Annotated in this window: 51 protein-coding genes and 3 pseudogenes (1 of these 54 running past the window's edge); 29 read left to right on the forward strand and 25 right to left on the reverse strand. The window is 70.6% G+C overall.

Going from position 1 to position 57,671, the window contains the following annotated elements; all coding sequences use genetic code 11:
* The 4 genes from M4I32_RS10480 to M4I32_RS10495 form a co-directional block, all read right to left on the reverse strand.
* Positions 1-740, reverse strand: a 740-nt coding sequence (locus M4I32_RS10480; RefSeq protein WP_319034445.1) for an ISL3 family transposase, incomplete at its 3' end; no start/stop codon positions are given.
* 166 nt (positions 741-906) lie between these two features.
* Positions 907-1,839, reverse strand: a complete 933-nt coding sequence (locus M4I32_RS10485) for a Ppx/GppA phosphatase family protein (RefSeq protein WP_319034446.1) — start codon at positions 1,837-1,839, stop codon at positions 907-909.
* A 69-nt stretch (positions 1,840-1,908) separates the two neighbouring features.
* A complete protein-coding gene (locus M4I32_RS10490) occupies positions 1,909-2,766 on the reverse strand; it encodes an ABC transporter permease (protein WP_319034447.1) in 858 nt (285 codons plus the stop codon).
* On the reverse strand, positions 2,763-3,752 hold the full coding sequence (locus M4I32_RS10495) for an ATP-binding cassette domain-containing protein (RefSeq protein WP_319034448.1): 990 nt from the start codon (positions 3,750-3,752) through the stop codon (positions 2,763-2,765). The genes M4I32_RS10490 and M4I32_RS10495 overlap by 4 nt, the downstream gene beginning before the upstream one ends.
* 84 nt (positions 3,753-3,836) lie before the next feature.
* Between M4I32_RS10495 and M4I32_RS10500 the strand changes: the two genes are divergently transcribed.
* The 3 genes from M4I32_RS10500 to glmS are packed head-to-tail and all read left to right on the forward strand — an operon-like array spanning position 3,837 to position 7,411.
* On the forward strand, positions 3,837-4,562 hold the full coding sequence (locus tag M4I32_RS10500; RefSeq protein WP_319034449.1) for a TetR/AcrR family transcriptional regulator: 726 nt from the start codon (positions 3,837-3,839) through the stop codon (positions 4,560-4,562).
* Positions 4,563-4,571: 9 nt separating this feature from the next.
* Entirely contained in the window at positions 4,572-5,510 is a 939-nt protein-coding gene (gene coaA / locus M4I32_RS10505; RefSeq protein ID WP_319034450.1) for a type I pantothenate kinase, read from the forward strand.
* 47 nt (positions 5,511-5,557) lie between these two features.
* Positions 5,558-7,411, forward strand: a complete 1,854-nt coding sequence (glmS, locus tag M4I32_RS10510) for a glutamine--fructose-6-phosphate transaminase (isomerizing) (RefSeq protein WP_319034451.1) — start codon at positions 5,558-5,560, stop codon at positions 7,409-7,411.
* A gap of 98 nt (positions 7,412-7,509) precedes the next feature.
* Here the strand turns inward: glmS and M4I32_RS10515 are convergent, their stop codons facing one another.
* The gene (locus M4I32_RS10515; protein ID WP_319034452.1) at positions 7,510-8,097 is read right to left on the reverse strand and encodes an NADPH-dependent FMN reductase; all 588 of its coding nucleotides are present in this window, start codon (positions 8,095-8,097) and stop codon (positions 7,510-7,512) included.
* A 282-nt stretch (positions 8,098-8,379) separates the two neighbouring features.
* On the opposite strand from M4I32_RS10515, the pseudogene M4I32_RS10520 reads away from it, so the two are divergent.
* The 7 genes and pseudogenes from M4I32_RS10520 to M4I32_RS10550 all read left to right on the forward strand — a co-directional run.
* Positions 8,380-8,727, forward strand: a pseudogene (locus M4I32_RS10520) (holo-ACP synthase); the annotation flags it as partial.
* A 206-nt stretch (positions 8,728-8,933) separates the two neighbouring features.
* The gene (alr, locus tag M4I32_RS10525; protein ID WP_319034453.1) at positions 8,934-10,073 is read left to right on the forward strand and encodes an alanine racemase; all 1,140 of its coding nucleotides are present in this window, start codon (positions 8,934-8,936) and stop codon (positions 10,071-10,073) included.
* Between the two features lie 50 nt (positions 10,074-10,123).
* Positions 10,124-10,576 (forward strand): tRNA (adenosine(37)-N6)-threonylcarbamoyltransferase complex ATPase subunit type 1 TsaE, encoded by a 453-nt coding sequence (tsaE, locus tag M4I32_RS10530; RefSeq protein WP_413466814.1) that lies wholly within the window; start codon positions 10,124-10,126, stop codon positions 10,574-10,576.
* Between the two features lie 23 nt (positions 10,577-10,599).
* The gene (gene tsaB / locus M4I32_RS10535) at positions 10,600-11,232 is read left to right on the forward strand and encodes a tRNA (adenosine(37)-N6)-threonylcarbamoyltransferase complex dimerization subunit type 1 TsaB (RefSeq protein WP_319034455.1); all 633 of its coding nucleotides are present in this window, start codon (positions 10,600-10,602) and stop codon (positions 11,230-11,232) included.
* Positions 11,229-11,822, forward strand: coding sequence for a ribosomal protein S18-alanine N-acetyltransferase (gene rimI, locus M4I32_RS10540; RefSeq protein ID WP_319034456.1), 594 nt, complete (start codon positions 11,229-11,231; stop codon positions 11,820-11,822). The genes tsaB and rimI overlap by 4 nt, the downstream gene beginning before the upstream one ends.
* The gene (gene tsaD, locus M4I32_RS10545) at positions 11,819-12,895 is read left to right on the forward strand and encodes a tRNA (adenosine(37)-N6)-threonylcarbamoyltransferase complex transferase subunit TsaD (protein WP_319034457.1); all 1,077 of its coding nucleotides are present in this window, start codon (positions 11,819-11,821) and stop codon (positions 12,893-12,895) included. Before rimI ends, tsaD begins: the two co-directional genes overlap by 4 nt.
* The gene (locus M4I32_RS10550; protein ID WP_319034458.1) at positions 12,892-13,308 is read left to right on the forward strand and encodes a hypothetical protein; all 417 of its coding nucleotides are present in this window, start codon (positions 12,892-12,894) and stop codon (positions 13,306-13,308) included. The genes tsaD and M4I32_RS10550 overlap by 4 nt, the downstream gene beginning before the upstream one ends.
* Positions 13,309-13,326: 18 nt before the next feature.
* Here M4I32_RS10550 and M4I32_RS10555 read toward each other — a convergent pair whose 3' ends face one another.
* A complete protein-coding gene (locus tag M4I32_RS10555; RefSeq protein WP_319034459.1) occupies positions 13,327-14,517 on the reverse strand; it encodes a class I SAM-dependent methyltransferase in 1,191 nt (396 codons plus the stop codon).
* A gap of 145 nt (positions 14,518-14,662) precedes the next feature.
* Between M4I32_RS10555 and groES the strand changes: the two genes are divergently transcribed.
* The 10 genes from groES (at position 14,663) to guaA (ending at position 24,663) form a co-directional block, all read left to right on the forward strand.
* Positions 14,663-14,959: a co-chaperone GroES gene (gene groES, locus M4I32_RS10560; protein ID WP_319034460.1), complete on the forward strand. Its 297-nt coding sequence runs from the start codon at positions 14,663-14,665 to the stop codon at positions 14,957-14,959.
* A 92-nt stretch (positions 14,960-15,051) separates the two neighbouring features.
* The gene (gene rarD / locus M4I32_RS10565; RefSeq protein WP_319034461.1) at positions 15,052-16,038 is read left to right on the forward strand and encodes an EamA family transporter RarD; all 987 of its coding nucleotides are present in this window, start codon (positions 15,052-15,054) and stop codon (positions 16,036-16,038) included.
* A gap of 107 nt (positions 16,039-16,145) precedes the next feature.
* A complete protein-coding gene (guaB, locus tag M4I32_RS10570) occupies positions 16,146-17,648 on the forward strand; it encodes an IMP dehydrogenase (protein ID WP_319034462.1) in 1,503 nt (500 codons plus the stop codon).
* A 55-nt stretch (positions 17,649-17,703) separates the two neighbouring features.
* Positions 17,704-18,375, forward strand: coding sequence for a TMEM175 family protein (locus M4I32_RS10575; protein ID WP_319034463.1), 672 nt, complete (start codon positions 17,704-17,706; stop codon positions 18,373-18,375).
* A gap of 15 nt (positions 18,376-18,390) precedes the next feature.
* Entirely contained in the window at positions 18,391-19,509 is a 1,119-nt protein-coding gene (locus tag M4I32_RS10580; RefSeq protein WP_319034524.1) for a GuaB3 family IMP dehydrogenase-related protein, read from the forward strand.
* A gap of 100 nt (positions 19,510-19,609) precedes the next feature.
* Positions 19,610-20,440, forward strand: coding sequence for an SURF1 family cytochrome oxidase biogenesis protein (locus M4I32_RS10585; RefSeq protein ID WP_319034525.1), 831 nt, complete (start codon positions 19,610-19,612; stop codon positions 20,438-20,440).
* 343 nt (positions 20,441-20,783) lie between these two features.
* Entirely contained in the window at positions 20,784-21,137 is a 354-nt protein-coding gene (locus M4I32_RS10590; RefSeq protein ID WP_319034464.1) for a metalloregulator ArsR/SmtB family transcription factor, read from the forward strand.
* Positions 21,138-21,142: 5 nt separating this feature from the next.
* Positions 21,143-22,369 (forward strand): MFS transporter, encoded by a 1,227-nt coding sequence (locus M4I32_RS10595; protein ID WP_413466815.1) that lies wholly within the window; start codon positions 21,143-21,145, stop codon positions 22,367-22,369.
* A gap of 186 nt (positions 22,370-22,555) precedes the next feature.
* Entirely contained in the window at positions 22,556-23,083 is a 528-nt protein-coding gene (locus tag M4I32_RS10600; RefSeq protein ID WP_319034466.1) for a DUF3817 domain-containing protein, read from the forward strand.
* Positions 23,080-24,663: a glutamine-hydrolyzing GMP synthase gene (gene guaA / locus M4I32_RS10605; RefSeq protein WP_319034467.1), complete on the forward strand. Its 1,584-nt coding sequence runs from the start codon at positions 23,080-23,082 to the stop codon at positions 24,661-24,663. Before M4I32_RS10600 ends, guaA begins: the two co-directional genes overlap by 4 nt.
* 826 nt (positions 24,664-25,489) lie before the next feature.
* Here guaA and M4I32_RS10610 read toward each other — a convergent pair.
* Positions 25,490-26,401, reverse strand: coding sequence for a Bax inhibitor-1/YccA family protein (locus M4I32_RS10610; protein WP_319034468.1), 912 nt, complete (start codon positions 26,399-26,401; stop codon positions 25,490-25,492).
* 160 nt (positions 26,402-26,561) lie between these two features.
* On the opposite strand from M4I32_RS10610, the gene M4I32_RS10615 reads away from it, so the two are divergent.
* The 5 genes from M4I32_RS10615 (at position 26,562) to M4I32_RS10635 (ending at position 31,765) form a co-directional block, all read left to right on the forward strand.
* The gene (locus M4I32_RS10615; protein ID WP_319034469.1) at positions 26,562-27,554 is read left to right on the forward strand and encodes a glycerophosphodiester phosphodiesterase family protein; all 993 of its coding nucleotides are present in this window, start codon (positions 26,562-26,564) and stop codon (positions 27,552-27,554) included.
* A gap of 156 nt (positions 27,555-27,710) precedes the next feature.
* Entirely contained in the window at positions 27,711-28,769 is a 1,059-nt protein-coding gene (locus M4I32_RS10620) for an ABC transporter ATP-binding protein (protein WP_319034470.1), read from the forward strand.
* Positions 28,766-29,818 (forward strand): ABC transporter permease subunit, encoded by a 1,053-nt coding sequence (locus tag M4I32_RS10625; RefSeq protein WP_319034471.1) that lies wholly within the window; start codon positions 28,766-28,768, stop codon positions 29,816-29,818. Before M4I32_RS10620 ends, M4I32_RS10625 begins: the two co-directional genes overlap by 4 nt.
* Positions 29,819-30,125: 307 nt before the next feature.
* Positions 30,126-30,869 carry a formylglycine-generating enzyme family protein gene (locus M4I32_RS10630; RefSeq protein WP_319034472.1) on the forward strand — a complete coding sequence of 248 codons (744 nt, stop codon included), beginning with the start codon at positions 30,126-30,128 and terminating at the stop codon, positions 30,867-30,869.
* Positions 30,870-30,928: 59 nt separating this feature from the next.
* Entirely contained in the window at positions 30,929-31,765 is an 837-nt protein-coding gene (locus M4I32_RS10635) for a PhzF family phenazine biosynthesis protein (protein ID WP_319034473.1), read from the forward strand.
* A gap of 126 nt (positions 31,766-31,891) precedes the next feature.
* Here M4I32_RS10635 and M4I32_RS10640 read toward each other — a convergent pair whose 3' ends face one another.
* The 13 genes and pseudogenes from M4I32_RS10640 to M4I32_RS10695 all read right to left on the reverse strand — a co-directional run bounded on the left by M4I32_RS10640 (position 31,892) and on the right by M4I32_RS10695 (position 44,089).
* Positions 31,892-32,395, reverse strand: a complete 504-nt coding sequence (locus M4I32_RS10640) for a tetratricopeptide repeat protein (protein WP_319034474.1) — start codon at positions 32,393-32,395, stop codon at positions 31,892-31,894.
* Positions 32,396-32,465: 70 nt separating this feature from the next.
* Positions 32,466-32,864, reverse strand: a pseudogene (locus M4I32_RS15225) (cytochrome c-type biogenesis protein CcmH); the annotation flags it as partial.
* A complete protein-coding gene (locus M4I32_RS10645; RefSeq protein WP_319034475.1) occupies positions 32,819-33,355 on the reverse strand; it encodes a TlpA disulfide reductase family protein in 537 nt (178 codons plus the stop codon). The gene M4I32_RS10645 and the pseudogene M4I32_RS15225, both read right to left, overlap by 46 nt.
* A complete protein-coding gene (locus M4I32_RS10650; protein WP_319034476.1) occupies positions 33,352-35,370 on the reverse strand; it encodes a cytochrome c-type biogenesis CcmF C-terminal domain-containing protein in 2,019 nt (672 codons plus the stop codon). Before M4I32_RS10650 ends, M4I32_RS10645 begins: the two co-directional genes overlap by 4 nt.
* A 16-nt stretch (positions 35,371-35,386) precedes the next feature.
* Complete coding sequence (locus M4I32_RS10655; RefSeq protein WP_319034477.1) at positions 35,387-35,803, reverse strand: cytochrome c maturation protein CcmE; 417 nt, start codon at positions 35,801-35,803, stop codon at positions 35,387-35,389.
* Positions 35,800-36,546 (reverse strand): cytochrome c biogenesis protein CcsA, encoded by a 747-nt coding sequence (gene ccsA / locus M4I32_RS10660; protein ID WP_319034478.1) that lies wholly within the window; start codon positions 36,544-36,546, stop codon positions 35,800-35,802. Before ccsA ends, M4I32_RS10655 begins: the two co-directional genes overlap by 4 nt.
* Complete coding sequence (locus M4I32_RS10665; RefSeq protein ID WP_319034479.1) at positions 36,543-36,935, reverse strand: c-type cytochrome; 393 nt, start codon at positions 36,933-36,935, stop codon at positions 36,543-36,545. Before M4I32_RS10665 ends, ccsA begins: the two co-directional genes overlap by 4 nt.
* Positions 36,932-37,342 (reverse strand): hypothetical protein, encoded by a 411-nt coding sequence (locus M4I32_RS10670; protein ID WP_319034480.1) that lies wholly within the window; start codon positions 37,340-37,342, stop codon positions 36,932-36,934. The genes M4I32_RS10665 and M4I32_RS10670 overlap by 4 nt, the downstream gene beginning before the upstream one ends.
* 2 nt (positions 37,343-37,344) lie before the next feature.
* Positions 37,345-39,849 (reverse strand): cbb3-type cytochrome c oxidase subunit I, encoded by a 2,505-nt coding sequence (locus M4I32_RS10675; RefSeq protein ID WP_319034481.1) that lies wholly within the window; start codon positions 39,847-39,849, stop codon positions 37,345-37,347.
* Between the two features lie 4 nt (positions 39,850-39,853).
* Positions 39,854-40,945: a cytochrome c oxidase subunit II gene (gene coxB, locus M4I32_RS10680; RefSeq protein WP_319034482.1), complete on the reverse strand. Its 1,092-nt coding sequence runs from the start codon at positions 40,943-40,945 to the stop codon at positions 39,854-39,856.
* Positions 40,942-41,343: a hypothetical protein gene (locus M4I32_RS10685; protein WP_319034483.1), complete on the reverse strand. Its 402-nt coding sequence runs from the start codon at positions 41,341-41,343 to the stop codon at positions 40,942-40,944. Before M4I32_RS10685 ends, coxB begins: the two co-directional genes overlap by 4 nt.
* Positions 41,340-43,112 (reverse strand): GMC family oxidoreductase, encoded by a 1,773-nt coding sequence (locus M4I32_RS10690; RefSeq protein WP_319034484.1) that lies wholly within the window; start codon positions 43,110-43,112, stop codon positions 41,340-41,342. The genes M4I32_RS10685 and M4I32_RS10690 overlap by 4 nt, the downstream gene beginning before the upstream one ends.
* Positions 43,113-43,114: 2 nt before the next feature.
* Positions 43,115-44,089 (reverse strand): gluconate 2-dehydrogenase subunit 3 family protein, encoded by a 975-nt coding sequence (locus M4I32_RS10695; protein WP_319034485.1) that lies wholly within the window; start codon positions 44,087-44,089, stop codon positions 43,115-43,117.
* Between the two features lie 109 nt (positions 44,090-44,198).
* Here M4I32_RS10695 and M4I32_RS10700 point away from each other — a divergent pair, with 109 nt between their 5' ends.
* Together M4I32_RS10700 and M4I32_RS10705 are read left to right on the forward strand one after the other, a co-directional pair.
* Entirely contained in the window at positions 44,199-45,044 is an 846-nt protein-coding gene (locus tag M4I32_RS10700) for a cytochrome c oxidase assembly protein (protein WP_319034486.1), read from the forward strand.
* Positions 45,045-45,098: 54 nt separating this feature from the next.
* On the forward strand, positions 45,099-45,755 hold the full coding sequence (locus M4I32_RS10705; protein WP_319034487.1) for a histidine phosphatase family protein: 657 nt from the start codon (positions 45,099-45,101) through the stop codon (positions 45,753-45,755).
* Positions 45,756-45,840: 85 nt separating this feature from the next.
* On the opposite strand, the gene M4I32_RS10710 is transcribed toward M4I32_RS10705, so the two are convergent.
* Positions 45,841-46,839, reverse strand: a complete 999-nt coding sequence (locus tag M4I32_RS10710) for a nuclease-related domain-containing protein (protein WP_319034488.1) — start codon at positions 46,837-46,839, stop codon at positions 45,841-45,843.
* A gap of 171 nt (positions 46,840-47,010) precedes the next feature.
* On the opposite strand from M4I32_RS10710, the gene M4I32_RS10715 reads away from it, so the two are divergent.
* Complete coding sequence (locus tag M4I32_RS10715; RefSeq protein ID WP_319034489.1) at positions 47,011-47,622, forward strand: hypothetical protein; 612 nt, start codon at positions 47,011-47,013, stop codon at positions 47,620-47,622.
* Positions 47,623-47,695: 73 nt separating this feature from the next.
* The gene (locus M4I32_RS10720; protein ID WP_319034490.1) at positions 47,696-48,484 is read left to right on the forward strand and encodes a type I restriction-modification system subunit M N-terminal domain-containing protein; all 789 of its coding nucleotides are present in this window, start codon (positions 47,696-47,698) and stop codon (positions 48,482-48,484) included.
* A 538-nt stretch (positions 48,485-49,022) separates the two neighbouring features.
* Here M4I32_RS10720 and M4I32_RS15230 read toward each other — a convergent pair.
* The 4 genes and pseudogenes from M4I32_RS15230 to M4I32_RS10735 all read right to left on the reverse strand — a co-directional run.
* A pseudogene (locus M4I32_RS15230) lies at positions 49,023-50,204 on the reverse strand (hypothetical protein); the annotation flags it as partial.
* A gap of 20 nt (positions 50,205-50,224) precedes the next feature.
* Entirely contained in the window at positions 50,225-53,614 is a 3,390-nt protein-coding gene (locus M4I32_RS10725; RefSeq protein WP_195692263.1) for a DUF499 domain-containing protein, read from the reverse strand.
* Positions 53,615-53,619: 5 nt separating this feature from the next.
* Complete coding sequence (locus tag M4I32_RS10730) at positions 53,620-56,406, reverse strand: DUF1156 domain-containing protein (protein ID WP_228177893.1); 2,787 nt, start codon at positions 56,404-56,406, stop codon at positions 53,620-53,622.
* 44 nt (positions 56,407-56,450) lie between these two features.
* A protein-coding gene (locus M4I32_RS10735) for a helicase-related protein (protein WP_195694482.1) crosses the window boundary here: on the reverse strand, positions 56,451-57,671 show its 3' portion. It continues 780 nt past the right edge of the window; 1,221 of the gene's 2,001 nt are visible here — the last part of the coding sequence; the start codon falls outside the window, past its right edge — the gene reads right to left on this strand; the stop codon is at positions 56,451-56,453.

Consider the following 57,671-nt stretch of genomic DNA (forward strand, 5'->3'; position numbering starts at 1 on the left):
TCGGGGAGCTCTTCGGCAGCGGCGGTCTTGAACCCGGAGAACCCGTCCATCGCGACGACCTCGACCCCGTCGCGCCAGGCCTGCGGGCGGGCAGCGAGCCACTGCTTGAAGGCCTGCTTCGACCGGCCCGGGACCATGTCCAACAGCCGCGCCGGGCCCGTCTTCTCCCGCGCGGGGGTGAGGTCGATGATCACCGTGACGTACTTGTCGCCGAACCGGGTGTGTCGCCAGACATGCTCATCGACACCGACCGTGGTAACCCCCTCGAACCGGGCCGGATCCTCGATCAGCGCCCGGCGCCCCTCGGTGAGGATCGCGCTGTTGGCGGTGTGCCACGACACCCCGAGACCGGCGGCGACACGCGTCACCGTCAGGTGATCGATGACGATTCCTCCCAGCGCCCACCCGAGGCCGCCGCGGGAGATCTTCGCCCGCGCCGGCGCTGCCTTGCTGGTGTCTTGCCGCCACGTCCGCCCGCAGTGCGCGCAGCGGTACCGGCGGACCCGCACCAGCAGCGTCGTCGGCCGATGCCCGAACGGCTCATGCGCGAGAGCCCGCGTGACGGTGTCCCGCAGCACCCCCTCAGCCCCGCACTCCCGGCACCACGGATCCGGGTCCACGACGCGGCACTCGACCACCGCACGATCAGGTTCAAGACGCTGCCCGACAGCTTCGAGGCCGAGCTCATCGAGCCGGCAGAACGTGGTCAGGCAGGGGGCGGCGAAGGTAGCTTGGAGCACGTCGAGGTCTTCCGGGTGGGCAGCGTAGGAACTCCCATCCTGGAAGACCTCGACGCCCCTCCGCCAACTGGCCCGCGCCCCCGACTACACCCTCAACTGCGAAGAGCCCGTTTCGTCTCGTCGCTGCGCTGCGGTCGTTGAGCGAGCGCAGCGAGTCGAAACGCCCTCAGCCCCGGTCGAGCGACTCGATGTAGCGCAGCAGCACGCCCTCGCGCAGGGCCCAGGGCGAGACCTCGAGCTCGTCGACATCCATCGCCTTCATGGCCTGGTGCAGCACCACGGCGCCCGCGACGATCTGCAGCGTGCGGTCGGCGGTGATGCCCGGCAGCTCCTGACGCGCCTCGGCGGGGATGCGCGCGAGCCGGGGGATCCACGCCTTCAGCTCGCGGCGCGGCAGCACCATGCGCTCGATGCCCGACCAGCCGGGCATCGGGTAGCCGGCCAGCTTCGCGAGCGAGCGGATCGCCTTCGACGACCCCACCACGTGGTCCGGACGCGGCTGCGCGGCGAACTGCTCGGCCACGGGCTTCAGCAGTGCCGCGGCGTGCTCGCGCAGCGCGTCGACGGCGGCATCGCCCGGCGGGTCGTCGGGCAGGAACTCCACCGTCATCCGCCCGGCACCCAGGGGCAGGGATGCCGCGGCATCCGGCAGTTCGTCCGCCCCGGCTGCGAGCTCGAGCGAGCCCCCGCCGATGTCGAACAGCAGGATCTGCCCCGCCGACCAGCCGAACCAGCGACGCACGGCCAGAAAGGTGAAGCGGGCCTCGGTCTCGCCGCCGAGCACCTGCAGCGGCTGCCCGAGCGCGGCCTCGATGCGCGCGATCACCTCGGCGCCGTTCGTGGCCTCGCGTACGGCCGAGGTGGCCGTGGCCAGCAGCTCGCCGACGTTCTCGGCGTCCGCGACCTCGCGCGCCTGGGTGACGGCGGCCTCGAGGGCGACGATTCCCTCTTCCGAGATCGAGCCGTCGGGCATCAGGTAGCGCATCAGCCGCAGCACCGTGCGGTCGCTCGTCCCCGCGAGGGGACGGCCACCCGGCCGCACGTCGGCCACCAGCAGATGCACGGTGTTCGAGCCGATGTCGAGGACTCCGAGGCGCACGCTGAAGACCCTACCGCGTGGGCGTTTCGACTCGCCTGCGGCTCGCTCAACGGCCGGGGCGGCCCCCCGTCAGCGGGCGTCGCGGTAGCGCATCATCGTCAGCGACCCGAACACGACCACCAGACCCACCGACCACACCAGCGTGATGGCGACCTCGGGTCCCACGGCGGTGCCGCCCATCAGGTCGCGCACCGCCGAGACGAGGTGCGACACGGGGTTCACGTTCACGAACGCCTGCAGCCACCCGGGCATCGTCGACGGGTCGACGAAGATGTTGCTCGCGAACGTCAGCGGCATGATCACCATCATGCTCACGCCCATCACGGCGTTGGACGAGCGCAGCACGAGGCTGAGGAACGTCCACACCCAGCCGATGCTGAACGCGAACACGAGGATCAGCAGCACGCCGAGCACGACTCCGGGCAGACCGCCCTCGGGACGCCACCCGATGATCAGCCCGAGTGCCGAGATCACCACCGAGGCCAGGGCGAAGCGCACCGCGTCGCCCAGCAGCATCCCGACCAGGGGGGACGGGCGCCAGATCGGCAGCGACCGGAACCGGTCGAACACGCCCTTCTCGAGGTCGGTGCGCAGCGTCGTTCCGGTGTACATCGTGATCATCACGACGCTCTGCACCATGATGCCCGGCAGCAGGAACTGGATGTAGCCCTCGACGCTGCCCGCGAGCGCCCCGCCGAACAGATAGGTGAACATCAGCGTGAACATGATCGGGAACACGGTCACGTCGAACAGCTGCTCGGGCACGTGCTTGATCTTCAGCAGCGCGCGCCAGCCGAACGTCAGCGATGTCGAGAGGGGGCCCGGCCGGGCCGGCCGCTCGTTCTGCGACAGGGCGGCCAGGATCGCGGCACGCTGGTCCTGCGGGTTCGGCGGCTCCTGCTTCTGCTGCGTCGTCGACGTGCTCATGCGGCGGTCTCCTCTGCGTCCGCGTCGTCCGATTCGTCCTCGGCCCGGTGCCCGGTGATCGCGAGGAACACCTCGTCGAGCGTCGGCTGGCCGAGCGAGAACTGCGCCAGGCGGATGCCGGCATCCTCCAGCGCCGTGAGCGCCGCGGTCACCGCGCCCGAGTCGTCGACGGTGGCCGACAGGGCGCTCGGGTCGCGCTCCTCGCGGATCTCGGCCAGCTCGGTGCCGAGCACCCGCGCCAGGATGCGGCGCGCCTGCTCGCGGTCGTCGTGCTCGACGACCCGCACGATGACCGAGCCCGATCCCACCGACGCCTTCAGCTGCGCGCTGGTGCCCTCGGCGACCACGGTGCCCCGGTCGATCACGCTGATGCGGTCGGCGAGCTGGTCGGCCTCGTCGAGGTACTGGGTCGTCAGCAGCACGGTCGTGCCGCTGGAGACCATCGTGCGGATGATGTCCCACACCTCGTTGCGGCTGCGGGGGTCCAGCCCCGTCGTCGGCTCGTCCAGGAACAGCAGCTCGGGCGTCACGACGATGGATGCCGCGATGTCGAGGCGCCGCCGCATCCCGCCCGAGTACTTCTTGACCTGCAGGTCGCCCGCTTCGTCGAGGGCGAAGGCGTTCAGCAGCTCGTCGGCGCGCCGGCGGGCGCCGCCGCCGGTGTAGCCGAACAGGCGCCCGATCAGGCGCAGGTTCTCGCGGCCGGTGAGGTCTTCGTCGACCGAGGCGAACTGCCCGGTCAGGCTCACGCGCCGACGCACCTCGGTGGCGTCGGCGACGACGTCGCGACCGAGCACCCGCGCGGTGCCGCCGTCGGGCTTGAGCAGCGTCGCGAGCATGCGGATCGTCGTCGTCTTTCCCGCCCCGTTGGGGCCGAGAAAGCCGTGCACGCCGCCCCGCTCGATGGCCAGGTCGATGCCGTCGACGGCGCGGTTCTTGCCGAAGACCTTGACCAGGTCGTGCGTCTCGATCGCCAGTTCGGGCACGGGGCCTCCTCGGCCGACATAGGATGGGGGAGAAGTAGACGCTGTCCACATCGTGATGTTCACACCGTACACACCGGGAGTCGCGTGACGCAAGAGGTCGGGAGCCATGCGGGCGCGGCCGAGACGGCCGACCGTGCGTACCACCACGGTGACCTGCGGCAGGCCCTCATCGACGCCGGTCTCAGCGTGACCCGCGTCGGGGGAGTCGACGCCCTTTCGCTCCGCGAGCTGACCCGCGCCGTCGGCGTCTCGCCCAACGCGGCGTACCGCCACTTCGCCGATCGCGACGCGCTCGTGCACGCCGTCGCGAACGGCGCGCAGCAGCAGCTCGCCGGCGCCATCGCCGCGCGTATCGCCGCGGCTCCGGCATCCGACGACGCCGCGGTTGCGGCCACAGAGCGCCTGCGCCGCATCGGACTGGCCTACATCGACTTCGCCCGGGCCGAGCCGGGCTGGTTCTCGCTCGCGTTTCAGACGCAGGACGAGACGGCGAGCGAGGGCATCGTCACGATCGACGACGAGGTGGTCGCGCCGTTCCAGCTGCTGCTCGACGCCCTCGATCAGATGGTGGACGCCGGCGCGCTCGAGCCCGCGCGGCGCCCCTACGCCGAGTGGGCGTGCTGGGCGAGCGTGCACGGCTTCGCCGACATCGCCGCCCACGGGCCGCTGCAGTGGCAGCCCGCGCAGGTGGTCGACGCGCTCGCCGCCTCGGTCGTGGAATCCGCGATCACCGGGGTGCGCGGCACGCCGGCGCCGCCCGGCGCGTCACTCGGCGAAACGACGACGGAGCCCGTGCAGCGCCCGGAGTAGCATGGGCGCGTGCCCGCCGACGAGATAGCGCCGAGCCCGTACCGCCAGATCGATCGAGGCGAGTGGGCGCACCTCGCGGCTGACATGAGCCAGCCGCTGACCGAGAACGAGATCGTGCAGCTGCGGGGGCTCGGCGACCGGCTCGACATGGCCGAGGTGCGGCAGGTGTATCTGCCGCTCAGCCGCCTGCTCAGCCTCTACGCCAACGCGAACAAGCGGCTGGGCGCCGACACCAGCGCTTTTCTGCAGGAGCCCGACACCACGACCCCGTTCGTCGTGGGAGTCGCCGGGTCGGTCGCGGTCGGCAAGTCCACGATCGCGCGCCTGCTGCGCGAGCTGATGAGCCGGTGGCCGGGCACGCCTCGCGTGGAGCTCGTCACGACCGACGGATTCCTGTTCTCCAACGCCGAGCTCGAGCGGCGCGGCCTGATGGCACGCAAGGGGTTCCCCGAGTCCTACGACCGCCGCGCGCTCGTCGAGTTCCTCACCGAGGTCAAATCCGGTGCCGCCGAGGCCCGGGCGCCGTTCTACTCGCACCTGCGCTACGACATCGTTCCCGACGCCAGCGTCGTGGTGCGCCGCCCCGACGTCGTCATCGTGGAGGGGCTCAACGTGCTCGCGCCGCCGCCGGCGCCGAACGACATCGCCGTGTCGGACCTGTTCGACTTCTCGATCTTCGTGGATGCCGACACCGCCCACATCGAGCGGTGGTTCGTCGACCGCTTCCTCACGCTCCGGGCCGGGGCGTTCGCCAACCCGACGTCGTTCTTCAACACCTTCGCGCATCTGACCGACGAAGAGGCGGTCACGACCGCCCTCGGGTACTGGAACGACATCAACATGCCCAACCTCGTCGAGAACGTGCTGCCCACCCGGCACCGCGCCAACCTGGTGCTGCAGAAGGGGCAGGATCACAACGTCGAGAGCGTGCTGCTGCGCAAGCTCTGACGGGCCACGGACGGGTCGTCCAGCATCCGGCGCTTAGGATTGTGCCCATGTGTGGAATCGTCGGATACGTCGGCCCGCGGCCGAGCCAAGCCATCCTGCTCGCCGGTCTGGCACGGCTCGAGTACCGCGGCTACGACTCCGCCGGCATCGCGGTGATCGACGGTGACGGCGACCTCGGCATGCGCAAGCGCGCCGGCAAGCTCGGCGTGCTGCGCGACGACCTCGAGGCCACGGCGCTCGCCGACGGCACCACCGGCATCGGCCACACCCGCTGGGCCACGCACGGGGGCCCGACCGACGACAACGCCCACCCGCACCTGGCCGACGACGACAGGCTCGCCGTCATCCACAACGGCATCATCGAGAACTTCTCGGAGCTCAAGTCCGAGCTGGTCGCCGCCGGCTGCACGTTCCACAGCGAGACCGACACCGAGGTGGCGGCCGTGCTGCTGGGTCGTGCCTACCGCGATGCCGAGGGCGACCTGACCGAGGCGTTTCGACGCGTGGTCGGCCGGCTCGAGGGTGCCTTCACGCTGCTGGCGATGCACGAGGACCACCCGGGGCTCGTGGTGGGTGCGCGCCGCAACTCGCCGCTGGTGATCGGGCTCGGCAAGGACGAGAACTTCCTCGGCTCCGACGTGGCCGCCTTCGTCGAGCACACACGCAGCGCGCTTGCGATCGGGCAGGACCAGATCGTGGCGATCACGCCCCAGGCCGTCACCGTCACCGACTTCGCCGGGCAGGCCGTGGACGTCGAACCATTCGAGGTGACGTGGGATGCCTCGGCCGCCGACAAGGGCGGCTGGTCGTCCTTCATGGCCAAGGAGATCGCCGAAGAGCCCGAGGCGGTGCGCAACACGCTGCTCGGCCGCATCCACGACGCCGGCGTCGTCATCGGCGAGCTCGAGCCGCTCGATGACGCGTTCACCAGGATCTCGCGCGTGATCGTCGTCGCGTGCGGCACCGCCGCCTACGCCGGTGCGGTGGGCAAGTACGCGATCGAGCAGTGGGCGCGCGTGCCCGTCGACGTCGAGCTGGCGCACGAGTTCCGCTACCGCGACCCCGTCATCGGGCCCGACACCCTCGTGGTGTCGATCAGCCAGTCGGGCGAGACGATGGACACGCTCATGGCCGTCAAGTACGCCCGCGAGCGCGGGGCGCGCACGGTGTCGATCTGCAACACGCAGGGCGCGACGATCCCGCGGGAATCCGACGCGATCGTCTACACGCACGCCGGCCCCGAGGTCGCGGTCGCCTCGACCAAGGCGTTCGTCGCCCAGATCACGGCGCTGTATCTGTTCGCGATGCACGTGGGGCGTGTGCGCGGGGAGTTGGATGCCGCGGCCTCGGCCGGGCTGGTCGCCGAACTCGAGGCGGTGCCCGAGAAGATCAGCACCATCATCGAGCGCGAGCAGACCCGCATCGAGCAGCTGGCCCACTGGATGACCGACACGCGCTCGGTGCTCTTCCTCGGCCGCCACGTCGGCTACCCCATCGCGATGGAGGGCGCGCTCAAGCTCAAGGAGCTCGCGTACATCCACGCCGAGGGGTTCGCCGCCGGCGAGCTCAAGCACGGTCCCATCGCGCTGATCGAGCCCGGGCAGCCGGTGATCGTGATCGTGCCCTCGCCGCGCGAGTCGGCACTGCTGCACGCCAAGGTCGTGTCGAACATCGAAGAGATCCGCGCCCGCGGCGCCCGCGTCATCGCCATCGCCGAAGAGGGCGACGCCGCGGTGCTGCCGAAGGCCGACGAGGTGCTGCGCATCCCGCTCGCCGGGCCGCTGTTCGAGCCGCTGCTCGCGGTGGTGCCGCTGCACATCTTCGCGATGGCGCTCTCGACATCCAAGGGGCTCGACGTCGATCAGCCCCGCAACCTGGCCAAGTCGGTCACGGTCGAATAGGCGCCGTCGAGGGCGTTTCGTCTCGCTGCGCTCGCTCAACGCCCGTCTCGCGCGGTCGTTGAGCGAGGAGCGCAGCGACGAGACGAAACGCTCGGTGCTCAGCCCTCGTCGAGCGCGTCGATGAGCGCGCGGTGCGCACGCAGGAACGTGAGCAGGAACCCCTCGGTGTCGGCGTCGGTCACGTTCCCCTCGTCGTCGACCAGGCCCTCGCTGTAGCGGATGTACGCCTCGGGCGAGCCGACCAGGTTCGCGCCCTGCGAGGCGAGGATCGACTTGAGGTGGGCCTGCGCCACGGCGGTGGAGATGACGCCCTTGCTCGTGCCGATGACGGCGGTCGGCTTGCCGGGGAACGAGCTCTCGCCCACCGGCCGCGACAGCCAGTCCACGGCGTTCTTGAGCACGCCGGGGATGGACCGGTTGTACTCGGGGGTCACGACGAGCAGCCCGTCGGCGCCGTCGACGGCATCCTTGAGTTCGCGTCCCACGTCGGGATAGTCCTCGGCCTTCTGCAGGTGGGCGCCGAAGAACGGCAGCCCGTCGATCGGCACCGTGGTGATCGTCAGGCCCGCGCGGGGAGCCAGTCGCGCGAGGGCGTCGCCGAAGCGGGCGTTCAGCGACGGTTCGGAGACGCTGCCGACGATCATGGCGACGGAGCGGTGGTCGGTGTGGGCACGGGGATCGGTCATGTCTTCCTCCTCGTTTGCGGTGCGGCGAGTCTCGCGTGTGCGGCGCAGGGGCGAAAGGGACTTGACGCGCGAGCCTCGTCGCTGCGTCTCCCTCCCGCCCCGTTCCACCGCTCCGCTGTCGCGAATCGACGGTGGGGGCGCGTCGGCGGGTCGATGTGCGACAGCGGAGCGCCGCGTGGAGCGGGAGCGGGAGCGGGAGCGGGGGCGTGCGGGCGCGGGGCGCCGCCGCCGGCCCGGCGAAGCGCCGGGATAGGGTGGCGAGGTGATGTCGGGAGTGCGCAAGTGATCGTCGGGATCGGGGTCGACCTGGTCGATATCCCGCGGTTCGAGCGCACCCTCGAGCGCACCCCGCGGCTGCTGGAGCGGCTGTTCTCCGTCGCCGAGCGCAGCCTGCGGCCCCGGTCGCTCGCCGCGCGCTACGCCGCCAAAGAGGCGCTGATCAAGGCACTCGGCGGGTCGGACGGCGTGCACTGGACCGAGATCGAGGTCACGCCCGAGGAGTCGGGCCGGCCGTGGTTCACGCTCGCCGGATCGACGGCGCAGGTCGTCGCCGATCGCGGGATCACCGGCATCCACCTGTCGATGAGCCACGACGCGGGCTTCGCGATCGCCTACGTCGTCGCCGAGACCGTCACCCCCGACGAGTCGCCGGATTCTGTCGTCTCCGGCGGGTCGACCCGACATTCCCTGGCGACCGGCGGGCCGGTGGGGGATGCTGCGGGGGACGCCGCGGGGAAGCCCGCCGCGGCGAGCGACGGCCTGCCGGCGGATGCCGCGGTCGCGGCCGATCCGCGGTTCCACATGCGGTTCGCGGGCGCGGCATGGGAGGAGCGCTGATGGAGCGCACGTCGAACACGATGCCGCCCGGCACCATGCGTGAGGCCGTCATCGACACGAGCGCCATCGCGGCGAACACGCGCCACCTGCGACGGCTCGCCGGAGTGGACGAGCTGATCGCGGTCGTCAAGGCCGACGGCTACGGGCACGGCGCCGTGCGCGCCGCCCGCGCGGCGCTCGAGGGCGGGGCCACCCGGCTGGGCGTGGCCGACATCGGCGAAGCGCTGGCGCTCCGGCGCGCGGGCATCGTCGCCCCCGTCGTCGCGTGGCTGCATGCGCCGGGGGTGTCGTTCGCCGAGGCCGCCGTGTGCGACATCGAGATCGGGGTCTCGAGCTTCGACCAGCTGCTGCAGGCCGCCGACGCAGCATCCATCGACCGGCCCGTGTCGGTGCACCTCAAGATCGAGACGGGGCTCTCGCGCAACGGCATCGCACCCGAAGACCAGCCGGTGGTCTTCGCCGAGGCCGCGCGTCTCGAGCGGCTCGGCAAGGTGCGGGTGGTCAGCATCTTCAGCCACCTCTCCAACGCCGGCGTCGACGACGATCTGGCCGCGACCCGGGCGTTCGAGCGGGGCGTGATCGCCGCGGCATCCGCCGGTCTGAACCCGCCGCTGCGCCACCTTGCGGCGACCGAGGCCGCGATCGACCGGCCCGAGGCGCGCATGAACTGCATCCGGGTGGGCATCGGCATCTACGGGCTGTCGCCCTTCGCCGACAGGTCGTCGGGCGAGCTCGGCCTGCGCCCGGCCATGACCCTGCGCGCCGCCGTCGCCGCGGTGCGTCGCGTGCCCGCCGGCCAGGGCGTGTCGTACGGCTACGACTACCGCACGCCGCGGGCCACGACGCTCGCGCTCGTTCCGCTGGGCTACGCCGACGGCGTGCCGCGGCAGGCATCGGGCGCGGGACCGGTCACGATCGGAGGGCGCCGCTTCACGGTGGCCGGCCGCGTCGCGATGGACCAGTTCGTCGTCGACGTCGGCGACGCCCCGGTGGCCGTCGGCGACGAGGTCGTGCTCTTCGGCGACCCCACGCTCGGCGTGCCCGCGGCGACCGAATGGGCGGATGCCGCCGGCACCATCAACTACGACATCGTCACGCGGATCGGGGCACGGGTGCCGCGACGGCAGGCGTCGTCGTGAGCGTGCCCGAGGCGGTGCTCGGCCGGCACGACATCGCCGACGCGGCCGCGATGCACGCCCTCGGCCGCCGCATCGGGGAGGGGCTCGCCGCGGGCGATCTCGTGGTGCTGACCGGTCCGCTCGGTGCCGGCAAGACGACGCTCACCCGGGGCATCGCCGAGGGCCTCGGCGTGCGCGGACCCGTGCAGAGCCCCACGTTCGTGATCGCCCGCACGCATCCCTCGCTCGTCGGCGGCCCGCCCCTGGTGCACGCCGACGCGTATCGGCTGGGATCGGCCCTCGAGCTCGACGACCTCGACATCGACGCGCAGCGCTCCGTCGTCGTGGTGGAGTGGGGCCGCGGCATGGCCGATGCGCTCGGCGAGCTGTGGTGGGAGATCGAGATCGAGCGCCCCGTCGGCGGTGGGGCGGATGCCGCGGCCGGGGCGGATGCCGGGGACCTCGACGCCGACGAGCTCGATGCCGACGCCCCGCGCATCGTCACGGTCTCGCTGCGGCCGTAGGCGCCGCGGCTACGCTGGAGGGCGTGATCCTCGCCATCGACACCTCGCTCGGTTCGGGCGTCGCCGTCGTCGGTCTCGACGGCCGGGTGGCGGGCGAGGCCACGACCGACGATCCGCTCGGCCATGCCGAGATCATCGGCGATCTGCTCGAGCGGGCGCTGGCGCAGGCCGGCATCGCCCCGGCCGACCTCACGCATGTCGCCGCGGGCATGGGCCCCGGTCCGTTCACCGGCCTGCGCATCGGCGTCGCCGCCGCGCGCGCGTTCGCGCTGGCCCGCGGCATCCCGGTCGTCCCGGTCGTCAGCCACGACGCCGCGGCGCTCGCCCACGACGACACCGCACGGGCGTACCCGCTGGCGATCGTCACCGACGCGCGGCGCCGCGAGCTGGCGTACACGCTCTACTCCGGCATCGGCGCCGACGGCATCCCGGTGCGGCTCACCGAACCCGCCCTCAGCCCCCGCGACGACCTCGACGCCGCGCTCGCGCCGCGCGGCGCGGCGCGCGTCGACGTCGCCACCATCGCGCCCGCGGCCGTCGGCCGGGTCGCTGCGGCGCTGATCGCCACGGATGCCGTGCCCGCGGCATCCGAGCCCCTCTATCTGCGCGCGCCCGACGTGACCCTGGGGCACATCCCGAAGCGGGTGAGCGCGTGAGGCTGCGCACCGCCGAGCAGGCCGACCTGCCCGCGATCATGGCGCTCGAGAACGCCTCGTTCCCGACCGACGCCTGGTCGGAGCAGATGATGCGCGACGAGCTGGACTCCCCGCACGGCCGCTACCTCGTCGCCGACGCGGATGACGGCTCGCTCGTGGGCTACGGGGGCGTGCGTGCGCCGCAGGGAGCCCGGGATGCCGACATCCAGACCATCGCGCTCGCCGAGAGCGCCCGGGGCCGGGGGCAGGGTCGGATGCTGCTGCGCGCGCTGCTGCACGAGGCGGCCGGGCGGCTCGCGCGGGAGGTGTTCCTCGAGGTGCGCGCCGACAACCCGGTCGCGCAGGCGCTCTACGCCTCGGAAGGCTTCACCGAGATCGGCCGCCGCCCGCGGTATTACCAGCCCGACGGCGTCGACGCCGTCGTGATGAAGCTCAACCTTCGGGCGTGGCTCGCGGCCGGCACGGTGCATCCGGGGTCGGACATGAGCCCAGCGTCGGAGAACAGCGCGCCGAAGCATCCGACCCCCGGCGCATCTCCGACGCCCGATACACCCGGGCCCGCCGAGCCCGCGGAGGGGAGCACCGGATGAACCGCACCGACCCCCTCGTGCTCGGGATCGAGACGAGCTGCGACGAGACCGGCATCGGCATCGTGCGTGGGCGCACCCTGCTCAGCAACACGATCGCGAGCAGCATGGACGAGCACGCCCGCTTCGGCGGTGTCGTGCCCGAGGTCGCCGCCCGCGCGCACCTCGAGGCGCTGCAGCCGGCGATCGAGTCCGCCCTCGCTGAGGCGCGGGTGAGTCTCGCCGATGTGGATGCTGTCGCCGTCACGTCCGGCCCCGGCCTGGCCGGAGCCCTCATGGTCGGTGTCGGCGCGGCCAAGGCCCTCGCGGTCGCGCTCGAGCGGCCGCTCTACGCCGTGAACCACCTCGTCGGGCACATCGCCGCCGACATCCTGGATGCCGAGGCGGAGCCGCTGGAGTACCCGACCGTCGCGCTGCTGGTCAGCGGCGGGCACACCTCGCTGCTGCTCGTGCGCGATCTCACCGGCGACGTCGAGATGCTCGGCGAAACCGTCGACGACGCCGCGGGCGAGGCGTTCGACAAGGTCGCGCGCATCCTGGGCCTGCCCTACCCCGGGGGGCCCGAGATCGACCGTGCCGCGGCATCCGGCGACCCGCAGGCCATCCGGTTTCCGCGCGGGCTCTCGCGCGCGAGCGACATGGCGGCGCACCGCTACGACTTCTCGTTCTCGGGCCTCAAGACCGCCGTGGCCCGCTGGATCGAGCAGCGTCAGGCCGCGGGCGAACCGGTGCCGGTCGCGGATGTCGCCGCGTCGTTCCGCGAGGCCGTCGTCGACGTGCTGGTCACGAAGGCCCTCGACGCGTGCGCGCGCCACGACGTGCCCCGCCTTCTGCTGGGCGGCGGGGTGATCGCCAACCGCCGGCTGCGCGAGGTGGCGCTGGCGCGGGCGGATGCCGCGGGTGTGACAGTGCGCATTCCGCCGCTGTCGCTGTGCACCGACAACGGTGCGATGATCGCGGCGCTCGCCGCCGAGCTGATCATGTCGGGACGCGAGCCCTCGACCCTCGCGTTCGGCGCCGACTCGACGCTGCCGGTCACCGAGATCCAGGTGGCGGCGCGGGGGACGACGCCGTGACCGACTCCCGGCCGGAGCCCGCCGCGCACCCCGAGCCCGATGCGCGCCGGGAGCGCGCCGCGCCCGACTACCCGCCCCGGCCCCGGCCCCGGGAGTACGTCGAAACGGGGCCCGTGCCCTTCCCCGAAGACCGCGATGTGGTGCTGCACTGGGGGCCGCCCCCGCCGCGCCCGCGCCGGTCGGCGGCGGCGTGGGCGCTCGCCGCGGCCATCGCCGGCCTGTTCGCCTCGTTCTTCGTCGGCTGGGGCTTTCCGATCGGGATGGTCGCTGTGGTCACGGCGGTCGTCGCGCTGCGCCGGCCCGAGGAGAGCCGCCGGGTGGCGTGGTGGGCGCTGACGCTCGGAGCGCTCTCCCTCGTCTACAGCGCGATCTGGATCGGCTGGGCCGCGACGCAGGGCGCCCTGTTCGGCTGAGCAACCCCGGGGCCGCGCTCAGACGCGGTCGGCGAGGATCGCCACGCGCGCCGAGCCGATGCGGGTCAGCAGCAGGGTCGCCGCCTCGTCGCCGCGCAGCCCCAGCTTCGGGCGCAGCATCGCGGGGTCGACGTCGATGCCCCGCTTCTTGATCTCGAGCGTGCCGATGCCGCGCTCGCGCAGCGCCCGCCCGAGCTTCTTCACATCGGCGGGCAGTGTCTCGCGCACCCGGAAGGTCGACACGAACGGGCTCGTCACCCCGGCATCCCCGGTCAGGTAGGCGATGCCCGGCGCCACCGGTCCCGCCTCGAGCGCGCGGGCGACGTCGCCGACGAGGCGTGCGCGGATGACCGACCCCGCGGGCTCGTGCACGAAGGCGCCCAGCTCGCGCACCGGCTCGTCGTCGGTGTCGGCGGGCGCGGTCAGCTCGTGCGCGCCATCGGCGGTCACCACCAGCGCCGCGCGGCGCACGTCGGGTCGGGCAAGGGATCCGGAGAAGAGCACGACCTCGAGCGTCGTTCCGTCGACCGTGATCCACTGCGCCTCGACGTCGTCGGGGATGAGGCCGCGGTCCAGCCCCGGGCCCAGCTTGATGCCGGCCGGGCGTTCGCGGGCGATGCGCAGCGCAACCTCGAGCGAGGGGGAGTAGTCGTCGGCGTCGGCGAGGCGCCGGGTCTCGGTGTGCCCCGCGGTGCGGCGCGCCGGGTCGAGCCAGACGGCATCCACGTCACCGAGATCGGTCTGCTCCGCGCGGCCGTGCACGACGCGGGCGGCGTCGCCGAAGGCGGCGAGGTTGTAGGCGGCGATCGCGGCGGTGACCTCGTCGGCCTCGACCGCGAGCACCCGCAGGCCGAGGCCGGCGAAACCGGTCGCGTCGCCGCCGATGCCGCAGCCGAGGTCGGCGACGGACTCGAAGCCGGCGTCGCGGAAGCGTCGCGCGTGCAGGGTCGCGACCCCGAGGCGCGTGGCCTGCTCGAGCCCCGCCCGCGTGAACAGCATCCGCTCGGCGATCTCGCCGAACTTGGCGCGGCCCCGCTCGCGCAGCCGTGCCTGGCCCACCACCGCCGAGACGAGGTCGGGGGAGTGGCCCGCCGCGCGCAGCCGGGTCACCTGCCGGGCGACATCGGCGGACGAGCGCACAGGCTCGGCCGCATCGAGCAGCCGCAGTCCCTCGGGCGTCAGCAGGGCCGTGAGTTCGGACATGTCCACCCGTTCACCCTACGGTGGCAAGGCCCACCAGCATCCGCCGAAGTTGGCACTCGCGTTGCGGGAGTGCCAGGCGTTGCCTACACTGTCAGTTAGCACTCTCACGGCGAGTTTGCTAACGAGTCTTGGATCAAGAAAGAGGTAGACCGTGACGGTTTCCATCAAGCCGCTCGAGGACCGCATCGTCATCAGCCAGGTCGAGGCCGAGCAGACGACGGCCAGTGGTCTGGTCATCCCCGACACCGCGAAGGAGAAGCCCCAGGAGGGCGAGGTCGTCGCGGTGGGCCCCGGCCGTATCGACGACAACGGCAACCGCGTTCCGCTCGACGTCTCGGTCGGCGACCGGGTGCTCTACAGCAAGTACGGCGGCACCGAGGTCAAGTTCGGCTCCGACGAGTACCTCGTGCTCTCGGCGCGCGACGTCCTCGCCGTCGTCGTTCGCTGATCGACTGACGCAAGAAGGGCCCGGATGCTTCGGCACCGGGCCCTTCGTCGTGCCCCGGCGCCGCACCCGCGAGCGCGGGCTAGCCTGAGTCGGTGACGCACGCCCCCGTTCCGCCCGCATCCGGCTCCGCGTCAGGCGGCTCGGCATCCCCCGCGCCGGATGCGGCTCGCGAGAAGGCCCTCGGCGGGGTCTACGCGTTCACGGCGTACCTGCTGTGGGGCTTTCTGCCGCTGTACTTCCTCACGCTGGCCCCGACCGGGCCGTGGGAGATCGTCGCGTGGCGCATCGTGCTCTCGCTGGTCTTCTGCGTCGTGCTGCTCAGCGTGACCCGCACGTGGCGCTCCTTCGGGCGCATCGTGCGGCAGCCGCGCCTGCTGGGGTGGACGGCCCTGGCCGGCGTCGTGATCTACGTCAACTGGCAGGTCTTCCTCGTCGCCACGCTCACCGGCCACGTGATCGAGACGAGCCTGGGCTACTTCATCAACCCGATCATCACGGTGCTGCTCGGCGTGCTCGTGCTGCGCGAGAGCCTGCGCCCGACGCAGTGGATCTCGATCGCGATCACCGCTCTCGCCGTCGGCGTCATCGTGGTCGGGTACGGCGCGTTCCCCTGGATCGCACTGACGCTGGCGTGCGCGTTCGGCGTCTACGGCCTGATCAAGAAGCAGATCGGCCCGCAGGTGGATGCCGTCAGCGGCCTCACCCTCGAATCGTTCTGGCTCATGCCGGTCGCTGTGGGGCAGCTCGTCGCGGTGTCGCTGACTACGGGGCTCACGCTCGGCTCGGCCGGACTGTCGCACGCCGTGCTGCTCTCGCTCGCGGGGGTGGCGACGGCGACCCCGCTGCTGTTCTTCGCCGCGGGGGCCCGCCGGGTGCCGCTGACGGTCATCGGGCTGCTGCAGTTCGTCGCGCCGATCCTGCAGTTCGTCACCGGCGCGTTCCTGCTCGGCGAGCCCATGCCGCTCGAGCGGTGGATCGGCTTCGCCCTCGTCTGGGTCGCCCTGACCGTGCTGAGCGTGGACTCGGTGCTCTACTCCCGGCGCCGCCGCGGCCCCTCCGACGTCGGCGCGATCACCTGAGCGCGGGCGGGAATTCCGACCGCCTGTCGGACGTAGAATCAGGGGACGGATCGGTCTTTCTCCCCGGTTACGTCGCGTCGCCCGCCCCACCCGCAGGAGGAGCCCCCATGCACGAGCACGACCCGTTCGGTTTCGTCGGTCTGACCTACGACGATGTGATGCTGCTTCCCGGCCACACCGACGTCATCCCGAGTGAGGCCGACACCTCGTCGCGCGTCACCCGCCGCATCACGGTCGCGACCCCGCTGCTGACCAGCGCGATGGACACCGTCACCGAGGCGCGCATGGCGATCGCGATCGCGCGGGAGGGCGGCATCGGCATCCTGCACCGCAATCTGTCGGTCGAGGACCAGGCGGCACAGGTCGACCGCGTCAAGCGCAGCGAGTCGGGCATGATCTCGGACCCGATCACCACGACCCCCGACACGACGGTCGACGAGGTCGACGCGCTCTGCGCGCAGTACCGCATCTCGGGCCTGCCTGTCATCGACGGCGAGGGCTATCTCGTCGGCATCGTCACCAACCGCGACATGCGCTTCGTGTCGGGCTTCGAGCGCCAGACCACGCTCGTGCGCGACGTGATGACGAGCACCGGCCTGATCACCGGCCCCGTCGGCATCAGCGCCAACGACGTGATCGCCACGTTTGCCAAGCACCGGGTCGAGAAGCTGCCCCTCGTCGACGACGCCGGCAAGCTCGCCGGGCTCATCACGATCAAGGACTTCGACAAGAGCGAGAAGTATCCGCTCGCCACCAAGGACGAGCACGGCCGCCTGCGCGTGGGGGCGGCCATCGGCTTCTTCGGCGACGCCTGGCAGCGGGCCGAGGCGCTGCGCGACGCCGGGGTCGACATGCTGGTGGTCGACACCGCCAACGGCCAGTCGGCGGGCGTCATCGACATCGTGCGCCGCATCAAGGCCGACGCCTCGTTCGAGCACATCGACATCGTCGGCGGCAACGTCGCCACCCGCGAGGGCGCGCAGGCGCTCATCGACGCCGGGGTGGATGCCGTCAAGGTCGGCGTCGGACCGGGGTCGATCTGCACCACCCGGGTGGTCGCCGGCGTGGGCGTGCCCCAGGTCACGGCCGTCTACGAGGCGTCGCTGGCCGCGCGCGAGGCGGGCGTGCCCGTCATCGCCGACGGGGGCCTGCAGTACTCCGGCGACATCGCCAAGGCGATCGTCGCGGGCGCCGACTCGGTGATGATCGGCTCGCTGTTCGCCGGCACCGACGAGTCGCCCGGCGAGGTCGTGTTCGTCAGCGGCAAGCAGTACAAGCAGTACCGGGGCATGGGGTCGCTGGGTGCCCTGCAGACCCGCGGCAAGAAGACCTCCTACTCCAAGGACCGGTACTTCCAGGCCGACGTGCCCACCGACGACAAGCTCATCCCCGAGGGCATCGAGGGTCAGGTCGCGTACCGTGGCCCGGTCTCGGCCGTCGCCTACCAGCTGGTCGGGGGCCTGCGGCAGTCGATGTTCTACGTCGGCGCCCGCACGATCGACGAGCTCAAGAGCAAGGGCCGCTTCGTGCGCATCACCGCGGCCGGACTGAAGGAGTCGCACCCCCACGACGTGCAGCTCGTGGTCGAGGCGCCGAACTACCGCCGGTAGGCGCGCGGCACACGGCGGGTAGGCGCGCAGCGGCGAGCCCCGATAGCCTGGCGCCATGCCGAGGTCCCCCAAGCCCGACGCCACCATGGCGACGACCCGCACCGAGGCCTACACCGACGCGGTCTTCGCGATCGCCGCGACCCTGCTGGTGCTCGATCTGACGGCCGACTCCATCGGCAAGATCGACAGCGACGGGCAGCTGTGGCAGGCGCTCGGCGACATGAGCCAGAACATCGTCGGCTTCGTCATCAGCTTCTGGCTGCTGAGCATGCTGTGGGTCATCCACCTGCGCCAGTTCCGCGACATCGTGCGGGTCGACACGGTGCTGCTGTGGCTGAACAACGCGCGGCTGCTGTTCATCGTGCTGATCCCGTTCACCACCAGCCTCGCGGCCGACTACTTCGACTGGTACGCGGGGCGGATGCTGCTGCCCATCAACTTCTTCTTCGCGGCGCTGTTCGGGCACCTCTCGTGGCGGTGGGCGGCATCCCGTGGCGGTCACCTGCTGCGCGACCAGCCCGAGAGCGAGACGCGTCTGGTGGGACTCGGCGGGCTCGCGGCGGTCATCTGCGGGGGCATCGCCGCCGGTGTCTCGCCGTGGATCGGCTCGTGGGGCTTTCTCGCGTACTGGTTCAGCGGGCCGATCACGACGCTGCTCGCGCGCATCACGCGCACGCCCGAGGGGCAGGACGCCGCGCCTGGGGGTGCCCCGCCGCACGCCGGGTAGGCTGGGGCGGTGACCATGGAGATCGAGGTCGGCCGCGCCAAGCGCGCTCGTCGCGCCTACACGTTCGATGACATCGCGGTGGTGCCCTCGCGCCGCACCCGCAACCCCGAGGATGTCTCGACCGCATGGTCGATCGACGCCTTCCAATTCGGCATCCCGGTGCTCGGCGCGCCGATGGACTCGGTCGTCAGCCCCCGCACGGCCATCATGCTCGGTCAGCTCGGCGGGCTCGGCGTGCTCGACCTCGAGGGTCTGTGGACGCGCTACGAGGACCCCGAGCCGCTGCTGGCCGAGATCGCCTCGCTCGATGACGGCGACGTCACGCGCCGCATGCAGGAGGCCTACGCCGAGCCGATCAAGCCGCACCTGGTCACCCAGCGCCTGGCCGAGATCCGCGAGGCCGGCGTCACCGTCGCGGGCTCGCTGACCCCGCAGCGCACACAGGACCTCTACGAGACGGTCGTGGCCGCCGGCGTCGACCTGTTCGTCATCCGGGGCACGACGGTGTCGGCCGAGCACGTCTCGTCGCAGGCCGCGCCGCTGAACCTCAAGAAGTTCATCTACGACCTCGACGTGCCCGTCATCGTCGGGGGAGCGGCGACCTACACCGCCGCCCTGCACCTCATGCGCACCGGTGCGGCGGGCGTGCTGGTCGGGTTCGGCGGCGGGGCCGCATCGACCACCCGCGTGACCCTCGGCATCCACGCCCCCATGGCGACGGCGGTCGCCGACGTCGCGGGAGCGCGCCGGGACTACCTCGACGAGTCGGGCGGACGCTACGTGCACGTCATCGCCGACGGTGGCGTCGGCACGGCGGGCGACGTGGTGAAGGCGCTCGCGATGGGGGCGGATGCCGTGATGCTCGGCGTCGCGCTGGCGCGCGCGACGGATGCACCGGGCCAGGGCTGCCACTGGGGCCCCGAGGCGCACCACCCCAAGCTGCCGCGCGGACACCGCGTGCGCGTGGATGCCGTGGGGCCGCTCGAAGAGATCCTGTACGGGCCGGCGCCGGTGGCCGACGGCACCGCCAACCTGATCGGCGCGCTGCGCAAGTCGATGGCGACGACGGGGTATTCCGACCTCAAGGAGTTCCAGCGCGTCGAGATCGTCGTGGCGCCGTACGGGCACAGATGACGTCGAGGCCAGGCCGATCGTGACCGGTCCCGAGCCCGGGGCGGATGCCGGCACGGAGCCGCGCGGCGAGCAGATCTTTCCGCCCACGCTGCGCGAGGTCATGCTGCGTCCGCGCTGGCTGGCGCTGCTGGCGCTGTCGCTGCTCGTGGCCGCCGCGTTCGCGTGGCTGGGGCAGTGGCAGCTCGACCGGGCGATCGACACCGACCCGCCGCCGCCGGGCGCGACCGAGGAGGTGCAGCCGCTCGCCGAGGTGATCGAGCCGGGCGCATACCTGCCCGAGCCCCTCGTGGGCCAGCAGGTCGAGGCGGGCGGATTCTGGGTGCCCGGCGACTTCGTCGTGATCGACTCGCGGTACAACGACGGCGTCGAGGGCTACTGGGTCACCGGCCAGCTGCGCATCGGGGAGCCCGATCCCGGGTTCACACCCGAGGACGGGTCGATCGAGCCGACGTCGCTGGCCGTGGCGATCGGGTGGGCGCCGACGCGCGCGGATGCTGAGGCCGCGGCATCCGCTCTCGACGAGCACGCCGCGGGTGCCTATGCGTCGGTCACGGGCCGGCTGATCTCGGACGAAGGACCGGGGCTGCCCCCGGCGGGCGCCGACCCGCACGTGATGACGCGGATGTCGCCGGCCGCGCTGCTCGGGGTGTGGCACGACATCGAGGGGCTCGACGTGTATCGGCCGTACCTCGCGGCGCTCGCACCCGACGCCGGCGTCGCCCCCCAGGCCGGCGTCGATCTCGACCCGATCGCGTCGTGGGCGCCCGAGGCGGCGTCGCCGGTCAACTGGCTCAATGTGTTCTACGCGATCGAGTGGGTCGTCTTCGCGGGCTTCGCCTTCTACCTCTGGTATCGCCTGGCGCGGGACGCGTGGGAGAAGGAGCTCGAAGAGCTCGAGGATGCCGAGGACGCCGAGCCGGCGGCATCCTGAGGCATCGCGCGCCCCGGCCGCGCTGCGCGCCTGCCGCGCCCTGCTGCGCCGTGCCGCGCCCTGCTGCGCCCTGCCCGGCCACGCCGCGCCCTGCTGCGCCGTGCCCTGCCCAGCCGCGTGCGGCCCCAGCCCGCCCACGCTGGCCCCACCAGCCTCGCGCGAGGACTTGCGCGCGGCGCGAGGACGATTCGGGCGCCGGAGCCCTCGTGTCGCGCGATAGTCCTCGTGTCGCGCGGCGTCGTGGATGCCGTGACCGCAGCCAGCCAGCCAGCCAGCCGGCCAGCCGGCCAGCCGCGGCCACGGTGGTTCTCCCACGTGCGTTCGTTCGTACTACTATCTACGCATGCACGCAGATACGCATCCGGATAACCTCGCGCCCGATAGTACGTACGTCGACGTGGCGGTCGAGGTGTTCCGGCTGCTCTCGGATGCGACGCGGGTGCGCATCCTGCTCGCGCTGCACGGCGGGGAGCTGTCGGTGAACAACCTGGCCGACATCGTCGATCGCCCGCCCGCCGCGGTCTCGCAGCACCTGGCCAAGCTGCGCTGGGCGCGCATGGTCGCCGTGCGGCAGGACGGCAACCGCGCGTTCTACTCGCTCGTCGACGAGCACGCCGTGCGGGTCGTGCGCGAGGCCCTGCTGCAGGCCGAGCACGCCGTCGACGATGTGCCGGCGCACCACCGCGGCGGGCAATGACCGGCCTGCTCTCGGTCCTGAGCGTCGCGCCCTACCGGCGGCTGTTCGCGGCCCAGGTGATCGCGCTGCTGGGCACCGGGCTGCTGACGGTGGCGCTGGGTCTGCTGGCCTTCGACCTGGCCGGGGCCGACGCGGGCGCCGTGCTCGGCACCGCCCTCACGATCAAGATGGTCGCCTACGTCGCCGTCGCGCCGATCGTCGCCGCCGCGGTCGACCGGCTGCCGCGCAAGGCGGTGCTGGTGGGAGCCGACGTCGTGCGCGCCGCCACCGCCCTCGGGCTGCCCTTCGTCACCGAGGTGTGGCAGGTGTACGTGCTGATCTTCGTGCTGCAGTCGGCCTCGGCCACCTTCACCCCGGCGTTCCAGTCGACGATCCCGCAGATCCTCCCCGACGAGCGCGAGTACACCAAGGCGCTTTCGCTCTCGCGGCTCGCGTACGACCTCGAGGCGATCGTCAGCCCGATGATCGCCGCCGCCCTGCTCGCGATCGTCAGCTACAGCAACCTCTTCGCGGGCACGGTGCTGGGCTTCGCGGTCTCGGCTCTGCTGGTGCTGTCGACGCGCGTGCCCGCACCAACCGCTCCACCGCCGGACTCGACGTTCTGGCGGCGCACGACCGAGGGCGTGCGGGTGTTCGCGCGCGCCCGCAGGCTGCGCTTTCTGCTGGGGATGAACTTCGTCGTCGCCGCGGGCACGGCGCTCGTGCTGGTGAACAGCGTCGTGTACGTCAAGAGCGTGCTGCAGCTCGACGACAGCGCGCTCGCGCTCACCTACGCCGCGTACGGGGGCGGGTCGCTGCTGATGGCGCTGAACGTGCCCCGCATCGTCGAGCGCTGGGGGATCATCGGCCCCATGACCACGGGAGGGCTGACGGTCGTGGCGGGGCTCGCCGCGACGCTGGTGCTCACCCTGGTGCCGGATGCCGCCGGCGCCGGCTGGCCGCTCCTGCTCGGGGCGTGGGCCGTGCTGGGGGCGGGGACCTCGCTGATCGGCACGCCCTCCGCGCGGCTGCTGCTCGCGGCATCCACGGAGCACAATCGCAGCCTCGTCTACACGGCGCAGTTCTCTCTGTCGCACGCGTGCTTCCTGATCGGGTATCCGCTCGCGGGATGGCTGGGCGCGCTCTCGCTCGCGGCGGCCGCGGCGGGTCTGCTGGGGCTGGCGGTGATCGCGGGGCTCATCGCGGTGGCCATGCTGCGCGTGGGCCGGGCGCGGGTGGGGGTGCCCTCCTGATCCGGCTGCGGATCCTCACCCGGCCGCATCGGGCCGCGCCCGCGCCCGGCAAACCAGCGTTCGCGCGAAACCGCACGCGTTGCGGTGTGTCTGGCGCGAACGGTGGTTTCTCGGCGCGCGCGGCATCCCGGCCCGAGTGCACCGACCGGGCACGGCATGCGGCCGCCCGGCGGTAGAATGGACACCATGCCCGCCCCCCGCCTCGCCTCGTTTCCGGCGATCCGCGGAGCGCTGAAGTTCTACCAGGTCGCGTCGATCATCACCGGCGTCGGGCTGCTGCTGCTCGTGGCCGAGATGATCCTCAAGTACACCCCGCTGCACCTCGAGCTCTTCGCCGGCGGGTCGGGCGGGTTCCTGTGGTTCGCGACCGTCATCGCCGGCCCCGAATGCCAGTGGTATTCGCTGTTCATCCCCGGCAGCACGACGTGCGAGATGATCTCGACCGGCGACGGCTTCAACATCTCGCTGTTCATCCTCGTGGCTCACGGCTGGTTCTACGTCGTGTACCTGTTCGCGTGCTTCCGGGTCTGGAGCCTCATGCGCTGGCCCTTCCGCCGGTTCCTGCTCCTCGCGCTCGGCGGCATCGTGCCCCTGCTGTCGTTCTTCCTCGAAGTGCGGGTCGCCCGCGAGGTGCGACGCTACCTCGCCGAACGCGAAGCCGCCGCGGCGGCCGAGGCCCCCGCATCCGCCCCCGCCCCTGAGAGCACCCGGTGACCGAAGCCACAGAGACCTCCCAACGTCCCGTCCTCGTCGTCGACTTCGGCGCCCAGTACGCGCAGCTGATCGCCCGCCGCGTGCGCGAGGCCGGCGTCTACAGCGAGATCGTGCCGCACACCGCGACGGCGGCCGAGATCGCCGCCCGCAACCCCGTGGGCCTGATCCTCTCGGGCGGACCCTCGTCGGTGTACGCCCCGGGCGCCCCGTCGCTGGATGCCGGCGTGTTCGACCTCGATGTGCCCACGCTGGGCATCTGCTACGGCTTCCAGGTGATGGCCCAGGCCCTCGGCGGCGAGGTCGCCAACACCGGCCTGCGGGAGTACGGGGCGACGGATGCCGAGGTCACCGGTGACGGCGGCGTGCTGCTCGCCGGCCAGCCGGCCGCCCAGAACGTGTGGATGAGCCACGGCGACCAGGTGTCGAAGGCGCCCGCCGGCTTCGACGTGCTCGCCTCGACCGCGGCCACGCCCGTCGCGGCGTTCGCGAGCGATGCGCGCCGCATGTACGGGCTGCAGTGGCACCCCGAGGTCAAGCACTCCGACCACGGGCAGCGCGTGATCGAGAACTTTTTGCACCGCGCCGCGGGGCTGCCGGCCGACTGGAACAGCGGCAACGTGATCGCCGAGCAGGTCGCCCGCATCCGTGACCAGGTCGGGTCGGCGCGGGTCATCTGCGGGCTCTCGGGCGGCGTCGACTCCGCCGTCGCGGCTGCCCTCGTGCACGAGGCCGTGGGCGACCAGCTCGTCTGCATCTTCGTCGACCACGGACTGCTGCGAAAGGACGAACGCGAGCAGGTCGAGAACGACTTCGTCGCCTCGACCGGCGTGCGGCTTGTGACCGTCGACGCGCGCGAGCAGTTCCTCACCGCTCTGGCGGGCGTCTCGGACCCCGAGCAGAAGCGCAAGATCATCGGCCGCGAGTTCATCCGCTCGTTCGAGGCCGCCGAGCGCGACCTCGTCGCCGAGGCCGCCGCCGACGGCGCGCCCATCCGCTTCCTCGTGCAGGGCACGCTGTATCCGGATGTCGTGGAATCCGGCGGCGGCACCGGTGCCGCCAACATCAAGTCTCATCACAACGTCGGCGGCCTGCCCGAGGACCTGCAGTTCGAGCTCGTCGAGCCGCTGCGCACCCTGTTCAAGGACGAGGTGCGCGCGATCGGCCGCGAGCTGGGCCTGCCCGAGGTGATCGTCGGGCGGCAGCCGTTTCCGGGGCCCGGCCTCGGCATCCGGATCGTCGGTGAGGTCACCGCTGACCGCCTCGAGATCCTGCGTGACGCCGACGCCATCGCCCGCGAGGAGCTGACCCGCGCGGGCCTGGATGCCGAGATCTGGCAGTGCCCCGTCGTGCTGCTCGCCGACGTGCGTTCGGTGGGCGTGCAGGGCGACGGACGCACGTATGGGCACCCCATCGTGCTGCGGCCGGTGTCGTCGGAGGACGCCATGACCGCGGACTGGACGCGCCTGCCCTACGACGTGCTGTCGCGGATCTCGAACCGCATCACGAACGAGGTGCGCGAGGTCAACCGGGTCGTGCTCGACGTCACGTCGAAGCCGCCGGGGACGATCGAGTGGGAGTGAGGCTCGGGGGTTGCGGGCTTCGCGATTCGCCCTCCCGAGTCAAGAACGGGGACCCCTACCCCGATTGGCTCGGGCGGGACATCCCTCCGCCCTCGCCCGCGGGCGGTGTAGCGGTGCGCGTCGGCGAGTTGTCACTCCGCCCTCGCCGCGGCGTTCCGCTGTCGCACATCGACGGTGATCGGCGTCGTGCCCCGCGGTTTGTGACAGCCGAACGGCGGATGGGCGGCTACATGGCAGGGGTACCGGCAGGCCCGCCCATCCCCGACATGACGAAGGGGCTGCCCCGACGCCCGGGGCATCCGCGGCCGGCGAGCACAATTCAGGCTGGACGCTGAGCCGGCGGGGTCGGACCCCGTGTTTGCGGGGCGGCGGCTAGCCCTCGCGTGCGGATGTCCTGAGTTGTGGTCGCCTGTGCCGGCGCACCGCGGCCTGATCGGGAGCGCCGACGTGTATCCGGGCGGGAGCCTGGCCTCTCCTGGCCGCGTGCACCGTTCATCCGACGCACATTGCGGGTGCCCAGCATCCTGACCCGCATTCTGCGACGGATGAGCGGCGGACACGTCGACGTGCTGGTGCATGTGGGCGCGACCCGCGCCCGCACGCACGGTTCCGCTGTCGCAAACGGCGCGTGATCGGCGGCATGAGCCGCGATTCGCGACAGCGGAGCGGAGGAGGGGGCGCCACGAGGGCGCGCGAGGGCCGGCGACGGCCCGCGACGGCGCGCAACGGCCGGCGACGGCGCGCAACGGCCCGCGCACAGCCCGCCCCGAACACGACGAAGGGGCCGCCCCGCAGGACGACCCCTTCGATAGAGCGGATGCCGCGGCTACTCGCCGCCGCGCGCGATCGCGATGATGCGCAGGATCTCGACGTACAGCCACACGACCGTGACCATGATGCCGAAGGCCCCGAGCCAGCCGTACTTGCGGGGGGCGCCGTTGCGCACGCCGCGCTGGATCGAGTCGAAGTCGAGCACCAGCGAGTAGGCCGCCATGATGACGACGAAGACGCCGATGAGCACGCCCCACGGGATGCCGAACAGCGGGCTCGGCTCGCTGCGCAGGCCGAAGGCGCTGTCGGAGACGCCGGTCCACATCAGCACCACGTTCAGCAGCGAGAAGACCAGGTAGCCGATCATCGCGATCATGAAGATCTTGGTGGCCTTCTTCGACGCGCGGATCTTTCCGCTCGCGAACAGGGCCAGCGTCACGCCGACGACGGCGAGGGTGCCGAGCGTGGCCTGGATCACGATGCCCGGCCAGATGAACTCGAAGAACGCCGAGATTCCACCGACGAAGAGGCCCTCGAAGGCCGCGTACGCGGCGATGAGCGGAGCGCTCGGCTGCTTCTTGAAGATGTTGACCAGCGCGAGCACGAACCCGCCGAGCGCGCCGATGATCAGCGGCAGCATGTTCGGGTTCGGGTTGTCGACGGTGACGCTCGACATGGTCCAGACCCAGCCGCCGACGGCGACGGCGAGCAGGATCGCGAAGAGCCCGAGGGTCTTCAGTACGGTGTCTTCGACCGACATGCGGTCGGTCTCGCGCGACCCGGCGGCGGGCGCGGTGTACATGCCCTCCATCTGCGCCTGGGATGCGACATCCACCCCCGCACGCGACGCGGCGCCGGCCTGCGCGGACCCGCCGATGCCGGCGGCCTTCGAGCCGCCCGGATAGGTCTGCACGGCGCGCGGGTCCTGGAACGCCGAGCTGTTGAACGCGGGGTTGTTGAAGGCCATGGCCTCGTCACACTCCAAGTCGTCGGGTGCACCGCTGAACAACGGTGTACAACCAAGGGTATCCGACGGCCGGCGCCGGCGACACGGTGTCCGCTGTGAGGAGACTATGAGCGGATGCTCGTCGACCCGCCGTTCACGCGCCCCGGCTACGGTTGCGGGCATGACACCGCCTCGCCCCCTCGTGATCGGCCATCGCGGGGCGCCCGGCTACCGCCCCGAGCACAGCCGCGCCGCGTACGAGCTCGCCGTGCGCATGGGGGTGGATGCCGTGGAGCCCGACCTGGTCGTCAGCCGCGACGGCGTGCTCGTCGTGCGCCACGAGAACGAGATCTCGGGCACGACGGATGTGGCGGATCGCCCCGAGTTCGCCGACCGGCGCACCACCAAGACGGTCGACGGCGAACGCCTGACCGGGTGGTTCACCGAGGACTTCACGTGGGCGGAGCTGTCGACCCTGCGCTGCCGGGAGCGGCTGCCGAGAATCCGCCCGCACAGCGCCGCGTTCGATGACCGGCAGCCCGTGCTGCGCCTGGCCGACGTGATCGACCTCGTCGCCGCCGCGGCGGGGGAGCGACCGGTCGGGCTGGTGCTCGAGGTCAAGCACCCGACATACTTCGCCGCGCTGGGCCACGACATGGCGGCGCTGATCGAGGCGGAGCTGGCCCGCGCGCGCTGGCACGGCTCGCTCGTGATCGAGTCCTTCGAGCAGACGGTGCTCGCGCAGCTGCGGGGCCGCGGCATCCGCGCCTCGTTCGTGTATCTGATCGATGCGGCGGGCGCCCCCGCCGACCTCGTCGCACGCGAGGGGGATGCCGCCGCCACCTACCGCGACACCGTCTCGCCCGCGGGGCTCGATGCGCTGGCCGGCGAGGTGGACGGCATCAGCGTGCACCGGCGGCTGATCCTCGATCCGCGCCGGGCGGGGCGCGAGCCGGGCGAATCCGTGGTGGACGACGCGCACGCGCGCGGCCTGCAGGTGTACACGTGGACCTGCCGCCCCGAGAACGTCTTTCTGCGACGGGAGTATCGCGGAAAGGGCGGCGCATCGGCGTTCGGCGACTACGAGGGGGAGTGGGGCGTCATCCGCGACGCGGGGGTCGACGGCGTCTTCGTCGACCACGCCGACCTGGGCGTGGCGTTCTTCCGGGGCTGAGGCGCGGCGTGTCTGGGGTCGGCGCCGCGCGGTCTCGGGCCTCGGCGATGCGCCCGGCGTCGGACGCATCCGCGGGACTCGTCCGACGCTCGCGACATCTCCGACGCCCGGCACGCGCGCACGGTCGCCGTCGGCGGGGGTGTCTAGGCTGGCGGCATGACTCCCGGCATCGAGGCCACGGGCCTGCGCCGCTCCTTCGCCGACGTGCGCGCGGTGCGCGACGTGTCTCTGCAGGCGCTGCCCGGCCGGGTGACGGCGCTGGTGGGCCCCAACGGATCGGGCAAGACGACCCTGCTGCTCATGCTCGCGTCGCTGCTGCGGCCGGATGCCGGGCAGATCCGCCTCGGCGGCGTCGACCCGGTCGCCGATCCGCGCGGGGCCCGCGCCCTGCTCGGCTGGATGCCGGACGCCCTCGGCGCCTGGCCCTCCCTCACGGTGCGTGAGACGCTGCACACGACGGGCCGGCTGTATCGGCTCTCCCGCGCGGATGCCGCGGGCCGGGCCGAGCAGCTGATCGCCGAACTGGCCTTGGAGGACCTGGCCGACGCGCCCGCTCGCGTGCTCTCGCGCGGTCAGAAGCAGCGGCTGGGCCTGGCCCGCGCCCTCGTGCACGACCCTTCGGTGCTGCTGCTCGACGAGCCGGCGTCGGGACTGGACCCGCGCGCCCGCATCGAGCTGCGGCACCTGCTGCGACGCCTTGCCGCCGAGGGGCGCACCGTGCTGGTGTCGAGCCACGTGCTCGCCGAGCTCGACGAGGTGGCCGACGACGCGGTGTTCCTGCAGAACGGCGAGACCGTCGGGGCGGAGCGGCTGGCCCGTGCGGCCCGCCGGATGCGGGACTGGCGCGTGCGGCTGGTGACGGCATCCGACGCTGATCCGGACGCGGATCCGCGGCTGCCCATCCTCACGGTGCTCGACGACCACGACCCCGCGGGCGTGCGCCGGGACCGGCGCGACGTGCTGGTGCCGTTCGCGTCCGAGACCGAGGCGGCGCAGTCCCTCGCGCGCCTGGTGGCGGCGGGGCTGCCGATCGCGGAGTTCGCGCCGGCCACGGGCGAGCTCGAGCACACCTTCCTCGACCTCGGTGAACCGGACGACGCCCCTGGTCGGCCGGGCGGCGATCCCGGCCGAACCGACACCGGGCCGGGTGCTGCACGCGACCCGGGCGACACCGCCGGGCCGGGCGCTGCGACCCCGGGGGAGGCGACGCGATGACCGACTTCTTCTCCGGCATGGCGACGGTCGCAGGCCTCGAACTGCGCCAGCGGGTGCGCAGCGTCGCCTGGTACGTGCTGCTCGCCATCTTCGCCGTGCTGCTGCTGGCCGTCACGCTGCTCGCGGGGATGGTCTTCTCGTCCTCGCCGAACCAGTTCCGCGGCGCCTACTCGGTCGTCGTCTACATCGTGCTGCTGCTGGTCACCCTCGTCAGCCCGGCGCTCAGCGGCAACGCGATCAACGGCGACCGCGACCAGGCCACGCTCGCCCCGGTGCAGGTCACGCTCGTGAGCACGCCGCAGATCATCGCGGGCAAGTTCGTCGCGGCGTGGGCCACCGGGCTGGCGTTCGCGGTGGTCGCGGTGCCCTTCATCGGGTTCACGTCGCTGGCGGGCGGCGTGCCGTTCGGGGCGGTCGCGGCATCCATCGCGGTGCTCGTGGTCGAGATCGGCGTGATCGCCGCCTTCGGCGTGGCGCTCTCCGGCATCCTGAACCGCCCGCTGTTCTCGGTCGTCACCACCTATCTGGTGGTCGCCGCGCTCACGGTCGGCACCCTCATCGCGTTCGGACTGGGCGGCGCCGCGGTGCGCACCGAGGTCGTCGATCAGCACCGGTCGTACGTGTATGACTCCTCGGGCATGCCGACCACGGACCCGCCCACCTGCGGCCCGTGGCAGCAGACGGTGCGCGAGACGCCGCGGTTCGACCGCGTGTGGTGGATGCTTGCGGCCAACCCCTTCGTGATCCTCGCCGACGCGACGCCCATCGCCTTCGGCCCCGAGGGGTACCCGGTCGACACGTTCGGGCAGATCAGCGTGGCCGTGCGTTCGGCGCAGCTGCCGCCCGAGGGCTCGGTGTGGGACGACTGCGACCGCAGCGGATGGGGGCAGAACGCCGAGACGCCCGAGCAGGTGCATGCGCGCACGGTGCCGAGCTGGTTCGCCGGGCTCGGCATCCAGATCGTGCTCGCCGGCGGCGCGCTCGTCTGGGCCGGGATGCGCACGCGGACGCCGGCGGCCCGGCTGCCGCGGGGCAGCCGCATCGCGTAGCAGCCGGGCGCGCCCTGCAGCTCGACGCGCGCGGCAGGTCTCGGCGCGAGCGCTGCGCTCCCCGCGTCGTGTCGGGCGTCGGAGATGCGCTGGGCGTCGGACGCATCCGCCGGATTGCTCCGACCCTCGCGACATCTCCGACGCTCGCGGCATCCCCCCTGCCGGCGTTGGCGCCCCTCGTCGTGCTGAGCGTCGGCGATGCGCTGGGCGTCGGACGCATCCGCCGGGTTGCTCCGACCCTCGCCGCATCTCCGACGCCGGACGCGCGCCCGGCCCCCGCGGCACGGCGCCATGACACACTGGCGCGATGCCCGACATCGAGATGACCCGCATCCCCGGGGGCACCGTCGGCCTGCACGATGCGCGGCGGCGCCGGCGCTGGAGCGTCACGCTCGAGCCGTTCGAGATCGGCGTCTTCGCGGTGACCGAGGAGCAGATGGCCGAGCTGCTCGCCGTGCCGGCGACGCACCCGCGGCGGCCGGCGGTCGAGGTCAGCTGGCTGCGGGCCGTGCGGTTCTGCAACGCGGCATCCGAGTGGGAAGGGCTCGACCCGGCCTACTCGGTGGACGGCGACGAGGTCACGTGGCACGTCGACGCCGACGGATTTCGCCTGCCCACCGAGGCCGAGTGGGAGCACGCGTGCCGCGCCGGATCGAGCACCCCGCAGTACGGCCCGCTGCCCGAGGTGGCGTGGACGAGCGCCGACGGCGTCACCGCACCGCAGGGTGTCGGAGGCAAGATGCCGAACCTGAACGGCCTGTTCGACACGCTCGGCAACGTGTGGGAATGGTGCTGGGACCTGCTCGACCCGGCCCGGTACGACGAGTACCGCGTCTTTCGCGGCGGCGGGTTCGCCGACGACGCCTGGAGCGTGCGTGCCTCGACCCGCCGCGGCGGTGCCCCGCGGATGCAGCACGACGACGTCGGCTTCCGCGTCGCCCGGGGCGGCTTCGACGCGGTGGATGCCGCCCAGGGCTGGTCGGCGGCCGTCGACCTGGACCGCGCGGCCACGTCCGCGCCCCTGCCGCCCGGCTGGACGCCGCGGCGCTGATTCCGCCGCCGCAGGCGACGTGGCAGAATCCGATCGTCGGCGAGGCAAGGATCGGGCACATGAGTTCACGAGAACGCGCTTTCGCGCAGGTCGACGTCTTCTCGGCGACGCCGTTCCTGGGCAACCCGGTCGCCGTCGTCCTCGATGCCGACGGCCTCTCGGACGAGGCGATGGCGCGGTTCGCCCGGTGGACCAACCTCTCCGAGACCACCTTCGTGCTGCCGCCGCGCGCAGCATCCGCCGATTATCGGCTGCGCATCTTCACGCCCGGGGGCGAGCTGCCCTTCGCCGGGCACCCGACGCTGGGCTCGGCGCACGCCTGGCTCGAGTCGGGCGGCGAGCCGGGCGACCCCGATGTGATCGTGCAGGAGTGCGGCGCGGGCCTCGTCCAGATCCGACAAACGGATGCCGGTCTCGCCTTCGCCGCGCCGGCCACGACCCGAAGCGGGCCTCTCGAGCCGGCGCTGCTCGCGAGGGTCGCGGCGGCGCTGGGGATCGGGGTCGATCGTGTCGTCGCCCACGGCTGGGTCGACAACGGCCCCGGCTGGCTCGCCGTGCAGCTGTCGACCGCCGAGGAGGTGCTCGCCCTCGACCCCGACCTCTCCGGCGTGCGCGACCTGATGATCGGCGTCGTCGGCGCCCACCCCGACGGGCGCTTCGAGCTGCGGGCCTTCGCGCCCGCCATCGGCGTCGACGAGGACCCCGTCACGGGGAGCCTCAACGCCAGCGTCGCGCAGTGGCTGATCGGCCGCGGCGCAGCACCGAGCCGCTACACCGCGAGCCAGGGAGCCCGGGTCGGCCGCGAGGGCACCATCGCGGTGACCACCGACGCCGCCTCCCAGGTCTGGGTGGGCGGGCCGAGCACCACCGGCATCCGCGGGAGAGTGTTGATCTAGGGGTGTACTGGTCGAGTATCCGCGACGGGCGCTCACCCCTCGTTCATCCGACGCAACTTGCCGGTGTGGATGCCGGGAATCCGCAAAGTGCGTCGGATGAAGCGTCAGTGGCGCCCAAATCCCCGCTCAGCGCGCGACGCCCTCGATCGCCTCGCGCACCTCGTCGCGCAGCGGCGAGTCGGGCGTCAGCTCGAGGTAGCGGGCGAGCAGGTCAGCCCCCTCGGGGCGGTCGTTCTGCACCAGCAGCGTGCCGAGCAGCAGCAGGGTGCCGGGCTCATCCGGCACGCGCGCGTTCTCGCGCTGCAGGATCGCGATGGCCTCGTCGGTGCGCCCCGCCTTGACCAACGCGGCGGCGTACTCCTGCGCGGCATGCGACGACGAGGGCGCGAGCCGGTACGCGGCGGCCCACTCCTCCAGCGCCTCGGCGTCGCGGCCCGCGTCGGCGTACGACTCGGCCAGGCGCGTGCGCAGCACGGCGTCGCCCGGGTCGGCGGCGACGGCATCGGCGAGGATGCCGGCCGGGCTGCCGGCCGACGAAGGGGCCGCGTCCCCGGCCGACGAGGCCGCAGCATCCGGGTCCATCGGCGCCGTCCCGCGGGGCACGAGCAGCGGCACCGCGACCGCGACCACGGCGAGCCCCGCGAGCAGGCCCCCCCAGGCGCCAGCGGCGCACGCCCGTGCCGGCGAAGCCCGCCACCACGAGGGCCGCGGCGGCGATCAGCCCCAGCGGAAGGATCCACAGCAGCAGCGACAGTCCCGACGGCGGCGGGTCGAGCAGCACCCCGGCCCCGTACCGTTCGGCGAACCACGTGAGCACCTCGTCGTCCGTGTCGCCGGCCCGCACCCGCGCCGCGACCGATTCGCGCATCGCCTCCGAGATCGGCGAGGCGGAATCGGCGACGGACTGCGCCACGCAGGTGGGGCACCGCAGCGACCCGGCGATATCGTCCACGCGCTGCGCCTCTGACCGCGCGGCGGGAAAGGCGAGCGCCGCCAGCACGCACGCCACCAGCACGGCCACCGCCAGCAGCGGCAGCCAGAGCCGGCGCGCTCTCACGGGTGCACCGGCAGGCGCGGTTCGATCTCTTGGCTGATCCATGCGGGCGTCACCGGTCCGGCGTTGCGGGCGAGAATGTGTCCGTCGGGTCCGACGAGGAACGACTGCGGCAGGGCGCCGACGCCCCAGTCCACGGCCAGCGTGCCGGTTCCGTCGCGGATGCTGGGAAAGGTCATCCCCGTCTCGGTGATGAACGCGCTCGCGGCATCCGCGTCGTCGCGAAAGTTCAGGCCGACGACGCTGAAGCCGTCGTCGCGCAGGTCCTCGTACGTCGACTGCAGCAGGGGCGCCTCGGACCGGCACGGCGGGCACCAGGAGGCCCAGACCGTCACGAGCACCACGCGTCCGCGCAGGCCCTCGAGATCCACGGGTTCGCCGGTCAGGCTCGTGCCCTGCAGCGGCGGGGCGAGCGCGGCGCCCGCGCCGGCCTCATCGCTCGTGCCGGGGGCCGCGGGCGCGCACGCCGCGAGCAGCAGCAGGGCGCTCAGCATCCCGGTCAGGCCGACCAGGCGGGCGAGGCGGGCGCGGATCATGGCGCACCCTCCCGCGCCAGCAGCGCGGGCTCCGACGCCGCCTCGGTGCCGCGCGCGCCGGCCCGGCGGAACGGCAGGCACAGCGCCGCACCGGCGACGGTCAGGGCGCCCGTCCACCACAGCCACGGCACCATCGGGATCACCGCGATGCGCACGGTCGCCACCCCGGCCTCGGGGTCGAGATCGAGCATCGAGACGTAGATGTCGCTCAAGGGCTGCGAGCGGATGTCGGGTCCGGCGACCACCGTGGCGTGCTCCGGAAAATAGCGCAGCTGCGGCCGGGCGTCGATGAGCAGCTCGTCGTCGTCGGCGATCAGGATGCGCGCCGTGCTGGTGGTCGTCTGTCCCTCGTCTTCGCGGTCGAACGACACCAGGGTCGCGTCGACCGGGCCGAACGACGCGACCTGCCCCACCGCCAGCGACTGCTGCGAGATGGATGCCGTTCCCGACGCGACGATGGCCACGGCGCTGAACGCGATGCCGGCGTGCGCGATGAGCGCGCCGATGGTCACCCGCCGGCGCGGGCGGCGCACAGCCCGCTCGGCGAGGGTCACGAGGATGAAGGCCGCGGCGGCGATGGCGATCACGAGGCCCGCGTCGCGCAGGAACACCGCGGCGATGGCGCCGGCGAGCGCGGCGGTGGCGGATGCCGCGGCCAGCAGCGCCGGTGAGCGGTCGCGCTCGCGCAGCACCGGGCCGATCGCCATCAACGCCAGGATCGCGACGGCGAGCGGGGCGAGGGTGCGCCCGTACCAGGGCGGGCCCACCGAGATCACGTCGCCGGCGACGGCCTGCACGATCGTCGGCAGCACGGTGCCCACGAGCACGACGGCGGCGACGAGCAATAGCGCGATGCGCCCCGCCCGCACGACGCCCCACGCGCCACGGCGACCGGCGGCGGCAGGTGGGGCCGCGGGCAGCCGCCGCGTGCGGGTGGCGGCGAGTACGCCCCACAGCACCGTTGCGGCCAGCGCGATCCCGCCGAGCCAGAGCCCCACGGGCGAGAGTGCGAACGCGTGGATGCTGGCGACCAGGCCCGAGCGGGTGAGGAACGTCGCCAGCAGCACGAGCGCGAACGGCAGCCCCGCGAGTACGACGGCCCACCGACGCCAGCCCGGATCGCGCGTGCGGGTTCCGACGGCGTGGAGCAGCGCGGTGCCAGCCAGCAGCGGCAGCGCCGAGGCGTTCTCGACCGGATCCCACACCCAGTAGCCGCCCCAGCCGAGCACGGCGTACGACCACCATGCGCCCAGGCCGATGCCGAGGGCGAGCAGGATCCACGCGACCAGGCTCCAGCGGTGCACCTGGCCGCGCCATCGGCGCCCGGCCTGACCCGCGACCGCGCGGGGAGCGAGCAGCGCGCCGATCGACAGCGCGTAGGGCACGAGGTAGGCGGCGAACCCGGCGTAGAGCAGCGGCGGGTGCACGCCCATGGCCGGGTGGTCCTGCAGCAGCGGGCTCGGTCGGCCCTCGGTGATCTCGGGCACGGCGTAGAACGGCGTCACCAGCAGCGACACGGCGGCGAAGGCGGCGACGCTGCCGGCCGCGACGACGCGCGCCCAGCCCCACGCACGCACGCCGGATGCGGGGTCGGCCGTGGCGTCGGTCGTGGCGGCGACGGCACGGTCGTCGGCGCCCACATCGCCACCGGCCCGCACCCGGCGGGCGGCGAACAGCGCCGCGACCGCGGCGAGCACGAGCACCCAGAGCAGCAGCGACCCCTCCATCGCCGACCACAGCGCGGTCACGCGGTAGTACAGCGGCATGGCGGCCTCGGTGGTCTTCACGACGAAGCCGGCCGAGGTGTCGCGGGCGACCAGCATCCACTCGAGCACGACGAAGGCGGCGGCGGCGAGGCCGGCGGTGGCGAGCACAGCGACGACCCCCACGCGACGCGCGCGCGCGGCCCGGCCCGCGCGCGCCCGCAGCGCGACGACGAACGCGGCGCACGCCGAAAGCGCCGCCGCGAGCACCAGCACCTGCAGCAGCAGGCCACCCCACAGCGCGGCCGTCACGGTGTCGCCCCGGCTGTCACGGCGAGGCCTCCTCGGGGGCGCGGTACTCGTTGGAGTGGCGCATCAGCACCTCCTCGCCCACGAAGACGCCGTTCACCCACCGCCCGTCGACGACGGCGCCCTCGCCCTCGCGGATCATGTCGGGAAAGCGGCCCGCGTACGCGATCGTCATGTCGGTGTCGCCGTCGGTGATCGACAGCGTGGAGCGCTGCGCGTCCTCCGCCATCGACCCGTCCACGACCAGGCCGCCGACCCGGATGTCGCGATCGGTCTGCCCCTCCTGCACCGCCTCGGTGGGGGTCAGGTAGTAGACCACCGACTCCTCCATCGCCACGATCGCGATGGTGGCCAGCGCCGTGCACGCCGCGAGCAGGATCGCCGCGCCCACCAGGCGCCGGCGCCCCGCGGGCTGTGCTGGCTCGTGCTCGCTCACCGCGGGCCTCCCGCTCCCGCCACCGGCTGCGCGACGGTCGGCACATCCTGCGCGAGCGGATCGGCCTGCTCCATCGCTGTGCGCGCCTGCCGCGCCCGCAGACGGCCCATCCGTGCCCGGATCACGAGGGTCGCCAGTGCGGCCGCGGCGCAGATCGATGCCCCCAGCGCGATGCCCATCTGCCCGTCGATCGGCGGGCTCAGGCTCGGCGCCAGGATCGTCGGCTCCTGGTGCAGCGTGCGCCACCAGATCACCGAGAAGTGCACGATGGGCGCGCTCGCGAACGCCGCGATTCCCACGACCGCGACGAACGTCTGCCCGGCCCGACCGACGACGGCGTGGTGCAGGCCGATGTAGGCGGCGTAGACGAGCCCCATCGCGAGCGTGGAGGTGATGCGCGGATCCCACGCCCACCACGTGCCCCACGTGACCGACCCCCAGATGCTGCCGGTCAGCAGGGTCAGGCCGGTGCACGTCACGCCGGTGATGGCGGCCGTGCGCGCCAGGTCCTGCGCGGTCGCGGACCGGCGGATCAGGAACCACGCGCTCGCGAGCAGCACGACCGAGTAGCAGAGGTAGGCACTCAGCGCCGAGGGCACGTGCAGGTACATGAGCTTCTGGATGCCGCCCTGCACGGCATCCGGCGGCGCGATCTGCGCCAGCGCGACCGCCACGATCACGAGCACGCCCGCGACCGCGACCCACGCGCCGTCGACGAGCCTGCTCTCGCCGGTGCGGATCACTGCCCGTAGAGGAACGCGGCGATGTCCTCCGCGTCGCCCCGCGTCACGCCCATGTCGGGCATGAGTGTGCCGGGGTCGACGAGCTGGGGATTCTGCAGCCATGCGATCAGCTCCTCTGTTCGATTCGGTATCTGGCCCGCCAGAAAGTCGCGGTCGGCGAGGTCGTCGAGGGCGGGCGCGACGGATTCGTCGTCGACGCTCGGCACGTTCGGGATGCTGTGGCACGAGGTGCATCCGTACTGCACGACGAGCGTGCGGCCCTGCTCGGGGTCGCCGCCGGGCACCTCGATCTCGGGCGTCTCGGGCCCGCACGCCGTCAGCGTCGCCGCGAGCATCACGGCGCCCCCGACAGCCAGGGGACCGGTGAGCAGCGATCTGCGCGTTCTCATCCGCAGCCTCCGAACAGGAAGGGCGTGGCGCCGATCATGACGACGCCGTACCCGAAGAACAGGCCCGCCCCGATGGCCGCGACCCCGAGGAACGCACCCCCCGACTCGTCCTGCTCGCGTTCGCGCCGCACGAGCAGCACCGCGCCCGCGATCACGGCCGCGACACAGATCGCGAGCATGCACGCATTGAGTGCGACGACGATCCAGAACACGGCGGAGCCGGGCGGCATCCGGCCCGTGCTCGTGTAGGCCGAGCAGGTGAAGTCCTGAATGACGTAGGAGGCGCCGAGCGAGATCAGCCACGCGACGATCGGCGCGACGAGCGCCGCGACGCCGAGCAGACGGCGGCTGCGCGTGCGCGGCAGGCGCTGCCGGGGGTCCTGTGAGGCGGCGACGACGTCGGGCATGGTCAGATCACCGCCTCGGGCAGCACGTCGATGACGACCCACGCGATGGCCCAGCAGACGAGCACCCCGACCCACACGACGGCGGCGTACTCGGCGACGATCGCGGGACGGCTGTCGCGCCGGTGCCGCAGCCGCGCCAGCAGCGCGACCAGGGTGCCGGCGATGCCGACCCCGATCAGGGCGCACGTGGCGAGCGAGAGCGCCCACGCGGAGGACTGGTAGGCGTCGGCGCCGGGGTCCAGGCCGCGCACGGCCAGCAGCACGAACGCGAGCACGAGCGCCCCGGCACCGGCGGCGGCCGAGACGACGACGCCGACCAGGTGACGACCGCGGGTCGTGAGCTGCCGCGCGGCAGGGCGGCCCGACGAGGCCCACCACGCTGCGAGCGCCGCCAGGGCCAGCAGCAGGGCGACGCCGGCCGAGAGCAGCGGCTGGGGCGTGGCCGGCTCGAACGGCCACACGGGGGCGTTCACCTGCAGGAACAGCGCGGAGAAGGCCAGGGTCGCGATCGCCACCGTCATGGTGATCGCGATCGACAGCGCCGCCCACCAGCCGATCGCGCGGGCGCCGCGGTCTTCGAAGGAGAACTCGCCGCCGACCGGGGGGAGCGGGTCGGCCCGCTGCTCGCTCTCGTTCACGAACGCCCAGCCGCCGAAGCCGACGAGCGCGATCGCGATGCCGGCGAACGCGAGCGGATACCAGCCCGAGAGCACGGCGACCGAGATGACCGCGATGCCGACGGGTGGCACGATCGGCCACCACGTCGGCGCGGGCAGCAGCGCCGCCCCACGCGGCTCGGCCGCGATCGTGCTGGTCACCGGCGTCGCCCGCACGTCGATGGGGGCGTGGTCGAACGCCTCGCGCACCCGGTCGAATCGCGCCGGCGCCGCATAGCGGTCCCACCCGGGCTCGCGGCTGGTGACGACGGGGATCGTCGGCCAGTTCTCGGACGGGGGCGGCGAGCTCGTCGTCCACTCGAGCGTGTCGCCGTGCCACGGGTCGGCCACCGAGGGGCGACCCCGCACGAGCGAGAGCACGAGGTTGACGGTCAGCACGAGCACGCCGGCGGCGAGCATGAAGGCGCCGATGGTCGAGAGCAGGTTGACCGTGGTGACGCCCAGCTCGGCGCCGTAGGTGAAGACCCGCCGCGGCATCCCCCACAGCCCGGTGAGGTGCATCGGAAAGAAGGTGGTGTGAAAGCCGACGAAGATCAGCAGGAAGGCGGTCACCGCGGGCGCGGCCGCGTAGTGCCGGCCGGTGAACTTGCCCCACCAGTGGTGCAGCGCGGCGAAGATCGGGAACAGCATCCCGCCGATGAGCACGTAGTGAAAATGGGCGACGACGAAGTAGGTGTCGTGCACCTGCTGGTCGAACGGGGTCGAGGCCACCATCACGCCGGTGATGCCGCCCGCGACGAACGTGATGATGAACCCGATCGCGTAGAGCATCGGCACCGTCAGGCGTGGGCGACCGAGCCACAGGGTCACGATCCAGGCGAAGACCTGCAGCCCGCTGGCCAGCGAGATCGACATGCTGGCGGCCGTGAAGAACGACATCGTCACCGACGGCAGGCCCACCGTGTACATGTGGTGCACCCACAGGCCCAGGCTCATCACCGCGGTCGTCGCGATGGCGATCACGATCAGCGGGTACGCGACGAGGGGTCGCCGGGCGTGCACCGGCACGACGTGGCTGATGATGGCCGCCCCCGGCAGGAACATCACGTACACCTCGGGGTGGCCGAAGATCCAGAACAGGTGCTGCCAGAGCAGCGGACTGCCGCCCACGTCGCTGTCGAAGAACGCGGTCCCCACGGTGCGATCCAGCTCGAGCAGCACGGTCGCGACGGTCAGCGGCACGAACGCGGCGATGATCATGAACGCCACCGCGAGCATCGTCCACGCGAAGATCGGCATGCGGTGCAGCCCCATCCCGGGGGCGCGCAGGCACAGGATGCCGACGGCCAGCTCGATGGCGGCGCCGATCGCGGCGATCTCGGCGAGCGTCAGCCCGAGCAGCCAGAAGTCCATCGCGCCGTCGGAGAAGTCGCCGCTGAGCGGCACGTAGGCGAACCAGCCGGCATCCGGCACGAGGGCGAAGAGGTAGCTCGAGTAGAGGATGACCCCGCCGAACAGGTAGCACCAGTAGTTGAAGGCGTTCAGCCGCGGGAAGGGCAGGTCGCGCGAGCCGATCATCAGTGGCACGAGATAGGTCGCGAGGCCCTCGAGGAACGGCACCGCGAAGAGGAACATCATCGTCGAGCCGTGCATCGTGAACAGCTCGTTGTAGGCCTGGGGGCCGAGGAAGTCGTTGCCCGGCTGCGCCAGCTGCACCCGCATCAGCAGCGCCTGTACGCCGCCGATCAGGAAGAACGCGAACGCGGTGAGCATGAACCGCGTGCCGACGGACTTGTGCTGCACGGCGGTGAACAGCCCGCGAAGGCCGCGCGGGGCCCGCCAGGCCTCTTCGAACGACGTGCCGAGCTGCGGAGGAGCGGTCGATGTCACGGCGTCACTCCAGGCTCTCGAGGTAGTCCAGCAGCTGCTGCAGCTCGACCCCGTCGAGGTCGGTGCCCGGCATCAGGTTGCCGGGCTTGATCGACTGCGGATCGAGGATCCAGCCCGCAAGCTGCCCGCGTTCGTTGGGCAGGATGCCGGCGGCGATCGTGCGTCGACTCGCCAGGTGCGTCAGGTCGGGGCCGACGTCGCCGAGCGCCGCGGTGCCCTCGATGGTGTGGCAGTACACGCACGACGACGACATGAAGATCTCGCGACCCCGTTCGACGTCGGGGTCTTCCGGCTCGGCCAGGCCGATGTCCTCCGGCGCGGCGGGCAGGCTCTGGCGCTGGGCCCACCCCTCGAACTCCTCCTGGTCGTGCGCGATGACCAGCATGCGCATCAGGGCGTGGTCGGCGCCGCAGTATTCCGCGCACTGGCCCCAGTAGGTGCCGGGATCGTCGGCCGCGAGCCAGAGCGCGTTCGTCGTGCCCGGGACGGCATCCATCTTGCCGCCGAGTTCGGGTACCCAGAAGCTGTGGATCACGTCCTCCGAGGTCAGCTCCACGCGCACGCGCGAGCCGGTGGGGATGTGGATCTCGTTGGCGGTCGTCACGCCGAGCTCGGGGTAGGTGACCTCCCACCAGTACTGGTGCGCGATGACCTCGATGAGTGGGCCGTCGGTGTCTTGCTCGGGGTCGGTGTCGGCGAGCACCGACGCCGAGACGAAGGTGAGCGCCCCCAGCACCAGCGCCGGCACGATGGCCCCGGATGCCGCAACGACCCAGAAGCTGCGGCGCTCGCTGCGGGGCTCGGGCTTCGCCGGCTCGTCGCCCAGCGCGTCGAGGTCGGCGCCCTCGCCCTTCGCCGCCCGCCGTCGCCGCTTGACGATCGCGATCACCAGCACGGTCGTCACGATCAGCCACACGAGCGTTCCCAGGCCGAGCATCAGCAGCCACAGCCCGTGCACGCTCTGGGCGCGTTCGCCCTGCGGATTGAGGATCGACTGCTGGCCGTTCGGGTCTTGCGCACAGCCGGCGAGCGCGACGAGGGCGAGGGCCGATCCGGCGGCGAGTGCGCGGCGCAGGGCGGGCGTTCCCGGCCTCACGAGGGTGCCTCGACGATGATCGTGCCGAACGTGCGGCTCTGATCGAGCCAGTACACGTACGAGCCCTCGCTGTCGAAGACGTGCGAGATCGTGGCGCCCGGCACCAGCCGGCTCGGGCCCCACTCCGGGTCGAAGGCGAACATCTCGTCGGGCTCGCCGTCGGCGTTCTGATCGGCGGCGTCTTCGGCCGCGCCGCCGATGAGCACGTGGGTGTGCGTGCCCACGTTGTGCCACCGCACCTCGGTTCCCGTCTCGACCGTGAGGGTCGCCGGGGTCGACAGGCCACGGTCGGTGCCGTCGCCACCCACCTGGATGAGGCGGGTCTCGTCGCCGTCGGCGCAGCCCGTGAGCGCGCCCAGCATCAGCATGCCGAACAGGGGGAGAGCGCGGCTTTTCATGTCAGCAGATCGCCGGGGTTGCGAAAGTAGCGGTCGCGGATGGCCGACGACGCGCGATAGGCGAGGGCACCCACGGTGCCGGTGGGGTTCATGCCGGGGTTCTGCGGATACAGCGCCGCGCCGGTGACGAACACGTTGGGCGTGTCCCAGACCTGCCCGTAGCTGTTGGTCACGCTGTTGCCCGGGTCGGTGCCCATGATCGCACCGCCGGTGGGATGCGTGCTCTGGTACTGGTCGTAGCGATAGTCGGGCAGCTCGGTCGTCGTCGTCTTGCGGTCCGGGCCCATGGCATCGAGCACCTCTTCGCAGCGGGCGGCGATGAACCGGAACATGCGGCGCTCGTTGTCGCGCCAGTCGAAGGTGATGCGCAGCAGCGGCAGGCCCCAGGCATCCGTGAAATTTGGGTCGAGGTCGCAGAAGTTGCCCTCGTAGGCGGGGCTCTCGCCCTCGATGCCGATGCTGCCCACGCTGTCCCAGTAGTTGGCCAGATCGGACTTCCACGCGGCGCCCCACTGCCGGTCGACGAGACCGCTGAGCAGGTCCTGCGACGACCCGATCGGCTCGCGCTGGCCCGCGCTGGGATAGATGCGGGCGCCGCCGACGAAGTCGACGTCGGAGTGGTCGAAGTTGTCGCCGTTGAAGTCGAAGATCTGCGGCACTGTGCAGCCGTTGCCCATGTAGAAGTTGAAGCGGCGGCTGTTCCAGAGGCCCTTCGCGGGCGCCTGCGCCATCTGATACGTGTAGTTGCGGCCGACCAGGCCCCGGTCGTTGCCGATGCCGTCGGGGTGCGCGTCGCTGCGGGCCAGCAGCAGGTTGCGGATGTTCTCGAGCGTGAACGAGGCCGACACCACGACATCCGCGGGCTGGAAGTGCTCCTCCATGTCGGCGTTGACGTAGCGCACGCCCGTCGCGAGTCCGTCGGGTCCGGTCTCGATGCCGACGACGTGGCTGCGGGTGCGTACCTCGTAGCGGCCGGTGTTCAGGGCCGGGGCGAGCCATGTGGTGAGCGGGCTGGTCTTCGCGCCCACCTCGCAGCCGTAGCGGGTGCAGAAGCCGCAGTACAGGCATCCGGCGCGCACGTTGCCGTACGGATCGGTCCAGCCGCGCGAGAGGATGCCGGCGGGGGTGGGAAAGGGGTGGTAACCCAGCTCGTCGGTGGCCTCGTTGAACAGGTTGCCGAACAGGCTCTCGGCGAGCGGCGGGTTCGGGTAGTCGCGCTGGCGGGGACCTTCGAAGGGGTTGCCGCCCTCGATGATCGTGCCGCCGAGGTTGCCGGCCCGGCCCGAGATGCCCATGTCGTACTCGAGGGCGTCGTAGTCGGGCTCGAGGTCGGCGTAGGTGATCGGCCAGTCCTGCACGGTCATGTCGTCGGGCAGCTTGCCGGCCCCGTAGCGCTCGGTGTAGTGGCTGCGGTACTCGAAGTCGTTGGGGTGAAAGCGCCACGTGAGCGCCGTCCAGTGCACCATCGAGCCGCCCAGGCCCTGGCCGGGGTTGAACGAGCCGTACTGGCGCATCGGCAGCGCCGCGGCATCCGCGCTCGGTCGCCACGTCCACGAGACCTGCGAGAGGTCCTGCATCAGCTCGTACCGGTTCTGGTAGTGCATGCTGTCGTGGTTGTGGGCGAAGTCGGGGTAGGTCCACCGCTCCTGGCCCTGTTCGAGCGAGACCATGCGCAGCGACGTCTCGGGCAGGATGCGGGCGGCGAAGATGGATGCCGTCATCCCGCCGCCGATCGTGACAATGTCGACGGGGTCGTGTCTGATCACCACGGTCAGCCGTCCTTCACGCCGGGGAGCGGGCCCTGCAGGGCGGTGAGGGGCGGGGTGTCGTGGTCGTGACGGTCGGAGTTCATCGGGGGCAGCTCGGCGAGCCGCTGCGGCCTGCGCCGTACCCCGAGCAGCATCTGGGCGGGCGTGTAGGCGCGCTGCGCTCCCGGGTAGCCGATCATCAGCCAGCCCGCGTAGCCCTCGTTGCCGCCGTACGCCGGGTCGGAGAACATGCCCTCGATCGTGTCGGTGCGCACGGTGCTGAAGAACTCGCCGGGGCTGAGGTCGCCGAAGGCCGTCTCGGCGGCCTCGGCAAGCTGGGCCTGCCCGCCCGACCCGTTCTGCTGGCCGCTGCTGCCGCCGCGGCCGGTGGCGCTGCTGCCGCTGCTCTCGGACGCCTGCTGGATCTGATCGAGCACCATCAGCAGTTCGTCCTGCTGGGGTTCGGTCAGGTCGGCGAACGCGGAGCCGTACTGATCGTCGGCGAAGTCGTTCATCGCCGCGAGCCCGCGGCGATAGAGCTCCTGCGGAAGCACGCCGGACTGGTAGCCGTAGCGGTACAGCTGGCTCTCGGCGACGACGAGCGCGTCGCCGGAGGGAACCGCGGCGGCCGAGTCGACGACATCCACGAATGGGGCCGCGAGGTAGGACGGCTGGGCGAACGCGTCGTAGCGGGCGAGCTTCTGGTCGATGTAGTCCACCGCGCCGGCCTCGACCGCGCCGGGGTCGCCCTCGGAGCCGGGCATGATGCGGCCGACGATCGCCTGCACGGTGCGCCGCTGCTCGGCGTCGAAGAACGGCGGCAGCTCGGTCTCTGGCGGGCCGAACATCAGGTCGTCGGGCGACGTCGTTCCCTGCTCATCGGTGGCCGTGCACCCCACGATGACGGCGCCGCCCACCGCCACCATCGATCCCAGAAAGAACCGGCGCGAGACGCCGCCCCCTGGGAGCGGCGGATGGGTGAGGTCGGTGGGTGTCACGGTGCTCCTTGTCGCGGTGGCAGACGGCGTCCGAGGTCTACGTTCGCGGCAAACATCCAGCCTTCGCATGGGGCTTGTTTAGGAGCAGCAGTGCTGTTACAAAGCGCCCATGGACTTTGCGCTCAGCCCCGCCCTGCTGCGTGCCGACGCGGTGGGCCTCGCGGTCACCGTGGTCGGCGGCGGGGCCTACGCCGTGGGGGCGGCGCGGCTGCGGGCGCGGGGCGACGCGTGGCCGGCGGCGCGCAGCATCTGCTTCTTCCTCGGGGTGCTCGCGGTGTTCGCCGTCACCTGCACGACGCTGGGGGCGTGGGCGATGAGCCTGTTCAGCGTGCACATGCTGCAGCACATGGTGCTGAACATGGTGGCGCCGGTGCTGCTCGTGCTCGGGGCGCCGATCACGCTGGCGATGCGGGCGCTGCCGGCGCGGCCGCGGCGCGTGCTGGTCGACGCGCTGCATTCGCGGCCGGCGCGGGTGGTGACGCATCCGCTGCTCGTGACGGTCGTGTTCACCGGCAGCCTGTTCGCGCTGTATTTCACGCCGCTGTTCGGGTTGGCGATGGGCTCGCACGTGGGGCACCTGGCGATGCAGGTGCACTTTCTGGTGTCGGGCTACCTGATGTTCTGGCTGCTGGTCGGCATCGACCCGGGCCCGCGCCGGCGCGAGGAGGTGGCGCGGATGCCGGTCGTGCTGGCCCTCGTCGTGACGCACACGGCGTTCGCCTTCGTCGTGGTGTTCACGAGCGTGGTGATCGGCGCGGACTACTTCGCGACGGTGCGGGCCCCGTGGCCCGTCGATGCGCGGGCGGATCAGGCGCTCGCGGGCGGGATCGCGTGGGGGCTGGGGGAGCTGTCGAGCGCCGTGATCGTCGTGGTGCTGTTCCTGCAGTGGTTCGCGCGGGCGGAGCGGCGGGAGGCCGCGGAGCGGCGGGCGGAGGCGCGGGCTGCGGTGCGGTGAGCGCAGTGCGGTGAGGGGGTGCGGTGAGAGGGCGCGCCTCGGTACGGTTGCGGTGTGCCCACCGTGGATCCGCTGCCTGATCATCCCGCTCCCGACAGTCCATCGGGAAAGCTGGTGCTGCTGCGGCACGGTGAGACGGAGTGGTCGAAGCTGGGCCGGCATACGGGACTGACCGACATCCCGCTCACGGCCCGCGGTGAGGACCTCGCGCGCGGCGCCGGCGAGCTGGTCTCGGGCTACGACTTCTCGCTCGTGCTGACCTCGCCCCTGCAGCGGGCGCGGCGGACCGCCGAGCTGGCGGGTCTACATGCGGAGGTCGACCCGCTGCTCGTCGAATGGGACTACGGCGGGTACGAGGGTCGTACGACGCACGACATCCGCGGCGAGCTCGGTTACAACTGGAGCACGTTCACCCACGGCGTGATTCGGGGCGAGACGCCGGGCGAGACGGTGGAGGAGGTCGCGGCGCGCGCGTCGCGGGTGCTCACCCGCGTGCTGCCCGCGATGGCGGAGGGCGATGTCGCGCTGGTCGCGCACGGCCACTTTCTGCGCATCCTGACGGCCGTGTTCCTGCGGATGGCGCCGCGTTTCGGCGCGCAGATCACCCTGGATGCGGGATCGGTGTCGGTGCTGAGCTTCTACCGGGAGCAGCCGGCCATCCTGTCGTGGAACTACGGGCGCGAGCTGCCGCTGGTGCCGTCGGAGTCGTGAACCGCGGCGTATCGGCTCTGCGGGGTTTCGAGCTTCTTGTGGGCGTATGCCACTTCAGGGTGAAGCAGGAGATTCGCTGCTCCAGTCAGAACGGCCCGAGCTGAAACACCGCGATGCCCACGACCGGGAGCGCCAGGATGCCGGCGCCCCAGCCCCGTCTTCTCCGTCGCGCCGCGGCGACAGACTCGCGCAACGTCGCAAAGGCGACGAGGTCGGGCTCTGCTGGTGTGATCGTTCCCCATGTCTGTGGATCACTGATCGCACGGGCGAGCCCGTCGATATCCTCCGACGAGAAGACGGTCGGCTGCCGGTGAAGCCACCGGGCGAGTTGCGCCGAGCGAAGAACCGAGACGTCTGTCGGCCGCTCCTTGAAGGTGACCTGACGAGCAGCGACGATCGCGATGATCGGTCGAACCTCGACCGGACGGTGCACCGCTTGAGTGAGCAGCTTCGCCGCACGTCGGGCTTCATGTCGAGCGTTGCGTAGGTGGTCGGTGCGTTGGCCGGCGACGAGGACGCGCTTGCTCGCCACCCAGACGCTCTGGCCTTCGTGATACTTCGTGTTGAGCGTGAAGACACCGCCGGGCCCGACCACGACGTGGTCGATGTCGCTTCCCGCGCTGCCGACGGGAATCGCATGGACGACCCGCCATCCAGCCCCCAATCGATCCAGCACGTTCGCCACTTCGAGCTCACCGATGGCGCCGACATACCAGGATTGACTTGCTCTGGAGAGCGGGGTCAACCCGAACAGGCGCGCGACGCCCGAACGCGGGGGTGCGGTCGCTTGCACACGGAGAGTCTCTGTGATCACGGCTGCGGCGGGCGGGCGGCGCCGCAGAGCATCGCCGACTATGCGTTCGGATGGCGGCGGTGTGGCCACAGGCGATGAAGTCGCGGGCGCGCCAGCCGGGGCCGCAGAAACGGCAGCCGAGGCCGCCGGATTGGGTTCGGGGGAAGTGCACTCGAGGCAACGCGTCGTCCGCGTCGTGCGCTCATAGATCGCGGTGGTTCCTGCCGGAAGGCTGTTGCTGCAGAGGCGACATGTGCCTGCGTAGCGGAGCCGCATCTGCTCGTCGGTCATCCGTTCACAATCCTCCGTTTTCTGCGTTCAGACTATGAGGAACCCTGGTTCTGCGCGGAAGCGCCAGCGCGTCCACGCCACTGTCGGCGATGGCGACGTTCCCCGCCGTGTCGGGCTAATACGATCGCAGGGCGGGTCGAGATCGCCTGCACGTCGAACTTTAGGGAACTCATGCACAAGCCTGCCCGTACCGCGCTCGCATCGCTGATCGTCAGCACCGTCATTGTCCTCGGTGGCTGTTCTGCTGATAACGGCGCGGGGTCTACAGGCGGCAGCGATTCCACGCCTGCCGCCGTCGAGGTCGAAGAGAACCTGGTCTCGGTCGACGTGCGCGTGGCCCGGTCTCTTGTCGACCCGGACGGCTCGCTAGAGGACGACGACATCGTGGCGGCGGCCGCCGATCAGGGCATGACGGCCGTCGTCGACGGCGACTCTGTCGTCTACACGATGAGCAAGCAGCAACGCGACGAGATGTTGGCAGAGATGCGCTCGTCTGCGCAGGATTCCATCGATGACATGGTCTCCGATACGTCGAACTCCGTCACCGGCGTGGAGGTCAATGATGCGATGACGAGCTTCCGCGTCTCGGTCGACGGTCAGCAGTTCTCGCCACTCGAAGGCATGCTCGTACTCGGCTTCTACATTCAGGGAGCGCTGTACCAGCAGTTTGCGGGGGCCTCACCGGATGATGTCGAGGTGACGGTCGATTTCGTCGATGACGCGACCGGCGACGTGCTCGAATCCGGTTCATACCAGGAGTGGCGCAAGAATCTCGAGCAGTGATCCTGCTGCACCTGCCAGCTGCGCGCTGGCGCCTGCCCTGGAAGCGGTGAGGTCTCACTCGACTACCGTAGGAATGTTGTACGCGACGGGAGATGGTGTGGTCACAGGTGAGTTGAAGCGCCAGGTCGACAAGGTCTGGGATGCCTTCTGGTCAGGTGGCATCGCCAACCCCGTCGAGGTGATCGAGCAGATCACGTACCTGCTGTTCATCAAGCGCCTCGACGACCTGCAGCTGCTCGCAGAGAAGAAGGCCGCGCGGTTCGGCGACGAGGTCGAGAACCCGGTCTTCCCCGACGGCTACGACAGCGACCTGCCCGGGCGACGCCCCTACGGCGACCTGCGCTGGAGCCAGTTCACCAACTTCTCGCCGTCCGAGATGTTCGAGGTCGTGTCGCAACACGTCTTCCCGTGGCTGCGCCAGCTCGGCGCCGAGGGCACGAGCTACGCCCGCAACATGCGCGACGCGCGGTTCACGATCCCGACGCCGGCGCTGCTGACGAAGGTCGTCGACCTCCTTCAAGACATCCCGATGGAGGATCGCGACACCAAGGGCGACATCTACGAGTACATGCTCTCGAAGCTCGCCACGAGCGGCACGAACGGGCAGTTCCGCACCGCGCGGCACATCATCCAGCTCATGGTCGACCTGCAGCAGCCGCGCCCCGACGATCTCATCATCGACCCGGCGTTTATGCGCAAGTCGGATGTCTCAAGAGACATCCAAGCGCCGGTCAGGCTGGTGCTTGGAGGTTCAAGTCGGTCGCTCTGCTCTCCCGTGAGAACTCGAGCCACCACCCTGCGAAGGCAGCCGGCGCAATCACTTCCAGCCTGTGCACGCCTTCGCCAACCGGAAGGACCTTGACGAGGCGCGCGTCAGCCTGCGCGGATGTTCCGACCGGCGAACCAAACTGGGCCGATGGGTCCTCTCTGAGGGCTTCCATGATCGAGTGCGCGACTCTTTCCACGGCCACTGCGAGAAGCGTTTCAACGTCGCCATGGAGGTCAAGCTCGTAGGCGGACCACACCGCGGCGGGGTCGAGGTCACAGGTCACCGAGGCTGCGGCACGTGCCTCAGCGACGCCCTTGCGATCGATAGCTAGAACCTGCTCCAACGTGCCTTGCGGATGCGCCCACACCCCGTGGTCCGCAAGCAAAGTGAGGAGCCGCGCCTTTCGGATGCCCTCCGCAGTCGACTCGTCATCGAGACCGGCCAACCAAGCTCCCCTCGATGCGGGATCGCTCGGAACCTTAGCCTCATCCGCTTTGCGGATTAGGGGACGCAGCACCGTTGAGATCCGACCGGGGCTCTCGGCGAACGTCTCCGTGATTGCACTTGAGAGCCCCGGCAGTGAGTCGAGGGTGCGCTGCATCTCGGGGTCGAACAGCGCGTCAAGATCACACACCGCGCGTACGTCCAAGCCCAGCTTCGTGCAGATCTCCAGCCATAACGCCACACCGCCGCTCCCGCCGCAGTCGACGAGATCTGTCTGCGCGACCACTTCCGCCGACGCGACGCGTGTAAGAGTTGTAGACATCGCGGCGACATCCGTCACACCCTCGAGCAGAACAGGTCGGGGCGAGAACACGATGTCGCTTACCAGTTGTGGATTCTGTGCGAGCGAAGCCTCCACGCGGTCCGCTTGCACATCCAAGACGCTCTCGCTCATCCGGCGCGGCGGCGATCCGGCGCCGAAGACCCAAATCGACGCCAAGTCGCTGGCGAGTCGTGGCCGCAAGAAGCTCGGCTCGTGTGTGACTACGATCGCGGATCGTCCCGACTGCTCGCATTCTCTGTTCAGCTCGGCGAGCCACAGCCTGGCCATGGAGGGGTGCAGGTGGAGTTCCGCCTCATCGACAACAAGCAACCGCCAGTCATCTCGATAGACCGCGGCGAGGAGGACCACCAGCTCGCGAAGACCGTGACCCTCGTCTCGAAGCAACGAGTACTCGACTGATCCCATGCGCACGTACGGGTCTAGGAATCCGGCTGTTTCGCGCAGTTCGATGGATCGCCCGAGAGCGCGACGGGTGAAAGCTGCAACGCGTAGCAGGACCTCTGGCTCCTCACGAAGCGCATAGAGCTCAGTGGTCGCGAGACCAGCGAGCCTTGCCATCTCGAGGATCTGTCGGCGTTCTTCCTCGCCGATTGGGACGCCGCGGTACTCGGTGGGTGTTGAACCCCAGCCGTGGTTAACAACGTTCATCAACCCGACCAGGCGATCGGTTGTCAGGATCCGCTCGCCTGTGGCCAAGGCGATCGCGCGAGCGGCCTTTGACTTTCCGCTGCCATTTCGCCCGACGAAGTACTGGACTGGGTGCGACCAGTCCGAGATCTCGATGAATTCGTGCTCAGAGCCAACCGAGTCGATCCCAAAGACGCCAGCTCGTCTGATGGTGACCGAGTCGGGGAACTTGTCACCATCAGTCGGCATTCGACTGATGGACGTCACCTTGAGCGGAGGGTCCCAGGTGTGGATGGCGAGGAACTGATCTGCAGCTTCCCGCTCACTGCCCGCGTCAACCTGCTGACGGTCGATACTGCCACCATTCGGCGCTACCGCCGACACGAGGAATCGGGTCATTGATCGTGTCCAGACTCTGGTCAGTTCTCGAAACCGGAGCTCGGGTCGAACTTGAGAACGCGCGCGTTCTCGGAGATCGTGCGCACTTCGCCTTCGTCGAATCCGTCGCTCTTGCTGGCCTGGATGTCGATGGTGATCTCGAGCTTGGCGCCGGCGCCGGCGAGGCGGTCGATGATTTCGCGAGTCACGTTTCCGATGTCGCGCGAGTACCGGTCGGGGTCGACCTTCACGGAGCCGAAGTAGCGGCTCGGGCGTCGCGGCGCGGAGCTCTCTTCGTTCGATCCCTCCTCGTCTGCTTCGTCATCGATCAAGACGACGTCCACCGGGCCGACCTCGGCGGCGCCGTCCTCTGCTGCGCGCCGGGCGGCTTCTCGAGCGGCGGCGGCACGATCTGCAGAGGCCTGTTCGTCGGCCTTGTTCCAGTCCACGAGGAGCGTGCTGTCGGTCACCTGGAGCGCGGCGTTCTGCGCAGGCGGCACGATCAGTCCGCGGTAGCGACTGGCCTCAGTGTCCTTCGCTGACGCGATCGCGAACTTCTCGCCGTCGACGAGGACCGAGTTGAGCGAGCGTTCGATCGCGGAGTCGAGCGTCTCCCTCTTGACGAGGCGCGGCAGGTAGACGTAGCGCGTGAAGTAGCCCCACAACTCGCCAACGCTGATCTCGCCCTTGTCGCGCCACAGCTGCCCAAGCTCCTGATGGAGGGTCGCTCCGAGGATCGGCGCACCCAGCTCGGTCACAAGCTGATCGTCGCGGGACAGCTTTGCGGCGACGCGCTCGGCAAGCGAGCGGCCGCTCGAGTCCGGCACCTTGTCGGTGATCAGCTCGAACGGCTTGGTGGCGTCGAACTGCTCGGGGTAGACCGCCCACACGAAGGTGTCGCGGATTCGATCCGAGACGGTCCGATCCAGGCGCGTGACCCAGTCGTCGGTCTGCTTGCGCTGCTGTACCGACAGGTTGAGGCTCTCGCTGGTCGCCTGCACGCGCTTCCACGCGAGATAGCTGCGAGCAGCGGCCTCCAGGCTCTCCAGCTCGCTCTTATCGGCCACCAGGAACACGAGAGTGTTGCGGTGCACGCGCTGGCTGGCGCCCTTGGTCTCGATCGCCTCGCGCACCCACTGGTGGGCTGAGGAGTTGGCACCGTCGGACTTCCGCCGCGAGTGGCGCGGGTGGACGATCACCAGGCGCGCGTCTTCGAGGTCGGGGATGTCGGCGCTGGATGCCGGCGCGACGTGAACTCGATCGAAGACACCGCGCGCACGTTCCTCGCTGCGAAGTCGCTCGGTGATCTCGTTCCACACGGTCTCGACGTCTTCGCGGAGTCGCTCGGCATAGTCGTTCGCAGTCTTCGTCACCGACGGCTGAGTGTCGAACCAATAGTGGCCCTGTTCCTCGTAGAAGTACGTCGACCGCTGCGCGAGCAGCTCGATCGCACTGCCGAAGTTGCCGAGCGTGTCACCGGGCGCCGCGGTTCCGAGCCAGACGTACTGCTTATCCAAGCCTTTCCGCGACGCCTTGATCCTCGGGGCAGCTCCCATGAAGATCGTTCGCGCGATCCGCTGCGTCACGAACCGCTGGCCCAGATTGGGGCGGTCGAGGTCGATCTGTTGCGCCATCGACCCCGGACCGTCGATGTCCGAGTCGATGATCGGCTTCCACTGGTCCTCGAGATACTGAGTGAGGTCGGTGTTGACCGTCGTCGCTTCCAGCGGCACGTTGCCGGGGAGGATCAGCGGGGACGTGTCGTTCGAAGCCCACAGCTCGTGCACGATGGACGACACGAGCTTGAGCACGCCGCGGGTGCGCTGGAACCGTTCCAACGTTGACCAGTCCTCGTAGAGGCGATCCAGCAGCTCGGGGTGCAGCGGGTACGACGCGCGAATGCGCTGCTCGTAGTCGTCACTCGGTGCCGCGGCATCCCGGGGGAATAAGGCGGTGTTGCTCCGATAAAGAGTGACGAAGCTGCGAGCTACGGCGGAGATCGTGGTCAAGCCCTCAGCGTTCGGCGCCTGGAAGATCCGGCGGCGGACGATCTCGAACGACTCGTCCTTGCTCGACGGTCGCCACTGGTCGGCGACCCGGCGGATCACGTTCTGCAGGCGCTCCAGCGCAAGCTGGCCGTTGGCGCCACCGATCTCGATGTCGCTACCGCTACCCGCATCACCGGTATCAGATGCCGGGATCGAGACGACGAGCATCGCGCCGGGCACTGACCGCACGACCTCCGTCAACGACTGCGCGAACGTGAACTGTGTCTCGAACGAGCCTGACGGAAGCTCCTTGTCCGTGACGAGCTGCCGGGCGTACGCGACCCACTCGTCGATCAGGATCAGCGCCGGCGAGTACTTCGCGATCAGCGTCCGCAGCGCTTCACCGGGGTTCGTCCCAGCACGGTCATCGTCTGCGATGAGGTCGTACGCCGCGCGGCCGCCGAGCTGCCACGCGAGCTCGCCCCAGAGCGTGCGCACCTCGGTCCCGTCGTCCTTAATGAGAGGTGATCCCGCCTTCAAGTACGTGCCGACGAGCGCGACGCGCTTCACGCCCAGCGCCGCAAGATCCGGGTTTCCGGTCTCGGCGATGAGCTCCTGCAGCTCCTGCGGGAAGTCCTTTGCGGGGGTGCCGCTGAAGAGGTGGTAGAGAGCGAGCATCGAGTGCGTCTTGCCACCACCGAAGTTGGTCTGCAGGTTGACGACCGGACTCGCGTTGCCGTCCCCGCCGCCCACGCGTCGGAGCGCGCGCGACAGCAGATCCCGCAGACCCTCTGTGAGGTAGGTGCGGGTAAAGAACTCGACCGGGTCGCCATACTCGGGGCTCGTCGCCTGACCGGTTCGCACGAGATGCAGGTCGGCAGCGAACTCGGATGCCGTGAACTCGCCGCGTGCCACATCATCGTGCGGGCGGATAACCTCGCGCCACGGCCGCAACCCCGAACCCGGGTCGAGCGTCACTGCCGTCCGCTTGACCTGCTTACGCGTCTGATCCTCGAAGACCGTGCGCTGTAGGTCGACCCGGAGCTTACGGACGTCCTCGGCCGAGTCCACCGCTCCAACGGCATGAAGCAGTCGCTCGATCGTGTCGAGCGCGCGCGCCGCGTCATCAGAACTGAACGGCTCGTTGTGCGCCCACAGATTTCGCGTCTCGCGGAGCTCTGAGCCGAAACCCTGCTGCGCACGCGACAGCACGTCCTTGAACCGGTAGCCCTGCTCGGTGATCGCGCGAAGCTGCACCTGCACATCATGCTTAGTCAGCGTTCGGGCTAGTCCACCCCGGCGCTGCGCGTCTTCTTGTGCCCACGCGGCAGGCCAATCCGACGTACCGTAGGCTGCGGTCATCACTTCATCGACGGAATCGAGCAGACCCTCCGACAACAGGTCGAAGGCCTTTCCCACGCGATCACGGTTGTTCATCGCCATCGAGCTCAGTCCCCATCCTCATCGAAGTCGAACGCCTGCTGAACGGCCCGCGGCGTACCGGCGTGCTTTCGCGCCTGCTCGTTCACGTCACCCCACGCACTCACCAGCCCGTTGAAGAGAATCGCGTCTTTGGTGTCGCGCTTCTTCTCGGCCTCGTGGAATAGCAGGAATCCCAACTCCTTCACCGCGTCGAGATTCACCCGCGTCTGAACTGAAGGAAGCAGGGAAGCGACCTGATCGGCTCCGTGCTTTGCCATCACCGCCGCAAGGCGAACCGTCGCCTCCCACACGCTGACGCGCTCGTCGGCGCTCACGTCCCATGCGCCTTCAAGCTGGGTCGGCGAGAGAAGTCGCGCCTTCCCGCCCTTTGCCTCGAAGATGCCCCCGCGCTCAAGCGCTCCGATCGACGTATCGGAAGAGCGCGCAAGCTGGTCAGCAATGCCGGAGTTCTCCTGGGTCCAGCCGTATTGGCGATACCACTTGACTGCGAACCGAGTGTCGGGATCGAAGTCCGACTCTTGCTCGCCGATTACTTCGTCCAGCGTGGCGTTTACGAGCAGGAGTGCGTCCTTCACACTCATGTCGGAGCCATCCGCCTCCCGCACCCGCGAGTACCGGGAGAACACGGATATGCCGGGTCCAATTGCCGCCTGCGCGAGATCGACGGGTGCAATCGCGCCCTGCATCAACGTGCGTAGCGCCTCTGGGAGCTCCGCCTTCAGTGCGGCCACGAACGCTCGTCGGGTCGTCGTAGGCGCATCGCTCGGGCGGGGGCGACAAGCCAGGACAATCGAAGAGGCCAGGGCGTTGGCATTTGAACCGATTAGCCTTCCGCTCATCTCGGTTCGCATGGGCCACGTCGCGGTTATCTCCCACCCAGAGTCAATGAGACCGTCCAGTAGCGTGTGCCAGCCGGTAGAGGAGGTCCCCTCGGCGTTGGCCTCCTGTTGCTTGTACGCGTAATAGACAGTCAGCGGGACATTCGGGTCTGCGCCCTCGCGGACTCGGGCAAAGACCGAGTTGAAGCCCTCGATGAAGAACTTCTCCGCTCCTGCTTTGCCATCATGTCGGTACGGATTAGCGACAAGCTCCTCGAACTTCGGAGTGAGCATAGTCCCAACCGTCTTCGAGTGGATCGTTGAAAGAGATCGTCGCAGCCAGACGTAAAAGAAGTCCGATAGGTCCGAGTAACCGATGTTGTCGTAGTAGGGCGGGTCGGTGGAGATGACGGCGCCCGAGTAGTCACGTGTCGAGGCATCCGCCTGACGTGCGGTGCTTCGACGTCCCGCCGGGAGACGGTCGATGGCGTCGGCCATTCCATCGATCTGGGTTATGAACCCTCCAGACCATGTCGAAAACACATTCGCCTCTGCGTAGTCCCACGCCATGGGAATGGCCTGACGAGAGAACACGTTTCGGATCTTCTGGAGACTGCTGTCCCAGCCGCAACTTGATGACGAGGCGTTGGTTTCTCGGCTGACCGCCAGCGCGAGATACGTTGCGACGGCATCTGCATAAGCCTCCGCGCCAGTCCCTCCATTCTCGAGTCGGTCGCCCTTCGGGAGACCCGCGGCAAGCGCGTCGTCGCGGACCTTCTCGCGGGCGTCCGCGACGAGATCACTCAGCGTGGTCAGCGCAACGAGCTGCCTATTGGTGAAGAGGTCGGAGAACTTCGTCAATCCATAGGCCGGTGGCGAAAACCAACGGGGGTTCGTTGGTACGTCGGCATCGATAGATGAATCCGGACGATCGACCGCCGCGGCCGCGGCCTGCTCTGCAGTGGGCGATAGGTAGAGTCGGCCGCGCGCGCCCTCCGCCACTACGGCTATGAGGTGTGCTCCAAGCTCGCCCCGCTTCCCCGCTTCGCGGACGTAGTCATACGTGAAGGGTGTGCCATCAGCAACCGAGCGGGCGCCTTTCCCGTGCTTGATGGTGCCGTCGTCATCACCCTTCGGGCCGTTGGCGTCATTGTGCACCTCGTAGTGGATCTTTCTGCCGACAACCCGGGCTTCGATCCACGCCTCGCTACCCTTCTTCTTGTTCAGCCACCAGGAGCGAACCAACGGAACCTCGATTGGGTTTGCCGGATTCGGGCTATTGACGGTGCGGGCCCAGATCCAGGCAATGACAGTGTGCTGCGTACCGTCTGGTCCGGTGACCTTGGGGTAAAGATGCCCGATGGTCCGCTCGGCTTGGTCTCGCATCCAGTTGCCGTACGCGCGAACATCCTCCGCCAATCCCTCGGAGCGGCCCCACGCATTGCGGGTCCCAGCAGCGCCTGGATGGACAGGTGGTCGGCCGGCGAAGGTCGGCGGAATCTCGATGAGCGCCTTGTTGATGAGGACCGCGACGGGGTTTAGGTCGCTCGCGTGCGCTTCGAGCCCCAGCCGCTGCGCTTCGAGTGGAATGGCCCCACCGCCGGCGAACGGGTCCAGGACGGAGGGTAGCTTGCCATCGTTGCTCTTGCGGATTTCCGCTCTCGCCTGGGCAAGAAGCGCATCATCATTGCTGTTCTCCCAGATGATCAGCCGCTCGAGCAGTCGATGCAGTCGTGCACGCTCCGCGTCCTGCGCATCGACTGTGGGGAACTCTTCCGGACGAGACGCAGGGTCGTCGACCAGCTGGGCGAAGAGAACGGCGCGTGCGACCGAAATAGGGCGGCGCGCCCAGTAAAGGTGCACCATCAGAGGTAGCCCTTTGCGGATCGACTTTTTCTCACGAGCGGCGGCGAAGTTGATGGCTTCGAGCGGCAGAGACGTCTCGATGAGCTTCTTCTTGGGTGCTGCGTTCACTGATGCATCTCTCGTGGGTCCGTTAGTCGTGTCGCCTGAATCTGTCATCGCGGTGGGCCTCCGCGATCCCAGTAGTCGTGCCATTCCTCGTTGTACGACCGTGTTGTCGCGGACGGCTCAATGTGGGTAAACGCGTCCATGACATAGCGAAGTCGGTCCCGCTTCTCGCCGTCCGGCGACACGAGGACGAGGGCGAGTCGGTGACGGTCGCCCTGCGTCTGCGCGAACGTGACCTCGTTCGTCGTGATGGTGAAGGTGTCGGACCCCTCGATCCGCCCCTTCACCTCGATGTAGTGAATGCGCCCGTCGGGATCGAAGGACTGGATGTCGTATCCGGGATTGTTCCTGGGCATCTCGTGGGGCGTGCGGCCGAGTGCGCGTTCGGTAGCGAGAACGGCTTCGACGGCTCGGCGTTCGACGAGCTCGGTGTTGCGCGCGAAGGTCTGAGGCGCGGCATCCTCGTCGCCAGGCGACAGTCGTTTGCTCGGCACGACGAGTGCTGACCCGCGGACAACGGCGGGAAGTGCGACGAGTTGCGTGCTCTCGTCGAGGGCGCGGAGCCGCTTGTCGAGTCGTTCGTCGAGCTGGCGGGCTCGCTGGAGCGCGGCGTCGGCGCGGAGGCGGCCTATGGTGCCGGAGCGTTCGAGCGCTTCGAGGCGATTGTGCTCGCGGTCCCAATGGTTGATCTCGGCCAGGAGGCGTTCCTTGACCTGCACGCGGGTGCGGTCGACATCCACGGCTATCCGCGCGGCGAGTTCGTCCATGCGAGGTGCGAGTCCGTCTCGATACGCCCACGTCCGGATAGAGCGTTCATGGTCGCTGTTTGCCCACTCGTCCGCGAGGACCTCGGCGATTGCCGCAGCCTCACCCGCGTGTGGTGCGTCGTAGTCGAGGTAGGGCGGCGCAGCAGCGAGCGTGACAGCCCCCGTGGTGTCGAGGACGGGGTAGTCGAAGTGGTGCGACACGGTGTCGGCATCGGTGGTGGCGTTCTGGATGCGCTGCTCGACGGCATACAGCAGTGCAGTGTGCTCGGATTGCTGTTCACGGCGATCGACGAACACGGTTCCTCGTTTGAGCACGGGCCCGAGGTCTTCGATCGTGAGTTCGATGACCGCTTGGAGGAGCGGGTGGCCGGGGGCGAGAAGTGCCGCCTGTGTCTGATTCTCGGGGCGAACGTGTGCAGTCTCGAACGTGGCTCGTTCGTACCGCTCCGGCACAGGTGCCCACCGGTTGAGTCGGCGTGCCGTGTCGATGACGCGCTGTGG

The sequence above is a fragment of the Microbacterium sp. LRZ72 genome (assembly GCF_033792225.1).
GTDB lineage: Bacteria > Actinomycetota > Actinomycetes > Actinomycetales > Microbacteriaceae > Microbacterium.

Coding starts and splice junctions, on each gene's coding strand:
- M4I32_RS10490 (WP_319034447.1), bottom strand. CDS start 2,766: ATGAGCACGTCGACGACGCAGCAGAAGCAGGAGCCGCCGAACCCGCAG.
- glmS (WP_319034451.1), top strand. CDS start 5,558: ATGTGTGGAATCGTCGGATACGTCGGCCCGCGGCCGAGCCAAGCCATC.
- M4I32_RS10515 (WP_319034452.1), bottom strand. CDS start 8,097: ATGACCGATCCCCGTGCCCACACCGACCACCGCTCCGTCGCCATGATC.
- alr (WP_319034453.1), top strand. CDS start 8,934: ATGGAGCGCACGTCGAACACGATGCCGCCCGGCACCATGCGTGAGGCC.
- tsaE (WP_413466814.1), top strand. CDS start 10,124: ATGCACGCCCTCGGCCGCCGCATCGGGGAGGGGCTCGCCGCGGGCGAT.
- tsaD (WP_319034457.1), top strand. CDS start 11,819: ATGAACCGCACCGACCCCCTCGTGCTCGGGATCGAGACGAGCTGCGAC.
- guaB (WP_319034462.1), top strand. CDS start 16,146: ATGCACGAGCACGACCCGTTCGGTTTCGTCGGTCTGACCTACGACGAT.
- M4I32_RS10575 (WP_319034463.1), top strand. CDS start 17,704: ATGCCGAGGTCCCCCAAGCCCGACGCCACCATGGCGACGACCCGCACC.
- M4I32_RS10580 (WP_319034524.1), top strand. CDS start 18,391: ATGGAGATCGAGGTCGGCCGCGCCAAGCGCGCTCGTCGCGCCTACACG.
- M4I32_RS10585 (WP_319034525.1), top strand. CDS start 19,610: ATGCTGCGTCCGCGCTGGCTGGCGCTGCTGGCGCTGTCGCTGCTCGTG.
- M4I32_RS10590 (WP_319034464.1), top strand. CDS start 20,784: ATGCACGCAGATACGCATCCGGATAACCTCGCGCCCGATAGTACGTAC.
- M4I32_RS10600 (WP_319034466.1), top strand. CDS start 22,556: ATGCCCGCCCCCCGCCTCGCCTCGTTTCCGGCGATCCGCGGAGCGCTG.
- M4I32_RS10610 (WP_319034468.1), bottom strand. CDS start 26,401: ATGGCCTTCAACAACCCCGCGTTCAACAGCTCGGCGTTCCAGGACCCG.
- M4I32_RS10615 (WP_319034469.1), top strand. CDS start 26,562: ATGACACCGCCTCGCCCCCTCGTGATCGGCCATCGCGGGGCGCCCGGC.
- M4I32_RS10620 (WP_319034470.1), top strand. CDS start 27,711: ATGACTCCCGGCATCGAGGCCACGGGCCTGCGCCGCTCCTTCGCCGAC.
- M4I32_RS10625 (WP_319034471.1), top strand. CDS start 28,766: ATGACCGACTTCTTCTCCGGCATGGCGACGGTCGCAGGCCTCGAACTG.
- M4I32_RS10630 (WP_319034472.1), top strand. CDS start 30,126: ATGCCCGACATCGAGATGACCCGCATCCCCGGGGGCACCGTCGGCCTG.
- M4I32_RS10635 (WP_319034473.1), top strand. CDS start 30,929: ATGAGTTCACGAGAACGCGCTTTCGCGCAGGTCGACGTCTTCTCGGCG.
- M4I32_RS10645 (WP_319034475.1), bottom strand. CDS start 33,355: ATGATCCGCGCCCGCCTCGCCCGCCTGGTCGGCCTGACCGGGATGCTG.
- M4I32_RS10665 (WP_319034479.1), bottom strand. CDS start 36,935: ATGAGAACGCGCAGATCGCTGCTCACCGGTCCCCTGGCTGTCGGGGGC.
- M4I32_RS10670 (WP_319034480.1), bottom strand. CDS start 37,342: ATGCCCGACGTCGTCGCCGCCTCACAGGACCCCCGGCAGCGCCTGCCG.
- M4I32_RS10685 (WP_319034483.1), bottom strand. CDS start 41,343: ATGAAAAGCCGCGCTCTCCCCCTGTTCGGCATGCTGATGCTGGGCGCG.
- M4I32_RS10700 (WP_319034486.1), top strand. CDS start 44,199: ATGGACTTTGCGCTCAGCCCCGCCCTGCTGCGTGCCGACGCGGTGGGC.
- M4I32_RS10710 (WP_319034488.1), bottom strand. CDS start 46,839: ATGACCGACGAGCAGATGCGGCTCCGCTACGCAGGCACATGTCGCCTC.
- M4I32_RS10715 (WP_319034489.1), top strand. CDS start 47,011: ATGCACAAGCCTGCCCGTACCGCGCTCGCATCGCTGATCGTCAGCACC.
- M4I32_RS10720 (WP_319034490.1), top strand. CDS start 47,696: ATGTTGTACGCGACGGGAGATGGTGTGGTCACAGGTGAGTTGAAGCGC.
- M4I32_RS10725 (WP_195692263.1), bottom strand. CDS start 53,614: ATGGCGATGAACAACCGTGATCGCGTGGGAAAGGCCTTCGACCTGTTG.